Source organism: Stenotrophomonas sp. A3_2, from assembly GCF_036624925.1.
GTDB classification, from domain to species: Bacteria; Pseudomonadota; Gammaproteobacteria; order Xanthomonadales; family Xanthomonadaceae; genus Stenotrophomonas; species Stenotrophomonas hibiscicola.
The window spans coordinates 1-42,612 of sequence record NZ_JAZKVY010000060.1 but is presented as its reverse complement, the minus strand read 5'-3'; the positions used below and the strand labels follow the sequence as shown (position 1 = coordinate 42,612).

Annotated in this window: 36 protein-coding genes; 24 read left to right on the top strand and 12 right to left on the bottom strand. The window is 67.5% G+C overall.

The genetic code is table 11. The features are described 5' to 3' along the window. Positions 1-176 precede the first annotated feature (176 nt). Positions 177-608, bottom strand: a complete 432-nt coding sequence (locus R5H29_RS01065) for a YkgJ family cysteine cluster protein (RefSeq protein WP_005407630.1) — start codon at positions 606-608, stop codon at positions 177-179. A gap of 104 nt (positions 609-712) precedes the next feature. On the opposite strand from R5H29_RS01065, the gene oleC reads away from it, so the two are divergent. From oleC to R5H29_RS01050, 3 genes are all read left to right on the top strand, one after another. After that, positions 713-2,371, top strand: coding sequence for an olefin beta-lactone synthetase (gene oleC / locus R5H29_RS01060; RefSeq protein ID WP_164144813.1), 1,659 nt, complete (start codon positions 713-715; stop codon positions 2,369-2,371). Beyond that, positions 2,368-3,360 carry a 2-alkyl-3-oxoalkanoate reductase gene (gene oleD / locus R5H29_RS01055; RefSeq protein WP_332328591.1) on the top strand — a complete coding sequence of 331 codons (993 nt, stop codon included), beginning with the start codon at positions 2,368-2,370 and terminating at the stop codon, positions 3,358-3,360. The genes oleC and oleD overlap by 4 nt, the downstream gene beginning before the upstream one ends. A gap of 81 nt (positions 3,361-3,441) precedes the next feature. Further along, positions 3,442-3,597: a DUF1328 domain-containing protein gene (locus R5H29_RS01050; RefSeq protein WP_005407633.1), complete on the top strand. Its 156-nt coding sequence runs from the start codon at positions 3,442-3,444 to the stop codon at positions 3,595-3,597. A gap of 175 nt (positions 3,598-3,772) precedes the next feature. On the opposite strand, the gene ddlA is transcribed toward R5H29_RS01050, so the two are convergent. After that, positions 3,773-4,867: a D-alanine--D-alanine ligase gene (ddlA, locus tag R5H29_RS01045; protein WP_332328590.1), complete on the bottom strand. Its 1,095-nt coding sequence runs from the start codon at positions 4,865-4,867 to the stop codon at positions 3,773-3,775. Positions 4,868-5,113: 246 nt separating this feature from the next. Between ddlA and R5H29_RS01040 the strand changes: the two genes are divergently transcribed. The 4 genes from R5H29_RS01040 to R5H29_RS01025 all read left to right on the top strand — a co-directional run bounded on the left by R5H29_RS01040 (position 5,114) and on the right by R5H29_RS01025 (position 8,884). Beyond that, positions 5,114-5,749 (top strand): SCP2 domain-containing protein, encoded by a 636-nt coding sequence (locus R5H29_RS01040; RefSeq protein WP_155028798.1) that lies wholly within the window; start codon positions 5,114-5,116, stop codon positions 5,747-5,749. Further along, entirely contained in the window at positions 5,746-7,401 is a 1,656-nt protein-coding gene (gene ubiB, locus R5H29_RS01035) for a ubiquinone biosynthesis regulatory protein kinase UbiB (protein WP_058979718.1), read from the top strand. The genes R5H29_RS01040 and ubiB overlap by 4 nt, the downstream gene beginning before the upstream one ends. A gap of 5 nt (positions 7,402-7,406) precedes the next feature. Continuing rightward, positions 7,407-7,985 (top strand): O-methyltransferase, encoded by a 579-nt coding sequence (locus R5H29_RS01030; RefSeq protein WP_019661889.1) that lies wholly within the window; start codon positions 7,407-7,409, stop codon positions 7,983-7,985. A 155-nt stretch (positions 7,986-8,140) separates the two neighbouring features. Next, positions 8,141-8,884: a pseudouridine synthase gene (locus tag R5H29_RS01025; protein ID WP_134729721.1), complete on the top strand. Its 744-nt coding sequence runs from the start codon at positions 8,141-8,143 to the stop codon at positions 8,882-8,884. Between the two features lie 70 nt (positions 8,885-8,954). Here the strand turns inward: R5H29_RS01025 and R5H29_RS01020 are convergent, their stop codons facing one another. Next, entirely contained in the window at positions 8,955-9,482 is a 528-nt protein-coding gene (locus tag R5H29_RS01020) for a DUF2059 domain-containing protein (RefSeq protein ID WP_019661887.1), read from the bottom strand. Between the two features lie 133 nt (positions 9,483-9,615). On the opposite strand from R5H29_RS01020, the gene arfB reads away from it, so the two are divergent. From arfB to dcp, 3 genes are all read left to right on the top strand, one after another. After that, positions 9,616-10,047 carry an alternative ribosome rescue aminoacyl-tRNA hydrolase ArfB gene (gene arfB, locus R5H29_RS01015; RefSeq protein ID WP_005420755.1) on the top strand — a complete coding sequence of 144 codons (432 nt, stop codon included), beginning with the start codon at positions 9,616-9,618 and terminating at the stop codon, positions 10,045-10,047. Positions 10,048-10,051: 4 nt separating this feature from the next. Further along, the gene (locus tag R5H29_RS01010) at positions 10,052-10,654 is read left to right on the top strand and encodes a lysophospholipid acyltransferase family protein (protein ID WP_010487088.1); all 603 of its coding nucleotides are present in this window, start codon (positions 10,052-10,054) and stop codon (positions 10,652-10,654) included. Between the two features lie 111 nt (positions 10,655-10,765). After that, positions 10,766-12,922, top strand: coding sequence for a peptidyl-dipeptidase Dcp (dcp, locus tag R5H29_RS01005; protein WP_019661886.1), 2,157 nt, complete (start codon positions 10,766-10,768; stop codon positions 12,920-12,922). Positions 12,923-13,042: 120 nt separating this feature from the next. On the opposite strand, the gene R5H29_RS01000 is transcribed toward dcp, so the two are convergent. Both R5H29_RS01000 and R5H29_RS00995 read right to left on the bottom strand, forming a co-directional pair. Further along, positions 13,043-13,489, bottom strand: a complete 447-nt coding sequence (locus R5H29_RS01000; protein WP_004153636.1) for a 3-dehydroquinate dehydratase — start codon at positions 13,487-13,489, stop codon at positions 13,043-13,045. A gap of 3 nt (positions 13,490-13,492) precedes the next feature. After that, positions 13,493-13,894 carry a hypothetical protein gene (locus R5H29_RS00995; protein ID WP_332328589.1) on the bottom strand — a complete coding sequence of 134 codons (402 nt, stop codon included), beginning with the start codon at positions 13,892-13,894 and terminating at the stop codon, positions 13,493-13,495. A gap of 257 nt (positions 13,895-14,151) precedes the next feature. On the opposite strand from R5H29_RS00995, the gene lepB reads away from it, so the two are divergent. Both lepB and R5H29_RS00985 read left to right on the top strand, forming a co-directional pair. After that, positions 14,152-14,778: a signal peptidase I gene (gene lepB, locus R5H29_RS00990; RefSeq protein ID WP_329859189.1), complete on the top strand. Its 627-nt coding sequence runs from the start codon at positions 14,152-14,154 to the stop codon at positions 14,776-14,778. 124 nt (positions 14,779-14,902) lie between these two features. Further along, complete coding sequence (locus R5H29_RS00985) at positions 14,903-16,159, top strand: MFS transporter (protein ID WP_332328588.1); 1,257 nt, start codon at positions 14,903-14,905, stop codon at positions 16,157-16,159. Between the two features lie 128 nt (positions 16,160-16,287). Here R5H29_RS00985 and R5H29_RS00980 read toward each other — a convergent pair whose 3' ends face one another. After that, positions 16,288-17,205, bottom strand: a complete 918-nt coding sequence (locus tag R5H29_RS00980) for a LysR family transcriptional regulator (RefSeq protein ID WP_019661882.1) — start codon at positions 17,203-17,205, stop codon at positions 16,288-16,290. Positions 17,206-17,500: 295 nt separating this feature from the next. Beyond that, complete coding sequence (locus R5H29_RS00975; protein WP_332328587.1) at positions 17,501-18,469, bottom strand: LysR family transcriptional regulator; 969 nt, start codon at positions 18,467-18,469, stop codon at positions 17,501-17,503. Positions 18,470-18,579: 110 nt separating this feature from the next. Here R5H29_RS00975 and aceB point away from each other — a divergent pair, with 110 nt between their 5' ends. The 4 genes from aceB to R5H29_RS00955 all read left to right on the top strand — a co-directional run bounded on the left by aceB (position 18,580) and on the right by R5H29_RS00955 (position 25,561). Then, positions 18,580-20,202 carry a malate synthase A gene (gene aceB, locus R5H29_RS00970; protein WP_111099317.1) on the top strand — a complete coding sequence of 541 codons (1,623 nt, stop codon included), beginning with the start codon at positions 18,580-18,582 and terminating at the stop codon, positions 20,200-20,202. Positions 20,203-20,266: 64 nt separating this feature from the next. Next, entirely contained in the window at positions 20,267-21,568 is a 1,302-nt protein-coding gene (gene aceA, locus R5H29_RS00965; RefSeq protein ID WP_019661879.1) for an isocitrate lyase, read from the top strand. A 446-nt stretch (positions 21,569-22,014) separates the two neighbouring features. Beyond that, the gene (locus R5H29_RS00960; RefSeq protein ID WP_019661878.1) at positions 22,015-23,055 is read left to right on the top strand and encodes a diguanylate cyclase; all 1,041 of its coding nucleotides are present in this window, start codon (positions 22,015-22,017) and stop codon (positions 23,053-23,055) included. Positions 23,056-23,068: 13 nt separating this feature from the next. Then, positions 23,069-25,561 (top strand): putative peptide modification system cyclase, encoded by a 2,493-nt coding sequence (locus R5H29_RS00955; RefSeq protein ID WP_332328586.1) that lies wholly within the window; start codon positions 23,069-23,071, stop codon positions 25,559-25,561. 7 nt (positions 25,562-25,568) lie between these two features. On the opposite strand, the gene R5H29_RS00950 is transcribed toward R5H29_RS00955, so the two are convergent. After that, positions 25,569-25,865, bottom strand: a complete 297-nt coding sequence (locus R5H29_RS00950; protein WP_021203747.1) for an NHLP-related RiPP peptide — start codon at positions 25,863-25,865, stop codon at positions 25,569-25,571. Between the two features lie 138 nt (positions 25,866-26,003). Here R5H29_RS00950 and R5H29_RS00945 point away from each other — a divergent pair, with 138 nt between their 5' ends. Further along, complete coding sequence (locus R5H29_RS00945; RefSeq protein ID WP_058979737.1) at positions 26,004-27,170, top strand: putative peptide maturation dehydrogenase; 1,167 nt, start codon at positions 26,004-26,006, stop codon at positions 27,168-27,170. Positions 27,171-27,189: 19 nt separating this feature from the next. On the opposite strand, the gene R5H29_RS00940 is transcribed toward R5H29_RS00945, so the two are convergent. The 3 genes from R5H29_RS00940 to R5H29_RS00930 are packed head-to-tail and all read right to left on the bottom strand — an operon-like array spanning position 27,190 to position 31,998. Then, positions 27,190-29,205, bottom strand: a complete 2,016-nt coding sequence (locus R5H29_RS00940) for an acetyl/propionyl/methylcrotonyl-CoA carboxylase subunit alpha (RefSeq protein WP_407073508.1) — start codon at positions 29,203-29,205, stop codon at positions 27,190-27,192. Between the two features lie 8 nt (positions 29,206-29,213). Beyond that, entirely contained in the window at positions 29,214-30,824 is a 1,611-nt protein-coding gene (locus R5H29_RS00935) for a carboxyl transferase domain-containing protein (RefSeq protein WP_332328584.1), read from the bottom strand. A gap of 10 nt (positions 30,825-30,834) precedes the next feature. Then, on the bottom strand, positions 30,835-31,998 hold the full coding sequence (locus tag R5H29_RS00930) for an isovaleryl-CoA dehydrogenase (RefSeq protein ID WP_014035590.1): 1,164 nt from the start codon (positions 31,996-31,998) through the stop codon (positions 30,835-30,837). A 161-nt stretch (positions 31,999-32,159) separates the two neighbouring features. Between R5H29_RS00930 and R5H29_RS00925 the strand changes: the two genes are divergently transcribed. The 3 genes from R5H29_RS00925 (at position 32,160) to R5H29_RS00915 (ending at position 35,170) form a co-directional block, all read left to right on the top strand. Next, positions 32,160-32,777, top strand: coding sequence for a TetR/AcrR family transcriptional regulator (locus R5H29_RS00925; protein WP_021203751.1), 618 nt, complete (start codon positions 32,160-32,162; stop codon positions 32,775-32,777). Between the two features lie 218 nt (positions 32,778-32,995). Further along, positions 32,996-33,514: a cytochrome c5 family protein gene (locus R5H29_RS00920; RefSeq protein ID WP_005407662.1), complete on the top strand. Its 519-nt coding sequence runs from the start codon at positions 32,996-32,998 to the stop codon at positions 33,512-33,514. Between the two features lie 210 nt (positions 33,515-33,724). Further along, complete coding sequence (locus tag R5H29_RS00915; RefSeq protein ID WP_332328583.1) at positions 33,725-35,170, top strand: ExeM/NucH family extracellular endonuclease; 1,446 nt, start codon at positions 33,725-33,727, stop codon at positions 35,168-35,170. Between the two features lie 301 nt (positions 35,171-35,471). On the opposite strand, the gene R5H29_RS00910 is transcribed toward R5H29_RS00915, so the two are convergent. Then, positions 35,472-36,329, bottom strand: coding sequence for an EamA/RhaT family transporter (locus R5H29_RS00910; protein WP_332328582.1), 858 nt, complete (start codon positions 36,327-36,329; stop codon positions 35,472-35,474). A 43-nt stretch (positions 36,330-36,372) separates the two neighbouring features. Here R5H29_RS00910 and R5H29_RS00905 point away from each other — a divergent pair, with 43 nt between their 5' ends. The 4 genes from R5H29_RS00905 (at position 36,373) to R5H29_RS00890 (ending at position 42,348) form a co-directional block, all read left to right on the top strand. Further along, positions 36,373-37,044: an alpha/beta hydrolase gene (locus R5H29_RS00905; RefSeq protein WP_206619874.1), complete on the top strand. Its 672-nt coding sequence runs from the start codon at positions 36,373-36,375 to the stop codon at positions 37,042-37,044. Continuing rightward, positions 37,041-38,141 carry a cell division protein ZapE gene (zapE, locus tag R5H29_RS00900; protein WP_180878013.1) on the top strand — a complete coding sequence of 367 codons (1,101 nt, stop codon included), beginning with the start codon at positions 37,041-37,043 and terminating at the stop codon, positions 38,139-38,141. Before R5H29_RS00905 ends, zapE begins: the two co-directional genes overlap by 4 nt. Before the next feature lie 637 nt (positions 38,142-38,778). Next, on the top strand, positions 38,779-41,181 hold the full coding sequence (locus tag R5H29_RS00895; RefSeq protein WP_019661866.1) for a ribonucleoside-diphosphate reductase subunit alpha: 2,403 nt from the start codon (positions 38,779-38,781) through the stop codon (positions 41,179-41,181). A gap of 147 nt (positions 41,182-41,328) precedes the next feature. Further along, on the top strand, positions 41,329-42,348 hold the full coding sequence (locus R5H29_RS00890) for a ribonucleotide-diphosphate reductase subunit beta (protein WP_019661865.1): 1,020 nt from the start codon (positions 41,329-41,331) through the stop codon (positions 42,346-42,348). The last annotated feature ends 264 nt before the right edge of the window (positions 42,349-42,612 follow it).

Sequence of the window (42,612 nt, the reverse complement as noted above, 5' to 3'; positions counted from 1 at the left end):
AGCACGAGGTGCTGGTGCCGGAAATCCGCGCGTTCCTGGACGCCAACCCGATCTGATCGGTGTGGCCGCCCCCCCGCGGGCCACACCCCCGACACATGCCGGGGGGGGGGGCCCCCGGGGGGGGCCCCCACACCCGAAGGGTTGATGCGGTGGCCGGCCAGCGGCCGGCACTACCATTACGCGGCGACCGGCGCCTGCGGCGGCGAGGAAGGGCTGTTGCCGTTGTCGTCCGGATGGTCGTCGTCATTGTCGGCGTCATCGCGCCAGCGCCAGTCGGCCGGCGTCAAAGGATCCAGGCCATAGGCGATGCGCGCCTTGTCGCACTGCGGGCTGGCCTTGCCATACTCCCACGATGCATCCACCTCGCGGCACACGCTGGGCCGGTTGGGGTGGATGGTGCAGCGTGAATACACGCCGATCTGCGCATCCAGCGCGACGCAGCGCACCGGCTTGGAATGGGTGCCGCGCATGCACAGGCGATGCGGGTCCAGCACCTCGGTAAGCTGGTGCGGCACGCCGCCGGGGGTGACCTCGTCCGATTCCATCCAGTGGAAGGCCACGCGGTATTGGGTGCAGCAGGCGCCGCAGGTCATGCAGGGATGTTGCATGGGCAAGCCGCCTCGGGCGGCAGTCGGAATCGGGAACGAGGGTGCGGATTTTCCACGAAGTCGGCCGCCGCGCAAGAAATTCCGTAAGCGGCGACAATGAACAGATGAACCGACCCTGCAACATTGCCGCGCGCCTGCCTGAACTGGCGCGTGAACGCCCCGATCAGATCGCCATCCGCTGCCCGGGCCGCCGAGGCGCCGGCAACGGCATGGCCGCCTACGACGTCACCCTCGATTACCGCCAGCTGGATGCCCGCAGCGACGCCATGGCCGCCGGTCTGGCCGGCTACGGGATCGGCCGCGGGGTGCGCACGGTGGTGATGGTGCGGCCCTCGCCGGAATTCTTCCTGCTGATGTTCGCGCTGTTCAAGCTGGGGGCGGTGCCGGTGCTGGTCGACCCGGGCATCGACAAGCGCGCCCTGAAGCAGTGCCTGGACGAGGCGCAGCCGCAGGCCTTCATCGGCATTCCACTGGCGCATGTGGCGCGGCTGGCGCTGCGCTGGGCGCCCTCGGCGACCCGCCTGGTCACTGTCGGCCGCCGCCTCGGCTGGGGCGGCACCAGCCTGGCCGCGCTGGAGCGCGCCGGCGCCAGCGCTGGGCCGATGCTGGCCGACACCGATGGCGAGGACATGGCCGCGATCCTGTTCACCAGTGGCTCCACCGGCGTGCCCAAGGGCGTGGTCTACCGCCACCGCCATTTCGTCGGCCAGATCCAGCTGCTGGGCAGTGCCTTCGGCATGGAAGCGGGCGGGGTGGACCTGCCGACCTTCCCGCCGTTTGCCTTGTTCGACCCGGCGCTGGGCCTGACCTCGGTGATCCCGGACATGGACCCGACGCGGCCGGCGCAGGCCGACCCGGCACGCCTGCACGATGCCATCCAGCGCTTCGGCGTGACCCAGCTGTTTGGTTCGCCCGCGCTGATGCGGGTGCTGGCGAAGCATGGCCGGCCGCTGCCGACGGTGACCCGGGTGACCTCGGCCGGTGCACCGGTGCCGCCGGACGTGGTCGCCACCATCCGCAGCCTGCTGCCGGCCGATGCGCAGTTCTGGACTCCCTATGGCGCCACCGAGTGCCTGCCGGTGGCAGTGGTGGAGGGTCGTGAGCTGGAGCGCACCCGCGCCGCCACCGAGGCCGGCGCTGGCACCTGCGTGGGCAGCGTGGTGGAACCGAACGAGGTCCGCATCATCGCCATCGATGACGCGCCGCTGGCCGACTGGTCGCAGGCACGTGTGCTGGCCACCGGCGAGGTGGGAGAAATCACTGTGGCCGGCCCAACCGCCACCGACAGCTACTTCAACCGCCCGCAGGCCACCGCGGCGGCGAAGATCCGCGAGACGCTGGCCGATGGCAGCACCCGCATCGTCCATCGCATGGGCGACGTGGGCTACTTTGATGCACAGGGCCGTCTGTGGTTCTGCGGCCGCAAGACCCATCGCGTGGAAACCGCGCAGGGGCCGTTGTACACCGAACAGGTCGAGCCGGTGTTCAACACCGTGCCCGGCGTGGCGCGCACGGCCCTGGTGGGTGTTGGCCCGGCCGGTGCACAGGTACCGGTGCTGTGCGTGGAACTGCAGCGCGGGCAGAGCGACAGCCCGGCCTTGCGCGAGGCCCTGCGTGCGAAAGCCGCCGCACGGTTGCCCGATGCGAACCTGCAGCACGTCCTGGTGCATCCGGCGTTCCCCGTCGATATCCGTCACAACGCCAAGATCGGCCGCGAAAAGCTCGCCGTCTGGGCCGGCGCCGAACTGGAGAAGCGCGCATGAAAATCCTGGTCACCGGCGGCGGTGGTTTCCTCGGCCAGGCGCTGTGCCGCGGGCTGGTTGAGCGTGGCCACCAGGTGCTGGCGTTCAACCGCAGCCACTACCCCGAACTGCAGGCGATGGGCGTGGGCCAGATCCGCGGTGATCTGGCCGATGCGCAGGCGGTGCTGCATGCCGTGGCCGGCGTCGATGCGGTGTTCCACAATGGTGCCAAGGCCGGCGCGTGGGGCAGCTATGACAGCTACCACCAGGCCAATGTGGTCGGCACCGACAACGTCATCGCAGCCTGCCGCGCGCACCGCATCGGCAGGCTGGTCTACACCTCCACGCCCAGCGTGACCCATCGCGCCACCCATCCGGTGGAAGGCCTCGGCGCCGACGAGGTGCCGTACGGCGAAGATTTCCAGGCGCCGTACGCGGCCACCAAGGCGATCGCCGAACAGCGCGTGCTGGCCGCCAACGATGTCGCGTTGGCGACGATGGCGTTGCGTCCGCGCCTGATCTGGGGCCCTGGCGATCAGCAGCTGGTGCCGCGCCTGGCCGAGCGTGCGCGGCAGGGCCGCCTGCGCCTGGTGGGCGATGGCAGCAACAAGGTCGATACCACCTACATCGACAATGCCGCGCTGGCGCACTTCCTCGCCTTCGAAGCGTTGGCACCGGGCGCTGCGTGCGCGGGCAAGGCCTACTTCATCTCCAATGGCGAGCCGTTGCCGATGCGCGAGCTGGTGAACAAGCTGTTGGCTGCGGTGGGTGCGCCGACGGTGGACAAGGCGATCAGCTTCAAGACCGCCTACCGCATCGGCGCTGTCTGCGAGCGGCTGTGGCCGCTGCTGCGACTGCGCGGGGAGCCGCCGCTGACCCGTTTCCTGGCCGAACAGCTGTGTACGCCACACTGGTACAGCATGGAACCGGCGCGCCGTGACTTCGGCTACGTGCCGCAAGTCAGCATCGAAGAAGGGCTGCGCAGGCTGAAGGCTTCATCTGCTGCATAGATCGCCATCACTGGTTGCACACCGCAGGATCGGGAGGATGGACCCACGCCATCCAAGGCTCGACCACCCGCGAGGAGCGCCATGCTGCACTACGCCATCATCTTCTTTGTCATCGCCATCATCGCCGCCGTTCTGGGTTTCTCCGGTATCGCCGGCGCCGCAACGAACATCGCCTGGATCCTGTTCGTGGTGTTCCTGATCCTTGCGGTGATCTCGATGTTCCGCAAGCGAGGCTAGTAGACCGCAGGGTGGTGCCGGCCGCCGGCCGGCACTGCTCTTTCCGGTGGGTGCCGATCGTTGGTCGGCACGCCCCTTTGTAGAGTCGAGCGTGCTCGACTGCTTCTCGTGAGTCGAGCATGGCTCGACTCTACAGAGGATCATCGAGCATGGCTCGACGCTACACACAGCGCCGCTACACGGCGCTGTGCAATCCGCGATCGGCCTCGTGGCGCTCCAGCGCCAGTTCGATCAGGCGCGTGATCAGCGTGGTGTAGTCCACGCCGCTGGCGCCCCATAGCTTCGGGTACATGCTGATGCGGGTGAAGCCCGGCAGCGTGTTGACCTCGTTGATGACGATCCCGCCCGCTGCGGTGAGGAATACATCCACGCGCGCCATGCCCGCGCACTCCAGCGCCCGGTAGGCCTGAAGCGCGATCTGCTGGATACGCGCCTGCGTTGTGCCATCAATGTCTGCCGGCACCACCACGTCGGCGCCATCGTCGTTGATGTACTTGGTGTCGTAGGTGTAGAACTCGTCGTGTACCACTACCTCGCCGCACAGGCTGGCCTGCGGATGCGCATTGCCCAGCACCGCGCACTCGATCTCGCGGCCGACCACCGCCGATTCCACCAGCACCTTGTGGTCGTAGCGCAGCGCCAATGCCAGCGCCTCGGCGAAGCCCGCTGCATCCTTGACCTTGCTCACCCCCACTGACGAACCCTGGTTGGCCGGCTTCACGAACAACGGCAGGCCGAGCTGCGCGATCACCGCATCGACATCGACTGCCGCCGCCTGATGGCGACGGATGCACAGCCACGGTGCCACCTGCAGCCCGGCGTCGCGCAGCAGGCGCTTGGTCACGTCCTTGTCCATCGCCACCGCCGAACCCAGTACCGGTGAACCGACGAAGGGCAGGTTGGCCATGCGCAGCAGCCCCTGCAGCGCACCGTCCTCGCCCAGTGGCCCGTGCACGATCGGCAGCACCACATCGATCTGGCCGAGCGCGCTGGCCGCATCGCACGGCTGCAGCTGCGCCTGCTCGGCGCCCGGGCGCACCGCCAGCGACGTACCGGACCGATGCAGGGCGATGCGCGACGGATCATCGGCATTGATCAGGAAGGTATCGGGTTGGCTCAGATGCCACTGACCCTGCTTGTCGATACCGACCAGCACCGGCTCGAAGCGCTCGCGATCAAGCGCATCGAGGATGTTCTTCGCCGACTGCAGCGAAACTTCGTGCTCGGAAGACTTGCCTCCGAAAATGATGCCGACCCGGGTCCGTGCCATGGGGAATGCGATGTCCTGTGCGTTGCGTGGCCCCATAGCATGAACCTTCATCGGCCCTCCGCGTGAGGCACAGATGAACCAGAAATCCATCCACGCATGGCGTGGATCTACCGTGTCGACCAAGGTCGACACCCACCCCGCCATCCCACGGATAGCCAGCTTTTGATGTTGCCCTGGCTGTTGCATCTGCGGGTGCCGGGCGGCAGCCCGGCCCAAGCCCCCCACCCACGCAGGTAGAATGCGCCCATGGCTCCTTCCCTGCTCAAGTCCCTCAAGCCGGTCGCTGGCCGCGCCCTGCAGATCGCCCTGAACCGCGCCCTGGCGCTGGATCCGGATACCCGCCACGCCCTGGCCAGCCTCGACGGCCACCACATCGACCTGACCCTGGAAGCGCCGTCGCTGGCGATGCGCATCAGCGTCGACGGCGACCAGCTGCGGGTCGGTCCGGTGGACGCGCAGGAAGCCGACCTGGCCGTGCGCAGCAGCCTGGCCGGCGTGCTGGCGCAGCTGCCGCTGCTGGCCAACGCGCGGCGCGGCGACAGCAACGGCAAGGGTCGCGTGCGCGTGGCCGGCGATGCCGAACTGGCGCGACGCCTGCAGCAGCTGGCCAAGGGCTTCGACCCGGACTGGCAGCAGCCCTTCGTCAGCGTATTCGGCGAGGTACTGGGCGTGCAGGTTGCCAACACCCTGCGCAACGGCCTGCAGCACGCGCGCCAGGGCGCGATCGATCTGGCCCACAGCGCCGCCGAGTTCATCACCGAGGAATCGCGCGATGTGGTGCCGCGTGCCGAGCTGGACGCCTTCCACGATGACGTGGACGTGCTGCGCGATGACGTCGAGCGTCTGGGTGCTCGCGTGCAGCGCCTGCGGGGTGCCGCATGAAGGCCGTGCTGCGGGCCAGCCGCATCGGCCGGGTGATCCTGCGTTACCGCCTCGACGACCTGCTGCAGGGCACACCGGCCGAGCGCTGGTTGCGCCTGGCCAAGCCGTTCGTGCCGCGGGCCTCGGCCGACATCGCCGCACAGTCGCGCGGTGCACGCCTGCGCCTGGCGCTGCAGGACCTCGGCCCGATCTTCGTCAAGTTCGGCCAGATCCTGTCCACCCGCCGCGACCTGGTGCCACCGGACGTGGCCAATGAACTGACCCTGCTGCAGGACCGGGTCAAGCCGTTCGATGGCGAGACCGCGCGCCGCATCGTCGAGGACGCGCTCGGCCTGCCGGTCAGTGCGGCCTTCGCCAGCTTCGACACCGAACCGCTGGCCTCGGCCTCGATCGCACAGGTGCACGCGGCGACGCTGGCCGATGGCCGCCAGGTGGTGGTCAAGGTACTTCGCCCGGGCATCGAGAAGCAGATCGACGCCGACATCGCCCTGCTCAATTCGCTGGCCGCGCTGGTCGAGCGCACCCACCCGCGCGCCGACAAAATCCGGCCGCGCGAAGTGGTGGCCGAGGTCGAGAACACCCTGGCCGCCGAGCTGGACCTGCAGCGCGAAGGCGCCAATGCCAGCGTGCTGCGCCGCTTCTGGGAAAACAGCGACGACCTGTACGTGCCGGAAGTGATCTGGAGCCATACGGCCGAGCGCGCACTGACCCTGGAGCGCGTGTGGGGCATTCCGTCCGACGACATCGCCGCGCTGGACAAGGCCGGCATCGACCGCAAGGCGCTGGCCGCCAAGGGCGTGCGGGTGTTCTACACCCAGGTGTTCCGCGACAACTTCTTCCATGCCGATGCGCATGCCGGCAACATCTGGGTCGACACCGATCCGGCGCGTCGCGCCAACCCGCGCTTCATCGCGCTGGACTTCGGCATCATGGGCCAGCTCTCGCAGGAAGATCAGTACTACCTGGCCGAGAACTTCATGGCCATCTTCAACCGTGACTACCGCCGCATTGCCGAACTGCACGTGCAGGCGCGCTGGATGCCGGACCACGTACGCATCGACGATCTGGAAGCGGCGGTGCGATCGGTCTGCGAACCTTACTTCACCCGGCCGCTGTCGCAGATCTCGCTGGCCGAAGTGCTGATGAAGCTGTTCCGCGTGGCGCAGCGTTACCAGCTGACCCTGCAGCCCCAGCTGATCCTGCTGCAGAAGACCCTGCTGAACATCGAAGGCGTCGGCCGCCAGCTGGACCCGCAGATCGACATCTGGGCGGTGGCCAAGCCGGTGCTGGCGAAGATCCTGCGCGAGCGCTACAGCCCGCGCCGGGTGGTACGCGAGATCGGCAAGCGCCTGCCGGAAATCATGACCCATGCCCCGGACATGCCACGTCTGGTACACGCCTGGCTGACCCAGCAGGTGGAAGGCCGCCATGAACTGTCGATGCGCTCGCGCGACCTGGCCGCTCTGGACGCCAGCGTGCAGCGCCTGCAGAAGCGCGCGGTGGGGGCGATCACTGGCGTGGGCCTGCTGGCCATTGCCGCGCTCATGTACGTGCTGCAGCCGCCGGGCTGGTACTGGGGCGACCTGCCAATGTGGAGCTGGTTGTCCGGTGCGCTGGGCGCAGTGGCGCTGGCGCGCGCGTGGTGGAAGTAGGTCCCATGCTGCAAGCGCTCAAGGACGAACTGGCACGCTTCGGCGCCGACAACGACGCCCGCGAGAGCGCGCGTGGCCGCCGCATGCTCAACATCACGCCGGACACGGGTGAATTCCTGTCCGTGCTGGTCCGCTTCGGCGCCGCGCGCAGGGTGCTGGAGATCGGCACCTCCAACGGCTATTCGACGCTGTGGCTGGCCGAGGCTGCCGCCGCCATCGACGGCCACGTGATCACGCTGGAATACGCACAGGACAAGGCGGCGATGGCGCGTGACACCTTCGCGCGCAGTGGCCTGGCCGATCGCATCACGCTGGTTCACGACGATGCAGGGCCGTGGCTGGCACAGGCCGTCGATGCCAGCATTGACCTGCTGTTCCTCGATTCGGACCGCGGGCAGTACGCCGGCTGGTGGCCGCAGCTGCGCCGCGTGCTGCGGCCGGGGGGCCTGCTGGTGGTGGACAACGCCACCTCGCATGCGCAGGAAATGGAACCGCTGCGCGTGCTGCTGGACGCTGATCCGGACTTCAGCGTCAGCCTGGTGCCGGTTGGCAACGGCGAGCTGCTGGCCGTACGCAGCGCCTGACTGCAGCGTTGCCCGCGCCTGATCCGGCAGGGCCGGCCGCGCCTGATCTGGTAGTGCCGGCCGCTGGCCGGCAACCCCAGCAGCCAGACGACCCTGAGGCAGCCGGCCAGCGGCCGGCTCTACCCCATTCAGTGCCCAGCCCCGATAATCCCGCGGTGAGCACCGAACCCGATACCCTCGCCGCGGTCGAGACCGACACCGCGCCCCTGCAGTTGCTGCACCTGGATGAGCGCCTGGCCGTGGTCAACAAGCCTGCCGGGCTGATGGTCCACGACAGCAAGCTGGCCCGTGGCGAAGACGACTTCCTGGCCGACCGCCTGCGCGAGCAGCTGGGGCGGCCGATCTTCCTCGTGCACCGCCTGGACCGGGCCACCAGTGGCTGCCTGCTGCTGGCCTTCGACCGCGAGACCGCCAGCGCGCTGGGCAAGGCGTTGATGGGCGGCGAAGTGCTGAAGGACTACCTGACGGTCTGCCGGGGATGGCCGGCGGAACTGTCCTGGCGGGTGGACCATGATCTGGATGGCGGCCCGGGCAAGCCGGTGAAGAAGCCGGCGATCACCGACTTCCAGCGCCTGGCGACGGGCGAGCTGTCGGTGCCGGTCGGTGAGTTCACCCGTTCGCGTTATGCACTGCTGCGCTGCCAGCCACAGACGGGGCGCTTCCGGCAGATCCGCCGGCACCTCAAGCACCTCTCGCACCACATGATTGGCGACACCAGCCATGGCGATGGCCGCCACAACCGCATCTTCCGCATGCAGGGCGTGCACCGCATGCTGCTGCACGCCGAGCGCCTGCGCTTCCCGCATCCGGAGGGCGGCGACGTGGATGTCAGGGCACCGCTGGACCGTGAGTTCCAGAAGGCGCTGGACCTGTTTGGCTGGCAGGTGGACGACGCCTGATGCTGCTGCCGTAAGCCGAGCGTGGGCTCGGCTCTACAGCCAGCGGCCGGGCGTGGCCCGGCGCACCCCGTTATTTCTTTTCCGGCTCGTTGACGATCGCCTCCAGATCCTTCTGCAGATCCGCGAACAGCGGCTGCATGCGGGCCTGGATGGCCACCATCACGTTCTGCATCAGCGCCGGGGTCTTGTCCAGCAGGCTCTGGCCGGCCGAACTCTCGTAGAACTCGGCCATCGCCAGCACGTCTTCCTTGCTGAACGTCTTCTTGTACAGGTCCACGTACATCGGCCGCAGCTGCTGCCACGACAGGGCCTGGCGCAGCGTCTGGCTGGTGCGTGCCTGGATCCGCTTCAGCTGTTCCTGCTGCTGGGCATTGAGCTGGCGCTGTGCGGCCACCTGCTGGAACTGCTGCTGCTGCATCGCCTCGATCTGCGGCAGCATGGTGTCGATCATGCTCTGCGCACGCGAGGCCGACAGCAGGCGGTTGATGTCGCCGTCTGTCGGTGGCGCGGCCAGGGCCGGAACGCTGGCCACGGCCAGCGCCAGCAGCAGGGCGGCGCGGCGCAGCAGGGACGGCAGGGCGGGTGTGGTGCGGGTCATGCGGGCTTCCTGCGGTACATGGGACGGCCAGCATACCCGCAGCCAAGGCGAAGGCGGCGTGTTCGGTACCTGATCGGCGGCATACGGCGCGCGATGCCGCACTCCGGCACGTGGCTGCCGCTACAATGCGCGGATGGGCAGTGGACCGGTCACCATCAGCGCGCAGCTTGAAATCCCCGACGGCGAGATCGTCGAGCGGTTCGTGCGTGCCAGCGGTGCCGGTGGCCAGAACGTCAACAAGGTCTCCACCGCGGTGGAACTACGTTTCGACGTGGCCAACTCGCCTTCGTTGCCCGAACCGTTGCGCGCACGCCTGCTGGCGCGGCGTGACCGGCGCATGACCGGCGAAGGCGTGCTGGTCATCGATGCGCAACGTTTCCGGACCCAGGATCGCAATCGCGAGGATGCGCGCGAGCGGCTGGCGGCCTTCATCCAGGCCGGGCTGAGCGTGCCCAAGCCGCGCAAGGCCACCAAGCCGACCCTCGGGTCGAAACTGCGTCGTCTGGACGCCAAACGCGGGCGCGCGCAGATCAAGCGCGGTCGCTCATCACGTGACTGGGAGTGATTGCTTGAACAACCCGACTTCGTTGCTGCCGGCCGTGCCGCCGCAGATGCCGCAGGTCAAACCCAACGCCTTCCTGCGCTGGCTGGCGCGCTGCACCCTGCGCATGGGCGGCTGGAAGGTGACCGGCACCCTGCCTGACATTCCCAGGCTGGTCTTCATCATCGCCCCGCATTCGTCCAACTGGGATGGGCTGTGGGGCATGGCGGCCAAGATCGCGCTGGGCATGAAGGTGAAGGTACTGGGCAAGGCGTCGCTGTTCTGGTGGCCGCTGGGCCCGCTGCTGCACAGGCTGGGCGTGATCCCGCTCGATCGCAGCTCGCCGCAGGGCACCGTCGGACAGGCCGTGGACCTGCTGCGCAACAACGAGAAGATGTGGTTCGCCATCACCCCCGAGGGCACCCGCAAGGCGGTGAAGGACTGGAAGGCCGGTTTCCTGAAGATCGCCCGGATGGCTGACGTGCCGATCCTTGCCGCGTACTTCCACTACCCGGAAAAGACCATCGGTATCGGCCCGCTGTTCACGCCCAGTGGTGATGACGCTGCCGACATGGCCGCGATCCGCGAGTTCTACCGGCCCTGGATCGGCAAGACCCGCGGTACGGTCTGAGCCTGCCGCAGGCCGCTGCATAGACGCCACGTCCGGCACATGCCGGGCGAGCGCGACAGGAGTAGGGTGGAGGGCTGGTATCCCGTACCGTCTGCCCAAGGAGTGTTTTACATGTCGCGTACCGTAGTCCTGGCCGCCGCCATCAGCCTGGCGTTGGCGGCCTGTTCCGGCAAGGAGTCCACCCCCGTGTCCGATGCCCAGAAGACCCCGGCCCAGCAGCCGGCCGAAGCCTCCACCAACCCTCTGCTGAGTGCGAGCACGCTGCCGTTCCAGGCGCCGCCGTTCGACAAGATCAAGGACAGCGACTACCTGCCGGCGTTCGAAGAGGGGATGCGCCAGCACCTGGCCGACGTGCGCAAGATCGCCGACAGCAGCGAGCCGGCCACCTTCGACAACACCATCGTGGCGATGGAGCGCAGCGGCGAGACGCTGAACCGCGTCTCGCGCATCTTCTTCGGCCTGGTCCAGGCCGATACCAACGATGCACGACAGAAGATCCAGGAAGAAGTGGCGCCAAAGCTGGCTGCGCACCAGGACGAGATCAATCTCGATCCGAAGCTGTTCGCGCGCGTGAAGTCGATCTATGACCAGCGCGACACGCTGGAATTGGATCCGGTGCAGAAGCGCCTGGTCGAGCACTACTACGACGGCCTGGTGCGCGCCGGTGCGCAGCTGTCCGACGCTGACAAGGCGACCCTGCGCAAGCTCAACGTGGAAGAGACCACCCTCTCCACCCAGTTCCATACCCGCCTGGTGGCCGCCACCGCCGCTGCGGCCGTCGTCGTCGACGACAAGGCCAAGCTGGCCGGCCTGGACGAGGATGCGATCAACAACGCCGCAGCCGCCGCCAAGGAACGCAAGCTGGACGGCAAGTTCCTGCTGCCGCTGCAGAACACCACCCAGCAGCCGGTGCTCGGCTCGCTGAGCGATCGCGACCAGCGCGCCGCCGTGCTGAAGGCCTCGGAGACCCGCGCCGAGCGCGGTGATGCCAACGACACCCGGCAGACCGTGCAGCGCCTGGCCCAGCTGCGTGCGCAGAAGGCCAAGCTGCTCGGCTTCGAGACCTTCGCCGACTACCAGCTGGGCGACCAGATGGCCAAGACCCCGGCTGCGGCACTCAAGCTGCTGACCGACACCGTGCCGGCCGCCACCGCCAAGGCGCGCGCCGAAGCCGGCGAGATCCAGAAGGTGATCGACGCGCAGAAGGGTGGTTTCCAGGTCGCCGCTTCGGACTGGGACTTCTACGCCGAGCAGGTGCGCAAGGCCAAGTACGATCTGGACGAATCGCAGATCAAGCCGTACTTCGAACTGGACAATGTGCTGCAGAACGGCGTCTTCTACGCCGCCACCCAGCTGTACGGCATCACCTTCAAGCCGCGTACCGACATTCCGACCTACAACCCGGACATGAAGGTGTACGAAGTGTTCGACAAGGACGGCACCTCGCTGGCGCTGTTCTACACCGACTACTTCAAGCGTGACAGCAAGTCCGGCGGCGCCTGGATGGACGTGTTCGTCGAACAGGACGGCCTGACCGGTGCCAAGCCGGTGGTCTACAACGTCTGCAACTTCACCAAGCCGGCCGCCGGCCAGCCTGCGCTGATCAGCTTCGACGACGTCACCACCATGTTCCATGAGTTCGGCCATGCGCTGCACGGCATGTTCTCGAACGTGAAGTACCCTTCGATTGCCGGCACCGCCACCTCGCGTGATTTCGTCGAGTTCCCGTCGCAGTTCAACGAGCACTGGGCGCTGGATCCGAAGGTGTTCGCCAACTACGCCAAGCACTACAAGACCGGCGAGGCGATGCCGCAGGAACTGGTCGACAAGATCCTCAAGGCGCGCAGCTTCAACCAGGGCTATGCGACCACCGAGTACCTGTCTGCCGCGCTGCTGGACCTGGCCTGGCACACCCAGAAGGCCGACGCGCCGCTGCAGGATGTCGGCGCCTTTGAAGCCAGCGCGCTGAAGAAGTTCAAGGTCGACCTGCCGCAGGTGCCGCCGCGCTACCGCACCACCTACTTCGACCACATCTGGGGTGGCGGTTACTCGGCCGGCTACTACGCCTACTTCTGGGCCGAAGTGCTCGACCATGACGCCTACCAGTGGTTCACCGAGCACGGTGGGCTGACGGCGGCCAACGGCCAGGAGTTCCGCGACAAGATCCTCTCGCGCGGCAACAGCGTGGAGCTGTCGACCCTGTACCGCGATTTCCGCGGCAAGGACCCGTCGGTGGAACCTTTGCTGAAGTTCCGCGGGCTGAAGTAAGAAATCGAAAACGGCGGGGGAAACCCCGCCGTGTTTGTTTGTGTTGAGGCGCCCGCCCGGCGGGGGGGGGTTTTTTGGGGCCCCGCCCCCGGCGGGGGGCGTCGCCTCTACACAAGCGGATCACGTCCCCACGTGCACCCGGTTGGCTTGCTCGGCCAACCCGAGGTGATCGAGCGCGATATCCAACGCCAGCACATAGCTCTGCGCGCCATAGCCGGCGGCGATGCCCAAGCGCTGGCCGACACCGGCCGGCAGGCAGGGCTCGGCCACCGCGCCGTCGTCGTGGACCTCCACGTAGGCATTGTGCAGGTAGGGCAGCAGGCGCTGCAGGCGCAGGCTGTTGGCGCACGCACCCGGGTCAAGCAGTGTCACTTCGCCACGGCTGTGATCGGCCACGCGCAGTGCGTCCAGCAGTTCCTGTTCCGAGCCACAGGCACGGATCGCCACGCTGGTGCCGGCATCGATCGCGCGATGCACCAGCGACTTCAGGACCGGCGCCGGCAGTGGCATTGCCGTGCGGATCAAGGCGCCGGCGGCTTCCGGGCCGCGGATGATGAAGATCGACATGGCTCAGCCCTCCTGCGCCAGGCGACGGCCGACGATGGCCAGCGACAGCGGATAGCCGGCCTGCTGGCTGCGCTGGTCGACCACTACCGCGGCGGGGCCGTGCTGCAGGCGCAGCCGCGCATCCAGGCCGGGCTCGTTGGGCGACTGCAGCTCGATGTACTGCGCCGGCAGCCGTTCCAGCGCCGCCTGCAACGCGCCGCCCTCGGCCTGCCATTGCGCGTCGTCGGCCACGCCGACATCCAGCAGCACCCAGTCGGCCGAGCGCGCCTGCGGCTGGCACAGGCACTGGCGTACCTCGGACAGGCTGGTGCAGTCGCTGCACAGCACGCGATGGCCGGCCAGCTGCGCCGGCAGCTGCGGGCGCGGCGCCGACGGAGACACGTGGCGGATCACCAGGAGGGTCATACAACACCTTGCGGAATGCGCCCTGCGGCGCGGTGGGCACACGATGCACGTGCTGGCCGTAAAGGTGCGATGCCCGCGGCCGGGCCGGGGCGTAAAACCTGCGTAACCCTTCCTGTAGAGCCGAGCCTGCGCTCGGCTGGCGTGCACCGACGCTCGAAGAGCAGCCGAGCGCGGGCTCGGCTCTACAACAAGCCGGCGCGGGAACCTCTCCCGCCCGAGTGTGGTCTGATGCAGCGACCACCCACCCGGAGCCTGTCATGGATGCTGTTGGCCGTCCTCCCCTTCCCGAACGCGCGCTGCTCTGGCTGAAGAAGGAAGCATTGCCGCTGCTGGTGATGCTCGGCCTGCTCGCCGCCGCCCGCGATACCCTCGCCAACCACTACGTGGTGCCCAGTGGCTCGATGCAGCCAACCCTGCAGCCCGGCGACCGGGTAGTGGTGGACATGCGTGCCTATGGCCTGCGCCTGCCGTTCACCGGCAGGGAACTGATGTCCACCGGCGTTCCGCAGCGTGGTGAAGTGGCGGTGTTCGATTCACCGGCCGACGGCACCCGGCTGATCAAGCGCGTGGCGGCGGTGGCCGGTGACCATGTGCAGATGCGCGAGGGCCATCTGAGCATCAACGGCCAGCCGCTGCAGATTGCCGACCTGCAGGACGTGGAAGCCTTCGGCGAGCGCCGTGCCCGTCTCGACCTGGACATGGGCGGTGGCCCGGACATTGACGATCTGGTGGTGCCGGCCGGCAAGCTGCTGGTGCTGGGAGACCACCGTGGCAACAGCTTCGATGGCCGCTTCTTCGGCTTCGTCGATGCGGACAAGGTCTACGGCCGGGCGGTGGCTGTGTATTACCGCCGCGGTGACGGTTTCGAGTGGCAACGCCTGTAAGCTGAATTGATACTTCCCATATATCAATCCTGATCTATCAGGTTATGGATCGACTGGATCGACGGGCCTAGTCTGAGGCCCGTTCCCTCCCACGCCCGGCCGTCCCCACCGGCCCTTCGATTCCATGACTGGCGAAACTGCGGCGGCCGTTGAAGGCCGTCCCTCCACTCTCGATACCGGCACCGACACCCGCATCCAGCAGGGCACCCCGGCCTTCCGCCGCACCGCGTTGGCACTGTTCCTGGCCGGCTTCTCCACCTTCGGCCTGCTGTACACCGTGCAGCCGCTGCTGCCCGAGTTCAGCCGCCACTTCGGCGTGTCGGCCGCAGGCAGCGCGATGTCGTTGTCGCTGACCACCGGTACGCTGGCGGTGGCGATGCTGTTGGCCGGCCTGCTGTCCGATGTGGTCGGCCGTCGCCCGTTGATGATCGTTGCGCTGTTGGCGTCGGCCATGCTGTCGCTGAGCACGGCGCTGGTGGACGACTGGACCACGCTGCTGGTGCTGCGCACCCTGCTTGGCCTGGCGCTGAGCGGCGTGCCGGCAGTGGCGATGACCTACCTGGTCGAGGAAATGGACAGCCGCGCGCTGGGCCTGGCGATGGGCCTGTACATCGGCGGCAACGCCATCGGTGGCATGAGCGGGCGCCTGCTGGCCGGCATCATCGCCGATCACTGGGGCTGGCGCTGGGGCATCGGCGTGGTCTCGATCATCGCCATCGCCAGTACCGTGCTGCTGTGGCTGCAGCTGCCGCCGTCGCGCCATTTCCATCCCCGCCGCGATGGCCTGCGCGAGTTGCCGTCGCGCTGGCGCCTGCTGTTCGCCGACCCGGGCCTGCCGTGGCTGTTCGCCACCTCGTTCGTGCTGATGGGCGTGTTCGTCACCCTCTACAACTACCTGGGCTATCACCTGCTGGCGCCGCCGTACCACCTCAGCCAGACCGTGGTCGGGCTGATCTTCAGCGTGTACCTGGTGGGCACCTTCAGTTCGGCGTGGATGGGCCAGCAGGCTACGCGGTACGGGCGCGGCCGCATCCTGTCGATCTCGTTCGCGCTGATCGGCGCCGGCATCGCGCTGCTGGCGATGCCGTGGCTGAGCACGATGGCACTGGGCATCGCGCTGGTCACGTTCGGCTTCTTCGGTGGCCACTCGGTGGCCAGCAGCTGGGTCGGCAGCCGTGCCGGTACGATGCGCGCGGAAGCGTCGGCGCTGTACCTGTTCGCCTACTACCTGGGCTCCAGCGTGCTGGGCGGGGTCGGCGGCCTGGCCTACGCGGCCTGGGACTGGTGGGGCGTGTGTGCGTTCGCCGCGGTGCTGACCCTGATCGGTGGTGGCACCGTCTGGGCGCTGCAGCACCGCGCCCCGCAGCCGGTGACCGCGTGACCCAACGCACGGTAGTGCCGGCCGCTGGCCGGCAACCACGGTGTAGCGGCTTTGCCGAGGTAGAGTCGACTGTCAGTCGACTGCTCTTCCATCAGATCGCGAAAACCCGCGCTGCGCGCGATAGTCGACTAACAGTCGACTCTACCGGCGAACGCCCCGCGCAGCAGCCCGGCGAAGTTTCGGATCAGCGGCGTCACCCGTTCGCGATGCCACGCCAGCTGCACTTCCGAATGCGCGCCAGCATCGGCCAACGCCACGAAGCGCGATCCTTCCACCCGGATGTGATCGCACGACGACGGCAGGATCGCCGCACCCAGGCCCGCAGCGGCCAGGCTGATCAACGTCGATGCTTCACCGGCTTCCTGCACGATGCGCGGCGTGAAGCCCGCCGCCGCACACAACGCGATCATGTGGTCGTGGATGCCCGCGCCCGCGCTGCGCCGGAATGCCACGAACGGCTCCTGCGCGAAGTCGCGCAACGACACCGTGCCCTGCTTCGACAGCCTGCGCAGGGCAGGGTGGTCGGCATGCACGATCAGCGCCAGCGGATCGACGAACAGGCTGTGTGCCACCAGTTCCGGCGGCAACGCACGCTTGCGGATGATGCCCACGTCCAGTGAACCATCGAGCAGCGCGTCGATCTGCTGCAGCGTATTCATCTCGCTCAGCTGTAGCCGCACCTGCGGATACTGCTGGCGGTAATGCAGGATCGAACGCGGGATCTGTGGCGACAGCGGCGTGGCCCGGGTCAGGCCGATATGCAGTTCACCCTGCTCGCCGCGCTGCGCACGCTGCACCTCGTCCACCGCGGTTTCCACCTGCTGCACGATTGCGCGCGCGCGTTCCTGCAGCAGCTCCCCAGCAGGCGTCAGCTGCACGCGGCGATGGCTTCGCACGAACAGGCGCGCGCCGATCAGTTCCTCCAGCTGCCGGATCTGCTGGCTGAGCGGCGGCTGTGACATGCCCAGGCGCTCGGCCGCCTGGCCGAAGTGCAGCGTATCGGCAACAGCGAGGAAGTAGCGCAGGTGGCGCAGTTCGATGGACATGGGGCCAGTTTATTCATCGTCAGCCGGAAATGAATCAGAGATGGGATCCGATCCCGTGCCGACCAACGGTCGGCACCCACCAACAGCAGCTGGCACCAACAGCAGCGACCAACTGTCGAAGGCGGGGTGGGTCCGGTTGCGGGGGTGTGAGCGGCATGGATGCCGCGACCAAGCCCCCATGGACGGGTTTACAGCGTCCCCCGCAACCGGACTCACCCCGCCATCCCACGGATAGCCGGCTTTTGCTGTTGCTTCGGCTTCGGCGGGTGCAGGGCGCAGCCCTGCCGAACATCCCTCACCGCTCCGAATGCCCGCTCTGGTCGTAATCGCGCGGGCTGAACAACTCCGGCTGGATCAGCTCGATGAACGCCCGCGCCTGCGCCGACAATGCCTTGCCGCGGCGCACGATCACCCCGTAACTGCGCTCGGGGAACCAGCGCTTCATCGACCGCGCCGCCAGCCGCTCGCGGTCGGCTTCGTGCAGGCACAGCGCCGGCACGATGGAAATGCCCATGCCCATCGCCACGTACTGCTTGATCACTTCCCATCCACCCACTTCCAGCGCCACGGTGTAGGCAATGCGGTGGCGCTGGAATACCTGGTCGACCAGGCGGTAGGTGATCTGCCGCTTCGGCGGCAGTACCAGCGGATAGCGCGCGATGTCGGCCAGCTCCAGCTCGCCGCCGCTGGCCAGCGGATGGTCGTGCGGCGCGATCAGCACCTGTTCGAAGCGGTAGGCCGGGGCGTAGGTCAGGTCGGCCGGTACATCGGTCATCGAACCGATGGCCAGGTCGGCGGCATCCTCGCGCAGCAGGTCGGTGCCGTCAGCGCTGATCGCGTTGTGCAGGGTCAGGCGCACCTCCGGATGGTGCAGGCGGAAGCGTTCGACGATCTTCGGCAGCAGGTACAGGATGGTCGAGCTGTTGGCGGCGATGTTCAGCTCGCCCGCGTCCAGGCCGCGCACCTTGTCGCGGAAGCGCGCCTCCAGCCCGTCCAGGCTCTCCACCAGCGGCTGCGCCATCTCGTACAGCAGTTGGCCCTCGCGGCTGGGCACCAGGCGCCGCCCGCTGCGTTCGAACAATGGCACCCCCAGCTCCCGTTCCAGGGCCTGCAACTGCAGGCTGATCGCCGGCTGGCTGACGAAAAGTGCCTCAGCCGCCCGTGAGACCGAGCCCAGGCGCACCGTCTGGCAGAACGCACGCAACGGCTTGAGCCGGTCGGATTTGTAGGAAAAACGCGGACTTGGCGGGGTGCGTGTGCTCATCGTGTCACGAGTATTAGCACAACTTATGTAGAACATTGCAAAAACTGTTTTGCCAAATACTCAGGCCCGGCGGCACCGTGGAGCCGTTCCCTCACCGCTGGAGTCGCCTCATGTCCGCCGTCGCTTCCGCTGTTCCCACCCCCGCCGCGAAGGCTACCCCCGGCGTCGCCCTGGCGACCCGCGTGGCCGGCCAGGACACCCTGCTGCCGGCGCCGCTGCTGGCCCTGCTGGTGTCGCTGCACCGTGCGGTGGAACCGGGCCGGCAGGCGAGGCTGCAGGCCCGCCGTGAACGCCAGGCATTCTTCGACCAGGGCGGCCTGCCGGATTTCCGCGAGGACACCGCCGCCATCCGCAGCGGCGACTGGCGCGTGGCCCCGCTGCCGGCCGCGTTGCAGGACCGCCGCGTCGAGATTACCGGCCCGACCGACCCGAAGATGGTCATCAACGCGCTGAACTCCGGCGCCAAGGTGTTCATGGCCGACTTCGAGGATTCGACCTCGCCGACCTGGCGCAACCTGCTGGCCGGCCAGCAGTCGCTGGCGGCGGCGGTGCGCGGCGATCTGGAATACACCGCCCCCAATGGCAAGCACTACACGCTGCGCCCGTACGACGAGCAGGCGGTGCTGATCGTGCGCCCGCGGGGCTGGCACCTGGATGAAAAGCACGTGCGCATCGACGGCCAGTTCCTTGCCGGTGGCCTGTTCGACGCGGCGGTGTTCGCCTTCCACAACGCCCGCACCCTGCAGGCGAAGGATCGTGGCCCGTACTTTTACCTGCCCAAGCTGCAGAGCATGGAAGAGGCGGCGCTGTGGGAGACCGCGCTCTCGCATATCGAGGGCATGCTCGGCCTGCCGCACGGCCAGATCAAGGTGACCGTGCTGATCGAAACGCTGCCGGCGGTGTTCGAGATGGACGAGATCCTGCACGCGCTGCGTGATCGCATCGTCGGCCTGAACTGCGGGCGCTGGGACTACATCTTCTCGTACCTGAAGACCTTCCGCCGCCACGCCGACCGCGTGCTGCCCGAGCGCGGCCAGGTGACCATGACCCAGCCGTTCCTGAAGGCCTATTCGGAACTGCTGATCCAGACCTGCCACCGCCGCGGTGCGCATGCGATGGGTGGCATGGCCGCGCAGATCCCGATCAACAACGATGCCGCCGCCAACGAACAGGCGATGGCCCGGGTGCGCGCCGACAAGCTGCGCGAAGTCACCGCCGGCCATGACGGCACCTGGGTTGCGCACCCGGCGCTGATTCCGGTGGCGATGGCGATCTTCGACGAACACATGCCCGGTGCGAACCAGCACAGCGTGCTGCGCCAGGATGTGCGCGTCGGCCGCGACGAACTGATCGCACGGCCGCCGGGCACCGTCACCCGCGCCGGCTTCGAGGGCAACGTGGAAGTCTGCGTGCGCTATCTGGCGGCGTGGCTGGATGGCAACGGCTGCGTGCCGATCCATCACCTGATGGAGGACGCGGCCACCGCCGAGATCAGCCGCAGCCAGCTGTGGCAGTGGCTGCATACGCCGGGCCAGCAGCTGGACGATGGCACTGCGATCGATCTGGCGCTGCTGGATTCCACCCTCTCGCAGCTGCCGGCACGGCTGGGCGATACCGCCGTACTGCCCGGTGGTGCGCGCATCGGCGAGGCCATCGCCCTGCTCGGCGAACTGAGCCGCAGTGACGAACTGACCGATTTCCTGACCCTGCCGGCCTACGCGCGCATCGATTGACCGACTGCCGGCCCTCCTGCCGTTTCACTCCCCGCTGCACGCACGAACCGAACTGGAGAAAGACATGAGCAAGCTGCCCACTGCCGAACAGATCCAGCACGACTGGGACACCAACCCGCGCTGGGAAGGCATCCAGCGCAACTACAGCGCCGCCGACGTGGTGCGCCTGCGCGGCACCGTCCACATCGAGCATTCGCTGGCCCGCCTGGGTGCAGAGAAGCTGTGGGCGTCGCTGCATGAGCGCGAGTTCGTCAACGCGCTGGGTGCATTGACCGGCAACCAGGCCATGCAGCAGGTCAAGGCGGGCCTGAAGGCGATCTACCTGTCCGGTTGGCAGGTGGCGGCCGACGCCAACCTGGCTGGGCAGATGTATCCGGACCAGTCGCTGTACCCGGCCGATTCGGTGCCGGCGGTGGTCAAGCGCATCAACAACACCCTGCTGCGTGCCGATCAGCTGCATCATGCCGAAGGCAAGGACGACATCGACTTCCTGCAGCCGATCGTGGCCGATGCCGAGGCCGGTTTTGGCGGCGTGCTCAACGCCTTCGAACTGATGAAGGCGATGATCGAGGCCGGTGCGGCCGGCGTGCACTTCGAAGACCAGCTGGCCTCGGTGAAGAAGTGCGGGCACATGGGCGGCAAGGTGCTGGTGCCGACCCGCGAGGCCATCGAGAAGCTCAACGCCGCGCGCCTGGCTGCCGACGTGCTGGGCGTACCGACCCTGCTGGTGGCGCGCACCGATGCCGAAGCGGCTGATCTGTTGACCAGCGACATCGACGGCAACGACAAGCCGTTCACCACCGGCGAGCGCACCGTGGAAGGCTTCTACAAGACCCGCAATGGCCTGGACCAGGCGATCAGCCGCGGCCTGGCCTACGCGCCCTATGCCGATCTGGTGTGGTGCGAGACCGGCAAGCCGGACCTGGAGTTCGCCCGCAAGTTCGCCGAGGCGATCCACGCGAAGTTCCCGGGCAAGCTGCTGGCCTACAACTGCTCGCCCAGCTTCAACTGGAAGAAGAACCTGGACGACGCCACCATTGCCAAGTTCCAGCGCGAACTGGGTAGCTACGGCTACAAGTTCCAGTTCATCACCCTGGCCGGTTTCCACGCGCTGAACTACGGCATGTTCAACCTGGCCCACGGCTATGCACGCCGCCAGATGAGCGCCTTCGTGGAGCTGCAGGAAGCCGAGTTCGAAGCGGCCGAGCGCGGTTTCACGGCGGTCAAGCACCAGCGTGAAGTCGGTACCGGCTACTTTGATGCGGTGACCCAGGCGATCCAGCAGGGGCAGTCGTCGACCACCGCGCTGACCGGCTCCACCGAGGAAGAGCAGTTCCATGGCGGGCGCAGCGAACGCGCGGCGTGATGCGGTAGTGCCGGCCGCTGGCCCGCAACCACGTGATCCGTCGGGCCCCACACCACGTGCACCCTGCGCCCACCCCCGGGCCCCCCCCCCCCCCCCGGCTCTACCGAAGCCTCGAAATCTGATCAGGGTGGCCAGGGAAGGGCCAGACAACGCCGGCCGGTCGGGGGACCTGCCGGCGTTGTTGTATCGGTGCAAAGGCGCGGCGGCCGGCAGGCAGCGTCAATCAGGCGCACCCCCTTGGCCGCAACTTGGCCGAAATCCTGTGAAACCCGGCATCGGATTGATCCAGCAGGGGTTTTGCCCGGACATGGGTGACCAGAACGGGCCACCACCGATCTTCACATCACACAAGAGCGCCCTGAGGCTCAAAATGAGATAGGGCGCACACTTTAAAGCGGTGCTATGCTCCGCGGCTCACCAGGGGACGCTGGCGGCGGGTGCAGGGAATGACCGGCAGGGGTGCGGCCGAGAACAGTGATATGACGACAGGTATCGCCCGGGTGGCGATGGCCGAGATCGTGCATGCGCTGTTGTCGGATGCCGAGGTGGCATTGTTTGCCAGATTCGCCCGCCCATGCAAGCTTCATGCCGGACAGTGGCTGTTCCAGCGGGGCCACCGCGGCGAGCGCATGTATGTGATCCTCGACGGCCAGATCGAACTGGACTTCGGCGAGGACCTGGTGATCAAGACACTCGGGCAGTATGAGTTCTTCGGCGAACTGGGCCTGCTGGTTGGCGACCACCTGCGCAGCGCCAGCGCGCGCGCGCTGGTCGATTGCGATGTCCTGGAGCTGGGGCCGGCCGATTTCCACCGCTTGGTCGAATCCGATCCCGGGCTGGTGGCGTACTTCCTGCGTCGCACGATCATGCGCGTGCTGACCAACGAACAGGCCCTGATCAGCCAGCTGCGGCGCCGCAACCACGATCTGGAAACCGCGCTGGACAACCTGTACATCACCACTCATCAGCTGACCCATACCCGCGAGCTGGTGCGCACCGATGAACTGACCGGGCTGCACAACCGCCGTGGCCTCACGTTGTACCTGCAGGAGTGCCGCGAGCGTGCCGAGGGGCTGCCGCAGGCGTTGCTGCTGATTGATTGTGACCGCTTCAAGCAGATCAACGACCGCCACGGCCACCAGGCCGGCGACCGCGTGCTGCAGAGCATGGGCAACATCCTGCGCTCGATGGCCGGCGAGCATGACCTGGCCTGCCGCCTTGGCGGTGATGAGTTCTGCCTCATCCTGCGCCGCGGCAACCACGAGATCGTGCAGCACGCGGCCGAGTTCATCCTCAGCGCGGTGCATGGCCTGCTCGAACGCAGCCCCGGTACGCCGCATGTCAGCCTGGTCAGCATCGGTGCGTGCCTGCTGGCGCCGGAGGCAGGCTGGAGCGAGTGGTACGCGCGCGCGGATCGCGCGCTGTACCAGGCCAAGCGCGATGGCGGCAACTGCCTGCGCTGGGCGAATGATCCGGACGGCCAATAGGGAGAGGCAGGCGATGGACGGCGACAACGGAACGTCAGCCCCGCATAGCCCACAGCTACGCGCCCTGCTGTTCACCGATCTGTGTGATTCGCTGCAACTGGTCGAGCGGATCGGCGATGTGGCGGCCGCCAGCCTGTTCCAGGAACACGACCGCCTGGTGCTGGTCCTGCAGCAGCGCTGGAACGGCCAGCTGATCGATCGCTCCGACGGCCTGTTCATGCTGTTCGAGCGGGCCATCGATGCTTTGGGCTTCGCCCTGGACTACCAGCGCGAACTGCACGCGCTGGGCCAGCAGCGGGCGATCGAACTGCGCGCGCGTGCAGGCCTGCATGTGGGTGACGTGCTGACCTGGGAGAACAGTGCCGAGGCGGTCCGGGCCGGCGCCAAGTCGATGGAAGTGGAAGGCCTGGCCAAGCCGATGGCAGCGCGCCTGATGACGCTGGCCCGCCCTGGCCAGATCCTGTTGTCGGCGGTGGCCGAATCGCTGACCCGTCGCGCCACCGGCGCGCTGGGGGAACGGGGTGCGCGCCTGCTGTGGAAGTCGCACGGCCGTTGGCGCTTCAAGGGAATGCCGGTGGTGCAGGAAGTGATCGAAGTGGGTGAGATCGGTTCAGCGCCGTTGCGCGTGCCACGCGCCACTGCCAAGGCACGCCGTGACCTGCCGCTGTGGCGGCAGCCGCTGGTGCTGGCCGCCGAGGGCCTGGTGCTGACGGTGGCCGTGCTGGGCGGCTGGTTGCTGCTGCGGTCGGAACCGGCGATCGCGTTCGCCGAGCGGGACTGGGTGGTGCTTGGCGATGTCGACAACCTCACCGGCGACCCGATTTTCGACGACTCGATGCGGCACGCGATCCGGATCGCGCTGGAGCAGTCGCGCTACGTGAACGTGCTGTCGGAGGGCAAGATCCGCGAAAGCCTGGAAATGGCGCGGCTCTCGGGCGATACCCGGCTCAGCCGCGATACCGCGGCCAACGTGGCGGTGCGGGAGGGCGCGCGCGCCGTGCTGCTGCCGACGGTGCGGCAGAAGATCGGTGGCTACGAGCTGGCCATTGATGTCGCCGCACCCGGCACCGGCCAGGTGATCCAGACGTTCACCGCCACCACGGATCGATCCGACCAGATGGTATTCGCGGTGGACGACGTGGTCGGGCGCCTGCGTCGCGGACTGGGCGAATCGGTGGCGAGCCTGGAACAGTCGTTGCCGCTGCCGCGGGCATCGACCCAGGACCTTCGCGCACTGCGAGCGTTCGCGCTGGCCGAGAATGCACTGGGCCAGCGTCGCTTCGAGGAGGCGCGCAACCTCTATCAGGCTGCAATCGATATTGATCCCGGTTTCGCCCTGGCCTACATGGGCGTGGCCAAACTGCATGCGCGCGTCGATGAAGGGCGGCGCGCACGCGAAGCCATGCAGCACGCGCTGGACCTGCAGGATCGGTTGCCGCCACGCGAGCGCCTGTACCTGAAGGCCTGGATGGCCGAACTGGAGCCTGGTGGCTGGGCGCTGGAGCACTGGCGCACGCTGGCCAAGGTCTACCCGGATTCGTTCGCCGGGCTGTCCAACACGTCCTGGTACCTGCTGCAGGCCAACCAGTTCAGCGAGGCCGAACCCTACGCGCGTGCGGCTGCGGTGCCGCAGGATCCGCTGCGCCTGTATCCGCTGATCCACCTGGTGCGGATACAGATTGCCGCCAACCAACCGCAGCTTGCGGCCGAGACACTGGCCCAGGCACAGGTCCTGCGCGGTCGTGATGATGCCGATGAGACCGGCGTGGACGTGCTGGTCGCGCAGGGCAAGTACGCCAAGGCCGCCCAACTGCTGCCGCAGATCCGTGCCAACGATGCCCTGCAGCAGCGCATGAAGCTGCGTGCGCAGCTGCTGCTGGCGGCCACGCAGCGCGATTGCGCGGCCATGCAGCAGGCGGTACGCGATGACGCGTCGGCGCCGGCGCTGGTCGACTTCCAGGTGCAGCAGCGGCTGCAGCACGCCAGCGTGGCAGCTCTGTGCCCGAGCGCGGACCGCGCCGAGTTGCAGGCCATCGCTGCGTTGCTGCATCCGCTGCTGGAGCAGCGCGATGATCCCATGCTGCATGCCCGCGGCCTGCAATGGCTGGCTCTGGTCCATCTGGCCCAGCGACAGGGCCAGTTCGAGCTGGCCAGGCGCTGGCTGGACGAGCAGCGGCCGCTGCTGCGCAGCCTGCGCAATCCGGTCGCCGATCGCTGGCTGCGCATTGTCAGCGCCGTGGATGAACTGCAGATGCAGCGGCCCGAAGCTGCCCGCGCCCTGATCGAGCCAATGCTCGATGGCAGCGAGCCGGTGCAGGCACACGTCGTGCTGCTGCTCGCGCTGCGCGCACAGGGCAATGAAGCTGCCGTACGCCGCGAGCAGGCCTGGCTGTCCCAGCATCGCGGCCAGGCCATTGCCGAGGTCACCGCCATGCAGGTCTGGCAACCACTGAATGTGCACGACGTGTCCACGTGGGCATCGCCGGCCGCGGCCGGCGCGCCCTGATGACGGGTCAGCCGTCGATGCGCTCGCCGACCTTGCCCGCTTCGAAGCAGAACACCACGGTCATCGCCGCCACCGACCCGGACAGGTGGGCCTGCAGGCTGTCACGCACCTGGCTCAGCTCCTCGACCGAAGCCAGGGTGCCGATCTTCATGCAGTCGCTTTCGCCGACCGCACCGTCCAGCCCAATCGAGGCCAGGGCCTTGGCCGGCGAAGCGGTGAAGTGGCTGCGGAAGTCGTCGTTGCCGATCAGGTGGTCCAGCAGGGTGCTGGCGTCTGCGGCGGAAAGGCGGGGATGGGTGCTCATGGGGATCGTCCGTAGGCTGAAGTTCTCGTATCGGCCGCGACAGCCTGCCATTGAGGGCCGCGCTGCGTACGTCGCTAAAGTTGGCCGCGCTGCGGTCGTTGCTGCTATGCCGGTTGTGCGGCAGAAGGAAGGAATCCCATGCGCCTGCGCCGCTGCGCCAGCCTGATGTTCGAGCCCCGCGAGGCGATCACCCTCGACCTGCGCGCGATGCTGGCCGGCCACGCCGAGATGGACAGCCAGATCAGCTGGGTGGCCCTGGCCGCGCATCTGGACCAGCCACTGCCGGTGGACGCCGAGGAGCGCCAGCTGCTCGGCGAGCTCAGTGCGCACCGCTGGTGCGAACCGCCCGCCGATGCCTGCCCGGCCATGCTGGCCCGCCTGGTCGAGCAGGGCCTGCTGTTGACCGACCCACCGAGCGAGGTGGGGCACCAGCTGCGCGACGAGGCTTTGCGGCGCAGCCAGTGGTGGCCGCTGGCGGCGCTGGCCCATCGTCATGCGCGCTGGCAGGCCGTGGACAGCGTGGAGGACATGCGTCGGCAAGGGTTGGACACCGCTGCCGGCCTGCGCCAGCGCCTCGGGCCGCCACCGCCGGTGGTGCAGCCGATGCAGGGCGATTACCAGCCGCTGCCGCGCAGCGAAGAGGCGCCGTTCGACACACTGCTGGCGCGCCGCAGCACCTGCCGCAATTTCGATACCCAGCGCGCGCTGCCGCTGCCGTTGCTGGCCCAGGTGCTGCAGCGCACGCTGATGGCCCACGCGGTGCAGAAGGTCGAGCGCGATACCGAGTTCCTGAAGAAGAACGTGCCTTCCGGTGGCGGCCTGCATCCCACCGAAGGCTTCCTGCTGGTGCAGAACGTGGAAGGACTGGCACCGGGCCTGTACCACTACCACCCGGTGCAGCACGCCGTGCTGCCGCTGCCCTCGCCACCGCCGCAGGCACTGCCGGCCCTGGCGCGGCGGATGCTGTCCGGGCAGGCGTGGTTCGCCGATGCGCCGGCGCTGCTGGTGCTGGCGCCGCGCTATGACCGCTGCTTCTGGAAGTACCGCAACCACGCCAAGGCGCATCGTGCGGTGACGCTGGATGTCGGTCACATCTCGCAGCTGCTGTACCTGTGTGCGACCGAGCGCGGGCTGGCGGCGTTCGTGACGGCGGCCATCAACGATGCCGATGTTGATCGTGCCTTCGGTTTCGACGGCATCGGGCAGAGCGCGATGGCCATCTGCGGCCTGGGCTGGCGCAGTGCCACGCTGGACACGGCCGAATTCGATCCCGCCGGGCGGGTGGTAGCGGGCGACGACCGCTGAGCGGTCGCCACCCCAGCGTTCACGCCGCCTCGAAGTCCACCAGTACCGCGCCGTCGCCGACCTGGTCGCCGGCCTTGGCGCGGTAGCCCTTCACCGTCCCGTCGGCCGGCGCCTGCAGGGTGTGCTCCATCTTCATCGCTTCCAGCACCACCAGCGGCGTGCCGCGCTTGACCTCGGTACCGGCGGCGACCAGCGTGGCGACGATCCTGCCCGGCATCGGTGCCAGCAGGCTGCCGGCATCGGCCACGGCGTGGTCCGATTCGCCCACCGGATCATGCAGGGTGAAACGATGCTGGCCGTCAGCACCGAACAGGTACAGCTGGTCTCCGTCACGCAGCAGCTGCAGTGCCCAGCGGCGCCCGCCCAGCTGCACCACCAGCCCGCGCATATCGGCTGTGCCGACCACCTGCACGGGTGCCGCGTCATCGCACTGCACACGCCAGCCATCGGCCTGCGCCCACACCTTCAGCGTGTGCCGGCGTTCGCCCTGCTGCAGCGGCAGCACGCGCGGCGCGGGCGCGCCAAGGCGCCAGCCGTCCTGTGACTGCCACGGCGAATGCGGATCGCGCGCGTCGGTGCTGGCGGGTGCCGTGCTTGCCACTGCGGCCACGGCGGCCAGCAGCCACAGGTCCGCACCCGCGTCGACGACGGCACTCAATGCCGCCTGCTCGCGCTCGATCAGCGCGGTATCCAGCTTGGCGTGGGTAAACGAATCGGTGTTCACCAGGCGGCGCAGGAAACCGGCATTGGTGGTCACGCCCACCACCTGGCAGTCGGCCAGTGCCTGGCTCATGCGGCGCAGCGCGGCGTCGCGGTCCACGTCCCAGACGATCAGCTTGGCGATCATCGGATCGTAGTACGGGGTGATGCTGTCGCCTTCCTCGACGCCGGTATCCACGCGCACATGGGCCGACGGCGCCGGCAGGCGCAGGCGGCGCAGGGTGCCGGTGGACGGCAGGAAGCCTCGATCGGCATCCTCGGCATACAGCCGCGCTTCGATCGCGTGGCCGTGGATGGCCAGCTGCTCCTGGCGCAGCGGCAGCGGCAAGCCCGAGGCCACGCGCAGCTGCCATTCCACCAGGTCGGTGCCGGTGATGTACTCGGTCACCGGGTGCTCGACCTGCAGGCGGGTGTTCATTTCCATGAAGTGGAAATCGCCGTCCGGGCCGGCGATGAACTCCACCGTGCCCGCACCTTCATAGCCCACCGCGCGCGCGGCATCGACCGCCGCCTTGCCCATCGCAGCACGACGTTCCGCGCTCATGCCCGGGGCCGGCGCTTCTTCCAGCACCTTCTGGTGGCGGCGCTGCACCGAGCAGTCGCGCTCGAACAGGTACACCGCGTCACCGTGGCTGTCGCCGAACACCTGGATCTCGATATGGCGCGGGCGCTCGACGTACTTCTCGACCAGCACGTGGTCATTGCCGAACGCCGAGGCCGCCTCGCGCTGGCAGCTGGCCAGCGCATCGACGAAGTCCTCGCTGCGCTCGACCTTGCGCATGCCCTTGCCACCGCCACCGGCGCTGGCCTTGATCAGCACCGGGTAACCGATGGCGTCGGCCTGTTCGCGCAGGAAGGACGGTTCCTGCTGGTCGCCGTGGTAGCCCGGAGTCAGCGGCACGCCGGCTTTCGCCATCAATGCCTTGGCCGCGCTCTTGTCGCCCATCGCGCGGATGGCGCTGGCCGGCGGCCCGATGAAGGTGATGCCGGCGGCGGCGCAGGCATCGGCGAAGTCGGCATTCTCTGACAGGAAGCCGTAACCGGGGTGGATCGCCTGCGCGCCGGTCAGGCGTGCGGCGTCGAGCAGGGCATCGCCGCGCAGGTAACTTTCACGTGCAGCGGCCGGACCGATGTGGATGGCTTCGTCGGCCAGGCGCACGTGGCGCGCGTTGCGGTCGGCATCGGAATATACCGCCACGGTGGCGATGCCGAGGCGGCGGCAGGTGGCGATGACGCGGCAGGCGATTTCGCCGCGATTGGCGATCAGGACTTTGGTGAACATGGCAACGGGCTTCATGGGAGCGTGCTCGGTCATGGCACGGGTTACATGCGGAACACGCCGAAGCGCGTCTGCTGCGGGGCGGCGTTGAGGCTGGCCGACAGCGCCAGGGCCAGTACCCGGCGGGTGTCGGCCGGATCGATCACGCCGTCGTCCCACAGGCGCGCGCTGGCGTAGTACGGGTGGCCCTGCTGCTCGAACTGCTCGCGGATCGGTGCCTTGAACGCGTCTTCCTCCGCCGCCGGCCACTGGCCGCCCTTGGCCTCGATGCCATCGCGCTTGACCGTGGCCAGCACGCTGGCGGCCTGCTCGCCGCCCATCACGCCGATGCGCGCGTTCGGCCACATCCACAGGAAGTTGGGCGAGTACGCACGGCCGCACATGCCGTAGTTGCCGGCACCGAACGAGCCGCCGATGACCACGGTGAACTTGGGAACCCTGGCGCAGGCCACCGCCAATACCAGCTTGGCGCCGTCCTTGGCGATGCCGCCCTGTTCGTACTTGCGGCCGACCATGAAGCCAGTGATGTTCTGCAGGAACACCAGCGGGATGTTGCGCTGGGTGCACAGCTCGATGAAGTGCGCGCCCTTCAGTGCCGACTCGGAGAACAGGATGCCGTTGTTGGCGATGATGCCGATCGGGTAGCCGTTCAGATGCGCGAAGCCGGTAACCAGTGTTGCGCCATAGCGCGGCTTGAACTCGTCAAAGCGCGAGCCATCGACCAGGCGTGCGATCACTTCGCGCACGTCGTAGGGCTTGCGCGTATCGGCGGGAATCACCCCATACAGTTCATGCGCCGGCAGCAGTGGTTCCTCGGAAGGCTGTACCGCCATCGCCGGTTCCGGCTTGCGCCAGTTCAGCTGGGCGATGATTGCGCGCACCCGTGCCAGCGCCTGCAGATCGTTGTCGGCCATGTGGTCGGCCACGCCGGAGATGCGCGTGTGCACGTCGGCACCGCCCAGTTCCTCGGCCGTCACCACTTCACCGGTGGCCGCCTTCACCAGCGGCGGGCCGCCGAGGAAGATCGTGCCCTGCTCGCGCACGATCACCGTCTCGTCGCTCATCGCCGGCACATACGCACCACCGGCGGTGCAGCTGCCCATCACGCAGGCGATCTGCGGAATGCCCTGCGCCGACAGGTTGGCCTGGTTGTAGAAGATCCGGCCGAAATGATCGCGGTCGGGGAAGACTTCGTCCTGCAGTGGCAGGAACGCGCCACCGGAATCGACCAGGTAGATGCACGGCAGGTGGTTCTGTTCGGCGATCTCCTGCGCGCGCAGGTGCTTCTTCACCGTCATCGGGTAGTAGGTGCCGCCCTTGACCGTGGCATCGTTGGCCACGATCACGCATTCCACGCCGCTCACGCGGCCGATGCCGGCCACTACGCCAGCGGCCGGCACGGCGTCTTCGTACATGCCGTGCGCGGCCAGCGGCGCGATTTCCAGGAAGGCGCTGCCGGGGTCGAGCAGGGCGTCGATGCGGTCACGCACCAGCAGCTTGCCGCGCGCGGTGTGCTTGGCGCGTGCGGCTTCGCTGCCACCCAGCGCGGTGCGCGCGAGGGTGGCATGCAGGTCGTCGACCACGGCCTGCATCGCCGCGCGGTTGCTTTCAAACGTTTCGCTGCCCGGTTGCAGCTGGCTGTTCAGGACGGTCATCGCGTTGGCCTTACAGGGTGCGCTGGAACAGTTCGCGGCCGATCAGCATGCGGCGGATCTCCGAAGTGCCGGCGCCGATTTCATACAGCTTGGCGTCGCGCCACAAGCGGCCGGTCGGGTATTCGTTGATGTAGCCGTTGCCGCCGAGGATCTGGATCGCCTGGCCGGTCAGCCAGGTGGCCTTCTCGGCGGCGTACAGGATGGCACCGGCGGCGTCCTGGCGGGTGGTGCGGCCCTGGTCGCAGGCGCGTGCCACGGCATAGACATACGCGCGGCAGGCACCCAGGCCCACGTACATGTCGGCGATCTTGGCCTGGATCAGCTGGAAGCTGCCGATCGGCTCGCCGAACTGGTGGCGCTCGTGCACGTACGGCATCACCACGTCCATGGCCGCGGCCATCAGGCCCAGCGGGCCACCGGACAGCACCACGCGCTCGTAGTCCAGGCCGGACATCAGCACGCGCACGCCACCGCCAACCTGGCCCAGCACGTTCTCTTCGGGAATCTCGCAGTCCTGGAACACCAGCTCGCAGGTGGGCGAAGAACGCATGCCCAGCTTGTCCAGCTTCTGCGCGGTGGAAAAGCCCTTCATGCCCTTCTCGACCAGGAACGCGGTGATGCCCTTGGCGCCGGCCTCCATGTCGGTCTTGGCATAGACCACCAGCACGTCAGCATCCGGGCCGTTGGTGATCCACATCTTGTTGCCGTTGAGCACGTAGCGGTCGCCGCGCTTGTCGGCGCGCAGCTTCATCGACACCACGTCCGAACCGGCCCCCGGCTCGCTCATCGCCAGCGCACCGACCAGGCTGCCATTGCAGAGGCCGGGCAGGAAGCGCTGCTTCTGTTCTTCGTTGCCGTTCTTGCGCAGCTGGTTCACGCACAGGTTGGAGTGCGCGCCATAGGACAGGCCGATGCCACCGGAAGCGCGCGAGATTTCTTCCATCGCCACCACGTGGGCCAGGTAGCCCATGCCGGTACCACCGTATGCTTCTTCCACGGTGAGGCCGAGCAGGCCCTGTTCGCCCAGCTTCGGCCACAGAGCCAGCGGGAACTGGTTGCTGGCATCGGCCTCGGCGGCCAGCGGCGCGACCTCGGCGGCGGCAAAATGGGCCACGCTCTGGCGCAGCAGGTCGATGTCTTCGCCAAGGTCGAAGTTCAGGGATGGCACGTGCATTGTGGTGGCTCCACGACGGGATGGCAGGAAATGGACGCACCCGGCGGGGGAGCGGGCGGCGGTCTGCAGGACCGCTGCCCGCACGGGCGATTGGACCCCAGCGTAGCGGGGTTCGGATAAGAAGTGAATACAAATTCAAAAATTGAAACCAGAATCAAAACATGGCCTACAAACGCTCTGCACTGATGGAAGAACGCCTGGCCGGGGCCCGTGAACGGATCCTGCTGGCCACCCGTGAACTGGTCGCCACTGGCGGCTGGCGCAATGCCCCGGTGACCGCCGTGGCGACCCTGGCGGGGGTGTCCACCGGCCTGATCTACCGGCACTTCCCGTCCAAGGCCGAGTTGTTCGTGGAGGTGCTCAACGCCGCGGTGGCCCACGAGGTGGCGATCATGGAGCGCATCGCCAGTGGCCCGGAGGCGGCCAGCGAGCGCCTGCGGCTGGCGATCACCGCCTTCGTACGCCGTGCCCTGGCTGGGCCGGGGCTGGCGCACGCCTTCATCGTCGAACCGGTCGACCCGGACGTGGAAGCCGAGCGCATGCGCGGTCGTCGCGCCTTCGGCGACGTGTTCCTGCGGCTGGTGGAGGAGGGCGTGGCGGCCGGTGAGCTGCCTGCGCAGGACGCGCATGTGGCCGCTGCGTGCCTGGTCGGCGCCTTCACCGAGGCGATGGTCGGCCCGACCGCGCCAAGCCGCGAAGCACACCGCGACGAAGATGCACTGGTGAACGCAATCTGCAGCTTCTGCCTGCGCGCGATCGGTGCCCCGGCAATTCGGTAGCGCCGGGCCATGCCCGGCGGCTGTTGCCATCCTCGACCGTTGTTGCCGCGCTTCGCGCTCGCCGGGCACGGCCCGGCGCTACCCGCATGCGGCCACGGCCGCATGCTGCGCCGCACCAGCATGATGCCTGTTGTCGCACGCATAGCGCGTTCTATACTCGGCCCATCACGCAGTCGCTCAGCCGTGGTCCAACGACTATCAGCCAGGGGTAACGAAGAGTGCGGAATTACGATCTGGAGTTCCTGAAACGCTTCTCCATGGTGATCGCGCTGCTGGCGACCATCACCCTCGGCCTCATCCTCCTTGCCGCCTACATCCACACCCGGATTCCACCCGAAGTATCGCCGACCGCGGCCAAGCGCACCGAACAGCGCATTTCGCCCACCGGCGCGGTCTATGCCGGCAGCACCGGCGCCGCCGCGCAGGCTGCGGCCAAGGCCGCCGCGCTGGCCAAGGCTGCTTCGCAGGTGGCTTACGGCGGCACCAAGGATGGCAAGGTGATCTTCGACAACCTGTGCACCGCCTGCCATACCACCGGCGTGGGCATGGCACCGACGCTGGACCACTCGCATTGGGACAAGCGCATCGCGCAGGGCAAGGACACCCTCTACAAGCACGCCATCGAGGGCTATACCGGCCCGGATGGCGGCATCATGCCGCCCAAGGGTGGCAACCCGGCCCTGACCGAAGAACAGATCCACGCCACCGTGGACTGGATGCTGGGCAACCTGAAATAGCCGCCGCAACACGCGGCCTGCTGTAGAGCCGAGCCCACGCTCGGCTGCTCTGCGCACGGTGTGGCCAGGCGCAGCCGAGCGTGGGCTCGGCTCTACCACCTACTAAGCTTTGCCCACCGAGGCCTGATTGCCCCTGTGCCCCCGCCGCGCAGGCGGATCTCCGCATTTCAGGGTTAGTCTGTGCGCCCTCTTCACTGGAATCGCCCGTCGATGCGCCGCCGTTCCCTTGCTCTTGCCCTGTCCCTGCTGCTGCCGGCCAGCGCCTTTGCCCAGGCCCAGCCGCAGGCCGCATCAGCTACGACGCCCGCTGTCGCGCGCAGCAGCGCCACCGTGGTGCTGACCGCCGCACCGGCCGACTGGCGCGCGCTGGATGGCCAGCGCGTGCGCATCGCCGCACCGCTGACCCTGGCCGGTACCGATGGCCTGGAGCGCTTCGGCCAGCTCACCGTGGCCTTCGACGGCCGCCTCTGGCAGCCGACCGAAGTGGCTGCGCCTGGCACCGCCGGCTACGAGCAGGTGATGGCCGACAACCAGCGTCGCCGGCTGGTACTGGAAAATGGCAGTGACGCCCGCGACCGCGCAAGCGTGCCCTACCTGCCGGGCAACCCGGTGCTGCGCACCGGCATGCAGCTGCGCAACGTGGAGGGCATCGTGCGCGTGGATGCGCAGGGCCATCCGCGCCTGCAGGTCGAGGGAGCGCTGAAGCTGCCGGAGCTGAAGCGCCCGGCGGTGCCGACCGTGCCGGGCAGCCTGCATGTGGCGGCCTTCAACCTGGAGAACTTCTTCAATGGTGACGGCCAGGGCGGTGGCTTCCCGACCCTGCGCGGCGCGCGCACCCTGGACGAGCACAAGGCGCAGCTCGCCAAGCTGGTCACCACGGTCAACGCCTTGGGCGCCGATGTCGCTGCGCTGATGGAACTGGAGAACGACGGCTACGGCCCGCAGTCGGCCATCGCCGAACTGGTCGATGCGCTCAACCGCGACCGTGGCGCGCAGGGCGACTGGCGCTTCGTCGATGCCGGCAACGGCCCCGGCGACAATCCGATCCGGGTTGGCATCATCTACCGCAGCAGCCGCCTGCAGCCGCTGGGCAAGCCGGCCACGCTGACCGGTGGTCCGTTCGTCGAACACAGCCGCGTGCCGCTGGCGCAGGCCTTCCAGGGCAAGCAGGGCGCGCCGTTCGTGGTGGTTGCCAACCACTTCAAGTCGAAGGGCTGCCGCGACGCCGCCGGTGCCGACGCCGACCGCAACGACAACCAGGGCTGCTGGAACGCGACCCGCGTGACCTCGGCGCAGCAGCTGCATGCCTGGCTGCAGACCGACCCGACCGGTACCGGTGCCAGGGACGCGGTGCTGCTGGGCGATTTCAATGCCTACGCGATGGAAGACCCGATCCGCACCCTGCGTGACCTGGGCTGGCAGGACGCATTCAAGGTCGCCAAGGTCGAGCATCCCTACAGCTACGTCTACAACGGCTATACCGGCCGCCTCGACCATGCACTGCTGAGCCCGGGCATGGCCAAGCGCCTGCGCGGTGCCGCCGAATGGCACAGCAATGCCGACGAGCAGGACGCCAGCGGCTACCAGGGCCGCAACGTGCAGGGCCCGTGGCGCAGCTCCGACCACGACCCGCTGCTGCTGGGTTTCGACAGATAGGGTTCGCCGGGGATCTGCTCTGGTAGGGACCTTGATCGGCACGGATGCCGCCTTTGCTTTTGATCTACCAGTCCGCCTTCCAGCGAGCCGAGCATCGCAAGTGGATCAGGGGCGAAGAGGCGCCGATGTCTGAGCGCAGCGAGTTCGGCGCCGTCCCCTGGTTCACCGAGAAGCGCAGGGAACCGGTGCACAGCACCGGCTCGCGGCTGGCGGCGCGTTTCTTTTGGTTACTTTTCTTTTCGCGCGAAAAGAAAAGCGACATCCCACCGCGGGCGCGGAAATGGCCCGCCGCAACCAACGCTCACCCCCAGGCGATCAGTCCGATCGCCAGCACCGCCAGTGCCAGGCCGGCGCGGTTCCACTTCGTGGTGGCCTCGCCGAAGGCGAACACACCCACCAGCGCGCCCAAGACCACCACCCCGATGTTCATGCCGGCGAACACGGTAGCCGGGCTGTCCGGCATCGCTTGGTGCGCCTGCACATAGAAAAGGATGTTGCCGCCATTGAGCAGGCCCAGCAGTGCACCCGCGCCGAGGTTGCGCCAGGCCAGCCGGCTGCAGCCACTGAAATGCCGCCACAGCTGCAACGCAAGCATCAGCACGAAGGCCACGCTGAAGCTGGCCAGCACCGCCGCCATCGACGGTGTGCCCGACAGCGCCACCTGCTTGAGCAGCACGTCCACCACCGCGAACCCGGCCCAGACGCCCAGCAGCCAGCCCCAGGCACCGGGCGAGGACGCTACGGTCGGGCCGCGCGGACGCAGGCTGATGGCCACCATCGCCAGCAGGCCCAGGGCGAGCCCAGCCAGCTTCCACGGCGTGGCGGTCTGGCCGAAGAACAGGAAGGCCGCCGCCAATGACAGCAGCAGCGACAGCCGCTGCGCCACGTCGCTGCGGACGATGCCGGCCACCGCCACCGCGCGGCCCAGCACCAGGAAGATCGACGGCAGCACCACCGCCAGCGCCAGCAATGACAGCCACGGCGCATGCGGCGCGCGCAGCGCATCCAGCGGCGGCTGCAGCACCACCGCGGTGAGCGTTGCCGCCACCAGATAGTTCCAGGTGACCATCTGCGCGACATCCAGCTGGCGGCATCCAGCCACCTTCAACACCACCGAAACCAGCACGCTGCACATCACGGCCAAAGACAGGTAGAGCATGGGGCGGGCACAGGGCAGGGGCGGGGGACGGTATCATGGTGCCATGCACAAGCCCTCGTTCCCCGTCGCCCCCGGCGAAACCGCCTGTCTCCAACTGGATGGCCCGGCCGGCCCGCTGGAAGTGGTCGTCGACCTGCCCAAGGCCGATGTACCGGTGCAGCCGATCGTGGCCATCGTCTGCCATCCGCTGTCCACCGAGGGTGGCACCCTGCACAACAAGGTGGTCACCATGACCGCCACCACCCTGCGCGAGCTGGGCATCGCCACGGTGCGCTTCAATTTCCGCAGCGTCGGCGCTTCGGCTGGTACCTTCGACGGCGGCGTGGGCGAGCAGGATGACCTGAAGGCGGTCGCCGCCTGGGTGCGCAGCCAGCGCCCGCACGACCGGCTGTGGCTGGCCGGTTTCAGCTTCGGTTCGTTCGTGTCGCTGAAGGCGGCTGCCGCGCTGCAGCCGGAGGCGCTGATCTCGATCGCGCCACCGGCCGGTCGCTGGGATTTCGACGGTATCGCACCGCCGGCCCGCTGGCTGGTGATCCAGGGCGAGCAGGACGAGATCGTCGACCCGCAGGCCGTCTACCAGTGGCTGGACACGCTGGACTTCCCGCATGAGCTGGTGCGCATGCCCGAGACCAGCCACTTCTTCCACCGCAAGCTGATCGACCTGCGTGGCGCGCTGACCCACGGCGTGAAGCATTGGTTGGGCGCGGCGGCATGAGTGCAACCGAGTTGACCCCGTCGCAGCGGTACGCGGAAGGGGTCGCCCGTGGTGACTGGCAGGACGACCCGGCCCAGCATGCAGCGCTGGCCGAGCTGGACCGCATCCACCTGGGCCTGCTGGACAGTGCCGAGGACGGCTGGCTGGACCGCCTGTCCTCGTTCTGGAAGAAGCCCGAGCCGGTCAAGGGCCTGTACTTCTGGGGCGGCGTCGGCCGCGGCAAGACCTTCCTGGTCGACCTGTTCTACGACGGGCTGCCGATCAAGCAGAAGTACCGCACCCACTTCCACCGCTTCATGCGCAGCGTCCACGAGCGCCTGCGCGAGCACCAGGGCCAGAGCGACCCGCTGGCGAAGATCGCCCAGGAATGGCGCAGCAACCTGCGCGTGCTGGTGCTGGACGAGTTCTTCGTCACCGACATCGGCGATGCGATGCTGCTGGCGCGGCTGCTGGAGCGCCTGTTCGCCGAGGGCGTGACCCTGGTCACCACCTCCAACACCGCAGTGGAGAACCTGTACCTCAACGGCCTGCAGCGCGAGAGCTTCCTGCCGGCCATTGCCCTGCTGCAGCGCTTCTGCGTCGAGCTGTACGCCGAAGGTACCGAGGATTACCGCATGCGCGCGCTGACCCGCTCGCCGGTATACCGCGCACCGCTGGCGGCCGACAGCGATGAGTGGCTGGCCACGCGCTGGAGCGAGCTGAGCGGCGGCCAGCCGGCCAAGCCCGGCAACATCGAGATCGAGGGCCGCAAGATTCCGGTGCGCGGCCGTGGCAAGAGCATCGCTTGGTTCGATTTCGCCGCGCTGTGCGAAGGCCCGCGCGGGCCCTCGGACTACATCGAGATCGCGCACGAGTTCAACACGGTGCTGCTGGGCGGCATTCCCGCCTTCGACCGCCTGAACGAAGATGCCGCGCGCCGCTTCGTCAACCTGATCGACGAGCTGTACGACCGCCACGTCAACCTGGTCTGCACCGCCAGCACCTCGCCGATCGAGCTGTACACCGGCCAGCGCCTGCAGGGCGCCTTCGAGCGTACCGCCTCGCGCCTGATCGAAATGCAGAGCGCCGAGTACCTGGGTACCCCGCACCGGGCGTGAGCGACGCTGCGGGCGTGCATTGCCGGCCGGCGGCCGGCACGACCACCCCGGAATTCCGGTAGTGCCGGCCGCTGGCCGGCAATGATTCGGGGGGGAGGGCGAAACGGCGTTACCTGCGGCCGCTCCTCCGGCCCGGCCGACACATGCGGCCTCGAGTCGCTGCCCGGCGGGTGATCCCCGACGTCCACCGCATTCCCACCGGCTGCCCACCACCTATCCACAGGGTTGTCCCTAGCCAGCTTCATCACTGTCATGTGAAGCTGTCATTGTTCCGTTTCTGCGGTGCGTTGTGCCACCGCAGTGACGCCTTTCGGGCTTGACTGCGCAGCCCGTTCCGGCGGGTCTGAAGCGTCTGATCAGGGCGCCGATGGCACGATCCTTGCGGCGCAAGGGATTGCCGAATTTCACTACATTTGGCGTTGACGGACCCCATTACCCCCACTATCTTGTGGCCGTCGGTCGCAGCAACCCCAGGTCTGGGGGTGGCAGCAGCACCCATCCGCGATCGTCAACGGCAGTGGCAGGCGCAGGGTCTCATCCTCTGCGACGCCGTCCTGCCATCCTGGGCCGTCATGTCCCGGGCTGCGTCACCCCGATGCATCGAGCACCCCCAAATCACGCCAAGAGGACATACGCCGTGAGCACCGAATCCAGCGCCACCATCGAGAAGGAAAGCGAATTCCTGTTGACGTCGCCGCCGACGGCCAACGCGATGAGTGTGACCAAGCGCAACGGGACCACCGAGCTGGTGGACCTGAACAAGATCGTGCGCGCGGTGCAGCGTTCCTCCGAAGGCCTGCACGCCGTCGATCCGATGCGCGTGGCCACCCGCACCATTTCCGGCCTGTACAACGGCGCCACCACCCGCGAGCTGGACGAGCTGTCCATCCGCACCGCCGCCCTGCTGATCGGTGAAGAGCCCGAGTACGGCCGCCTCGCTGCGCGCCTGCTGGCCAACTACATTGCCAAGGAAGTCTCGGGCCAGGAAATCTACGCCTTCTCGCAGTCGGTCAGCCGTGGCCATGAAGTCGGCCTGATCAACGACCGCCTGCTGAACTTCGTGCAGACCAATGCACGCAAGCTCAACGACGCCATCGACATCTCGCTGGACCTGAACTTCGATTACTTCGGCCTGCGTACCCTGTATGACCGTTACCTGCTGCGCCACCCGCACACCCGCAAGGTGATCGAGACCCCGCAGCAGTTCTTCCTGCGCATCGCCAGTGCGCTCAGCGAGGACGTGTCCGAGACCCTGGCGCTGTACAAGCGCATGGGCAACCTGGACTACCTGCCGTCCAGCCCGACCCTGTTCAATTCCGGCACCACCCACGAACAGCTGTCCTCGTGCTTCCTGCTGGATTCGCCGCAGGACTCGCTGGAGTCGATCTACGCCAAGTACGGCGACATCGCCCAGCTGTCGAAGTTCTCCGGCGGCATCGGCGTCAGCTACACCCGCGTGCGTTCGCGTGGTTCGCTCATCAAGTCGACCAACGGCCACTCCAACGGCATCGTGCCGTGGCTGAAGACCATGGATTCGTCCGTGGCCGCGGTGAACCAGGGCGGCAAGCGCAAGGGCGCAGCCTGCGTGTACCTGGAAACCTGGCACGCCGATATCGAGGACTTCCTCGAACTGCGTGACAACACCGGTGACGAAGCCCGCCGTGCGCACAACCTGAACCTGGCCAACTGGGTACCGGACCTGTTCATGAAGCGCGTCGAGGCCGACCAGGAATGGTCGCTGTTCGATCCGCGCGTGGTGCCGGAGTTCACCGACCTGTTCGGCGAAGCCTTCGAGGCCGCCTACCTGCAGGCCGAAGCCCAAGGCAAGGCCAACCGCACCATCCCAGCGCGCAAGCTGTACGCCCGCATGATGCGTACGCTGGCCGAGACCGGCAACGGCTGGATGACCTTCAAGGACAAGTGCAACCGCGCAAGCAACCAGACCCTGCGTCCGGGCAACGTGATCCACCTGTCCAACCTGTGCACGGAAATCCTGGAAGTCACCTCCAACGATGAAACCGCAGTGTGCAACCTGGGTTCGATCAACCTGGGCAACCACTTCGACGAGCACAACGAGTTCGACTTCGAGAAGCTGGCCGAGACCGTGCGCCTGGCCGTGCGCCAGCTCGACCGCGTCATTGACCTGAACTTCTACCCGATCGAAACCGCCCGCCGCGCCAACCTGCGCTGGCGTCCGGTCGGCCTGGGCTGCATGGGCCTGCAGGATGTGTTCTTCCGCAAGCGCCTGCCGTTCGACAGCGCCGAGGCCCGCGCCCTGTCGAAGAAGATTGCCGAAGCGATCTACTTCCACGCGCTGGAAACCTCCTGCGAGCTGGCCCAGGAACGCGGCAAGCACCCGTCGTTCAACGACACCCGTGCCGCCAGTGGCGAACTGCAGTTCGATGCCTGGAACGTGGTGCCGGAAGACACTGCGCGCTGGGATGCCCTGCGTGAGCGCATCAAGGAACACGGCCTGCGCAATTCGCTGATGATCGCGATCGCGCCGACCGCGACCATCGCCTCGATCGCCGGCTGCTACGAGTGCGTAGAGCCGCAGGTGTCCAACCTGTTCAAGCGCGAGACCCTGTCCGGTGACTTCCTGCAGGTCAACCGCTACCTGGTGAACGAGCTGAAGAAGCTGGGCCTGTGGACGCCGGAAATGCGCGATGCCATCAAGCTGGCCGAAGGCTCCATCGCGGGTCTGCCACAGATCCCGGAAACGCTGCGCGAGGTCTATCGCACCGCGTGGGAACTGCCGATGCGTTCGCTGATCGACATGGCCGCCGAACGTGGCGCCTTCATCGACCAGTCGGCCTCGCTCAACCTGTTCATGGAAAGCCCGAACATCGGCGCGATGTCCTCCATGTACATGTACGCCTGGAAGCAGGGCATCAAGACCACCTACTACCTGCGTTCGCGCCCGGCCACCAAGATCGCCAAGACCACGGTGAGCAGCGCGGCCCCGGCCAAGGTGTTCAGCCCGGACGAAGCCATCGCCTGCTCGCTGGAAAACCCGGAAGCCTGCGAGGCCTGCCAGTAACACACCGCGCGGTGGGTGCCGACCGTTGGTCGGCACTCGAGCACCTCGCACCTGTAGAGCCGAGCCACGCTCGGCCGCAGCACGGAAACACCCAGGTAGCGCCGGGCCACGCCCGGCGTTTTGACCCGAGAAGACAAGGAAACACCCATGGCCGACAAGCCCAAGCAGATGCTGCTCGATCCCGGTTTTGAACTGACCCTGCGCCCGATGCGCTACCCGCAGTTCTATGACATGTACCGGAACGCGATCAAAAACACCTGGACGGTGGAAGAGATCAATTTCCAGATCGACATCACCGACCTGCACAGCAAGATGTCGCCGGGTGAGCGCCACCTGATCCACCGCCTGGTCGCGTTCTTCGCCACCGGCGACTCGATCGTGTCCAACAACCTGGTGCTGAACCTGTACCAGCACCTCAATGCGCCGGAAGCGCGCATGTACCTGTCGCGCCAGTTGTATGAAGAAGCGCTGCACGTGCAGTTCTACCTGACCCTGCTGGACAACTACCTGCCGGACCCGGAAGAGCGCGCCAAGGCGTTCTCGGCGGTGGAGAACATCGACTCGATCAAGAAGAAAGCCGATTTCTGCTTCAAGTGGATCGACTCGATCCAGGACCTGACCCGCATCGAGACCCGCGAGCAGCGCCGCCAGTTCCTGCTCAACCAGATCTGCTTTGCCGCCTGCATCGAAGGCCTGTTCTTCTTCGCTGCGTTCGCCTACGTGTACTACTTCCGGTCGCGCGGCCTACTGCCGGGTCTGGCCTCGGGCACCAACTGGGTGTTCCGCGACGAAAGCGCGCACATGGAGTTCGCGTTCGAGTCGGTGCGCGTGGTGCGCGAGGAAGAGCCGGACCTGTTCGACGAAGAGATGAAGCAGCAGGTCTACGACATGCTGGCCGAAGCCATTGAATGCGAAGTGCAGTTCGCCGAGGACGTGCTGTCCGGCGGCGTGGCCGGCATCTCCACCCGTGACATGCGCCAGTACCTGCAGCACTGTGCCGACCAGCACTTCGCCAAACTGGGCATGGAAAAGAAGTACAACGTGCGCAACCCGCTGCCGTTCATGGAACTGCAGGACGTGCAGGAACTGACCAACTTCTTCGAACGCCGCGTCTCGGCCTACCAGGTCGGCGTGCAGGGCGAAGTCGCCTTCGACATGAACTTCTGATCGAACCGGCCCGGCCTGTCGCAACGAAAAACCCCGGCCAATGCCGGGGTTTTTTGTTGCGCGCCTGCTTTTGTAGAGTCGGGGCCAGCGGGGGCGGGGGTTGCGAAAAAATGGCCGCGGGGGCGGCGCGTATGGTAGCGTCGCCCCATGCGCGACTTTCTGGCCAACAGCAGTCGCGCATGCCTCGACTCTACAAAAGCAGGCGCGCAACAAAAAACCCCGGCATTGGCCGGGGTTTTTCGTTGCGACAGGCCGGGCCGGTTC

What these genes read in the sequence shown, in the direction of transcription:
- R5H29_RS00975 (WP_332328587.1), bottom strand. Translation starts at nt 18,469, where the DNA reads ATGAGCACACGCACCCCGCCAAGTCCGCGTTTTTCCTACAAATCCGAC.
- R5H29_RS00950 (WP_021203747.1), bottom strand. Translation starts at nt 25,865, where the DNA reads ATGAGCACCCATCCCCGCCTTTCCGCCGCAGACGCCAGCACCCTGCTG.
- R5H29_RS00955 (WP_332328586.1), top strand. Translation starts at nt 23,069, where the DNA reads ATGGACGGCGACAACGGAACGTCAGCCCCGCATAGCCCACAGCTACGC.
- arfB (WP_005420755.1), top strand. Translation starts at nt 9,616, where the DNA reads ATGGGCAGTGGACCGGTCACCATCAGCGCGCAGCTTGAAATCCCCGAC.
- oleD (WP_332328591.1), top strand. Translation starts at nt 2,368, where the DNA reads ATGAAAATCCTGGTCACCGGCGGCGGTGGTTTCCTCGGCCAGGCGCTG.
- aceA (WP_019661879.1), top strand. Translation starts at nt 20,267, where the DNA reads ATGAGCAAGCTGCCCACTGCCGAACAGATCCAGCACGACTGGGACACC.
- R5H29_RS01020 (WP_019661887.1), bottom strand. Translation starts at nt 9,482, where the DNA reads ATGACCCGCACCACACCCGCCCTGCCGTCCCTGCTGCGCCGCGCCGCC.
- R5H29_RS01065 (WP_005407630.1), bottom strand. Translation starts at nt 608, where the DNA reads ATGCAACATCCCTGCATGACCTGCGGCGCCTGCTGCACCCAATACCGC.
- dcp (WP_019661886.1), top strand. Translation starts at nt 10,766, where the DNA reads ATGTCGCGTACCGTAGTCCTGGCCGCCGCCATCAGCCTGGCGTTGGCG.
- R5H29_RS00925 (WP_021203751.1), top strand. Translation starts at nt 32,160, where the DNA reads ATGGCCTACAAACGCTCTGCACTGATGGAAGAACGCCTGGCCGGGGCC.
- R5H29_RS00905 (WP_206619874.1), top strand. Translation starts at nt 36,373, where the DNA reads ATGCACAAGCCCTCGTTCCCCGTCGCCCCCGGCGAAACCGCCTGTCTC.
- R5H29_RS00985 (WP_332328588.1), top strand. Translation starts at nt 14,903, where the DNA reads ATGACTGGCGAAACTGCGGCGGCCGTTGAAGGCCGTCCCTCCACTCTC.
- R5H29_RS00940 (WP_407073508.1), bottom strand. Translation starts at nt 29,205, where the DNA reads ATGACCGAGCACGCTCCCATGAAGCCCGTTGCCATGTTCACCAAAGTC.
- lepB (WP_329859189.1), top strand. Translation starts at nt 14,152, where the DNA reads ATGGATGCTGTTGGCCGTCCTCCCCTTCCCGAACGCGCGCTGCTCTGG.
- aceB (WP_111099317.1), top strand. Translation starts at nt 18,580, where the DNA reads ATGTCCGCCGTCGCTTCCGCTGTTCCCACCCCCGCCGCGAAGGCTACC.
- ddlA (WP_332328590.1), bottom strand. Translation starts at nt 4,867, where the DNA reads ATGGCACGGACCCGGGTCGGCATCATTTTCGGAGGCAAGTCTTCCGAG.
- oleC (WP_164144813.1), top strand. Translation starts at nt 713, where the DNA reads ATGAACCGACCCTGCAACATTGCCGCGCGCCTGCCTGAACTGGCGCGT.
- R5H29_RS00890 (WP_019661865.1), top strand. Translation starts at nt 41,329, where the DNA reads ATGGCCGACAAGCCCAAGCAGATGCTGCTCGATCCCGGTTTTGAACTG.
- ubiB (WP_058979718.1), top strand. Translation starts at nt 5,746, where the DNA reads ATGAAGGCCGTGCTGCGGGCCAGCCGCATCGGCCGGGTGATCCTGCGT.
- R5H29_RS00930 (WP_014035590.1), bottom strand. Translation starts at nt 31,998, where the DNA reads ATGCACGTGCCATCCCTGAACTTCGACCTTGGCGAAGACATCGACCTG.
- R5H29_RS00910 (WP_332328582.1), bottom strand. Translation starts at nt 36,329, where the DNA reads ATGCTCTACCTGTCTTTGGCCGTGATGTGCAGCGTGCTGGTTTCGGTG.
- R5H29_RS00995 (WP_332328589.1), bottom strand. Translation starts at nt 13,894, where the DNA reads ATGACCCTCCTGGTGATCCGCCACGTGTCTCCGTCGGCGCCGCGCCCG.
- zapE (WP_180878013.1), top strand. Translation starts at nt 37,041, where the DNA reads ATGAGTGCAACCGAGTTGACCCCGTCGCAGCGGTACGCGGAAGGGGTC.
- R5H29_RS01050 (WP_005407633.1), top strand. Translation starts at nt 3,442, where the DNA reads ATGCTGCACTACGCCATCATCTTCTTTGTCATCGCCATCATCGCCGCC.
- R5H29_RS00980 (WP_019661882.1), bottom strand. Translation starts at nt 17,205, where the DNA reads ATGTCCATCGAACTGCGCCACCTGCGCTACTTCCTCGCTGTTGCCGAT.
- R5H29_RS00935 (WP_332328584.1), bottom strand. Translation starts at nt 30,824, where the DNA reads ATGACCGTCCTGAACAGCCAGCTGCAACCGGGCAGCGAAACGTTTGAA.
- R5H29_RS00915 (WP_332328583.1), top strand. Translation starts at nt 33,725, where the DNA reads ATGCGCCGCCGTTCCCTTGCTCTTGCCCTGTCCCTGCTGCTGCCGGCC.
- R5H29_RS01030 (WP_019661889.1), top strand. Translation starts at nt 7,407, where the DNA reads ATGCTGCAAGCGCTCAAGGACGAACTGGCACGCTTCGGCGCCGACAAC.
- R5H29_RS01000 (WP_004153636.1), bottom strand. Translation starts at nt 13,489, where the DNA reads ATGTCGATCTTCATCATCCGCGGCCCGGAAGCCGCCGGCGCCTTGATC.
- R5H29_RS01040 (WP_155028798.1), top strand. Translation starts at nt 5,114, where the DNA reads ATGGCTCCTTCCCTGCTCAAGTCCCTCAAGCCGGTCGCTGGCCGCGCC.
- R5H29_RS00960 (WP_019661878.1), top strand. Translation starts at nt 22,015, where the DNA reads ATGACCGGCAGGGGTGCGGCCGAGAACAGTGATATGACGACAGGTATC.
- R5H29_RS00945 (WP_058979737.1), top strand. Translation starts at nt 26,004, where the DNA reads ATGCGCCTGCGCCGCTGCGCCAGCCTGATGTTCGAGCCCCGCGAGGCG.